The following is a 56,668-nucleotide window of genomic DNA, read 5'->3' on the forward strand; positions in this document are numbered from 1 at the left end:
CCGCCAGACCTGGCCGCGCCCGCCGCGCCGGCCCGGCTGGGCAGCAACGCAGCGGCGCTGACGGCGCTGCCCGGCGTCGACCTGGACGCGGCGCTGGCGCGGCTGGGCGGCAACGCCGACGCGCTGGTGGCCTTGCTCAAGCGTTTCGAACAGTCGCAGGGCGACACCGTCACCGAGGTGCGGGCGCTGCTGGCCGCCGGCCAGCCACAGCAGGCGGCGCAAAGCCTGCACCGGCTGCGCGGCGTGGCCGCCAACCTGGGCGCGACCCAGATCGCCGGCCTGACCTCCAACGTCGAGGCCGTGCTGCACCACGCCGCCCCCGAGCCGGCCGCGCTGCACGCCGCGCTGGCGCAGCTGGAGTCCGCGCTGCAGCGGCTGACGGCCGCCGCCCGCCAGCTGGCGGCGCCGGATGTTCTCCCGAGCAACACTGTGACGCACGACTTGCCGCAAAAGCTGGCGGAGTTACAGTGTTTGCTTCAGAATAACAACTTGAAAGCCTTGGAACAGTTCCGGCAGCTGCGCCCGGCGCTGGCGGCAACGGCGCAAGCCGGCGCGCTGGCGGAAGCGGTCGAGACGCTGAATTTCAAAGTTGCGCAAAAAATAGTGGACGATATGTTGCAACGAAAGGACAGTGCATGAGCTGGACCAACCTGGCCAGGAATGGACGCATACTGGTGGTCGACGACGCCATGGAAAACATCCAGATCCTGCATCACGCCCTGCGCGACGAGCACGACGTGCTGTTCGCGCTGGACGGCGAGAAGGCGCTGGAAGTGGCGCTCGAGCAACAACCCGACCTGATCCTGCTGGACGCCGTGATGCCCGGCATGGACGGCTACGCGGTGTGTGCGGCGCTGCGCAACTCGCCGCGGCTGCAGGACATCCCGGTGATCTTCGTCACCGCGCTGAGCCAGCCGGAAGACGAGACCCGGGCGCTGGAGGCCGGCGCGGTCGACTTCATCAGCAAACCGTTCAACGTGGCGGTGGTGCGCGCGCGCGTGCGCAGCCAGCTGACCATCAAGCGCCAGGCCGACGCCATGCGCGAGCTGAGCATGACCGACGGCCTGACCGGCGTGGCCAACCGCCGCAGCTTCAACGACGCGCTGGAGGCCGAGTGGCGGCGCTGCGCGCGCGCCGGCCTGCCGCTGTCGGTGATCATGATCGACATCGACCACTTCAAGCTCTACAACGATCACTACGGCCACCAGGCGGGCGACCTGTGCCTGCAACAGGTGAGCGCGGCCATGGCGCGCTGCGCCGCGCGGCCGCCGGATTTGCTGGCCCGCTACGGCGGCGAGGAATTCATCCTGCTGCTGCCGCAGGAAGGGGTGGAAGGCGCCGACGTGGTGGCGCGCCGCATCCTCGACGAAGTGCGGCGGTTGGCGATACCGCACGCCGTCTCGCCGACCGCGCCGCACGTCTCGGCCAGCCTGGGCGTCTGCACGGCGCTGCCGCCGCTGGACGCGAGCGGCAGCGCCGCCGCGATCCGGGTCGCCGACAGCCAGCTCTACCTGGCAAAACAGGGCGGCCGCAACCGCTACAGCAGCGAGGCGCTGGCGCCCTAACCCCGCACGGCAGACGCCGGGGTCGGACCCCGCACGGGGTCCGACCCCTTCGGGTTGGGGTGGGGCTCAGTAGCGCCGCATCACGAACTCGGCGACGCAGACCGGCTTGTCGCCGCCTTCGCGCTCGATCACCACGCCCCACAGGATCTGGGCGCCGTCGGCGATGTCGTCGATGGCGGCGATGGTCAGCCGCGCCCGCACCCGGCTGCCGACCGGCACCGGGGCCGGAAAGCGCACCTTGTTCAGGCCATAGTTCAGGCCCATCGTCATGTCCACCATGTGCAGCGCGTTGACCAGCAGCGCCGGCAGCAACGCCAGCGTCAGGAAGCCGTGCGCCACCGTGGCGCCGTAGGGCGACTCGCGCGCCGCCCGTTCGGCGTCGGTGTGGATCCACTGGTGGTCGCCGGTGGCGTCGGCAAACAGGTCGATGCGGGCCTGGGTGATGGCCACCCAGGCCGACACCGCCACCTCGTTGCCGATCTCGGCCTTCATGGCCGCCAGGTTGGCGAAGCTGCGCATCAGGAATGCTGCTGGAAGCCGCGCTGGGCGATGAAGCGCTCCAGGTGGTGGTCGACATCACCCAGGCTCACCTCGATCATCGCCAGGCGCTTGAAATGGTGCGCGGCCGGCAGTTCGTCGGTCACGCCCATGCCGCCGTGCAGCTGCACCGCCTGCTGGCCGAGGAACTTCGACGCCTGCCCGACCCGCACCTTGGCCGCCGACACCACGCGCCGGCGCTCCTCGGCGTCGCCGCAGGACATGCGGGCGGCCGCCAGCATCGCCATCGAACGGGCCTGCTCCAGGTGGATGTACATGTCGGCCATGCGGTGCTGCAAGGCCTGGAAGCCGCCGATCGGCGTGCCGAACTGCTTGCGCGTCTTCAGATAGTCCAGGGTGGCGGCGAACAGCGCGTCCATCGCGCCCACCGCTTCCGCGCACAGCAGGCTGGCGCCGTAGTCGGCCGCCTCGTCGAGCATGTCCCAACCGCCGCCCAGCTTGCCCAGCAGCGCCGAGGCCGGCACCGCCACATGGCTGAACTGCACGGTGGCGGCGCGCTGGCCGTCGATGGTGCGGTAGTCGCGCACGATGACGCCCGGCGTGTCGGCCGGCACCACGAACAGGCTGATGCCGTTGGTATCGCGCTGGGCGCCGGCGCTGCGGGCCGAGACGATCAGCGCGCCGGCCTGGGCGCCGTGGATCACCACGGTCTTGGTGCCGTCGATACGGTAGCCTTCGCCGTTGATGCTGGCGATGGTCTTGACGTCCGACAGTTCATGGCGCGCGTGCTTCTCGCCCAGCGCGCAGGCCAGCTTCAGTTCACCGCTGGCGACTTCCTCCAGCAGGTGATGCTGGTTGCCGGCCAGCTTGAGGAATTGCGCGCCCCACACGGTGGCGAAGTAAGGCTCGACCACCAGGCCGCGGCCGATCTCCTGCATCACCACCCACAGGTCGACCGCGCTGCCGTTGAAGCCGCCCTGCTCTTCCGGCACTGGCAAGGCGGTCATGCCCAGTTCCACCAGCGTGCTCCAGGCCACGTCCGAGACGCCGCTCTGCGAATGCACGATGCGCTGGCGCACGTCGAAGCCGTAATCCTTGTCGACCCAGCGGCGCAGCGCGTCGGCGAACTGCTGCTGTTCTTCTTTCAAATTAAAATCCATCGCTGCCCCTTACAGTCCCAGGATCATCTGGGTGATGATGTTTTTCTGAATCTCGTTCGAGCCGCCGTAGATCGACGTCTTGCGGAAATTGAAGTAGTAGCCGGCCAGCGGCGCGGCGGCGTCGTCGCCGGTGACGGCGTGGTCGGCCTTGCCTTCGAGGTAGTCGGTGTCGAACGGCAGCGCGTCCGGGCCCAGCGCCTCGACCATCAGCTCGGTCAGCAGTTGCTGGATCTCCGAGCCGCGCACCTTCAGCAGCGAGGCCTCCGGTCCCGGCGCGTGCGACTCGCGCGTGATCACGCGCAGCACCGTGGTTTCCAGCGCCATCAATTCGATTTCGAGACTGGCCACCTTGGCGGCGTAGACCGGGTCCTGCAGCAGCGGCTTGCCGTGCTTGTAGTGCTCGGAGGCGATCTTCTTCAGGAACAGCAGCTCGCGCTTGGAGCGGCCGACCGCCGCGATGCCGGTGCGCTCGTGGCCCAGCAGGTACTTGGCGTAGGTCCAGCCCTTGTTTTCCTGGCCGATCAGGTTTTGCACCGGCACCTGGACGTTGTCGAAGAAGACTTCGTTCACCTCGTGGTCTTCGTCGAGCATGATGATGGGGCGCACGGTGATGCCCGGCGTCTTCATGTCGATCAGCAGGAAGGAGATGCCCTCCTGCTTGCGCACGGTGGTATCGGTGCGCACCAGGCAGAAGATCATGTCGGCGTGCTGGGCCAGCGTGGTCCAGGTCTTCTGGCCGTTGACGATGTAGTGGTCGCCGGAACGCTCGGCGGTGGTCTTCAGCGAAGCCAGGTCGGAGCCGGAACCGGGCTCGGAATAGCCCTGGCACCACCAGTCCTCGCAGCTGAGGATGCGCGGCAGATAGTGGGCCTTCTGCGCCTCGTTACCGAAGGCCATGATGACCGGCGCCACCATATTGACGCCGAACGGCAGGATGGGTGGCGTGCCGGAGCGGGCGCACTCTTCTTCCCAGATATGACGCTGGGTGGCGCTCCAGCCCGGGCCGCCGTGCTCGACCGGCCAGGCTGGCGCGGCCCAGCCCTGTTTGGCGACGATCTGATGCCAGCGCACATAATCCTGGCGGCTCAGGCGCAGGTGGTTGCGGACTTTCTTCTGCAAATCGCTGGGCAGGTTAGCGTCGAGAAAGGCGCGCACCGTGTCACGAAACGCCAGATCCGCCGCCGTGTAGTTCAAATCCATGCTGTCTCCATATTCTTGTGACCCCGCTAAAAAAGCACGATCGTTCAAATAATTGTACCCGATATCCTGCCAAGCATTGTGGCATTTTTAAAGGGCGACAGAATGGCGTTGTTTCCAAAACCAATGGGGGTCAAGTCTGACATTCGGACACAAGCTCAGCAGTAGCGAGCTGCTACGGTCGAACTCGTGTCCGAATGCCAGACTTGACCCCAGGTTGGCTTACTTCATGGTGTAGCTTTGCTGCGCGGTGTCGACGGCGTAGTTGTGCGCGGTATCCCAGTAGGTGAAGCTGTAGTTCACCACGTCGCCGATCTTCAGGCCGCTCGCGGTGTAGCTGTTGACGCCGGCGTTCTGCGTCATCCGCACGTTCATCTGGCCGCCAGCGTTGACCGTGTAATGCACGTCCGCCCAGCTGCTGGACGCTAGTGAGAACTTCAGCATGGTCGCGCTGGCTTGTTGCGCGGCCGGCGTCGGAGTTGGCGTCGGGGTTGGGGTTGGTGTCGGCGTCGGGGTTGGTGTCGGGGTCGGGGTCGGGGTCGGGGTCGGGGTCGGGGTCGGGGTTGGCGTCGGTGTAGGCGTCGGAGTCGGCACGCCGGTATCCCAGACGATGTCATCGATCGCCATCTGGAACGCCGAGCTCGGCAGTGCGGCGCCGTCACTGGCGATCTGGAACAGGTCCAGCATCGACTGCAAGGCGATCTTGCTGCCGGCCAGGTCGGCCACCGGGATGGTCGCCGTGCCCCAGTCGCCGTTGCGCACCAGGCCGTACGTGGTGGCGTTGGCCGGGAACTTGACCGCGTTCTGGTTGGTGTAGGTGTCCTGCACCCCCACCGTGAAGGCGACATTGGCCGGAATCTTGATCTTCAGCTTCATGGTGCCGTTGCGGAAGTTGCTCATGTCCCGCGCCTGGCGCGTTTCCACGCTGCCGCCGAACCACTGGCCCGGCGTGTTGAAGCTCCATGCCATGACGTTGCTGCCTTCATACGGCGGCAGATTGCCCTGCGTGACGGAAGCGTTGTTCCAGACAAAAACGTCGGAGCTGGTCCCGGCCTGCAACTTGTTGTTGACCACGGTGTTGTCGGTGAAGACGCCGAACTTGCCCACCTCCGGCGTGCTCTGGCTGCCCAGCTTGACCGTGCCCTTGCCGTCCAGCTGGTACACGCGCACGTAGTCGACGTACATGGTGCCCGGCAGCGGCGCCGTCACCTGCCCCGGCGTGGCGGCGTCGGTGAAGTTGCCGCCGACAGCCAGGTTGAACAGCAGGTAGAACGGCGCTTGCAGCGCGGTCGAATTGACCGGCAGCGGGTTGTTGTACATATCGTACTCGACGCCGTTGTCCACCACGGTGAAGCGCATCTGCGTGTCGGTCCAGTACAGGCGATAAATGACGAAGCGGTTCGCCAGCGACTGGCTCGGCGTGTACCAGTTCTTGGTCTGCCACGCGGTCGAGGCGGCGCAGCTTTCATTGCCCGGCACGCAGGCCGCCTGCTGCCAAGTGATGACGTTGGAGCCGGCGAAATTGTCGATCGCCGGGGTCGGACTGCCGGCCGCCGCGCGGCTGCTGGCCTTGTGCCCCATTTCGAGGATGTCGATCTCGCCGTTGCGCGGCCAGCTCTGCGGACTCACGCCCAGCATCCACGCTGCCGGCCACAGGCCGATGCCCAGCTGCGGCGTCGCCATGCGGATCTCGACCATGCCGTACTGCACCTGCACCTTGCCGAAGGAGCCGATTTTGCCGGAGGTGAAGACGTTGCTGCCCACCGTCTGGTTCTGCGCCTTGATCGCCAGCGCCCGCGTGTTCGGCTCGAACGGCACGTTGGCGATGGAGACGTTGTTGGGGCTGTAGTACTCCAGCTCCTGGTTGCCATAGCCGCACAGGTTGATCTGGCAGCCGTTGCCGTCCACTGCCGTCCACAGCGAGGTGTTGAGCGTGGCGGCGTTGAACTCCTCCGACCACAGCAAAGGGCCGATGACGGGACTGGTGACGCTGGCCGACACCTGGGTGCCGTAGGCCATCAGGATGCCGGTGGCAACGGCGGACAGAACGAATTTCTGTTTATTCACAATGTATGACTCCTCGTATCCATACTTCCTCATTTCGAACCGGACGGCCGTCCGGTCCGCACCTTCGCCGGCAACGCCGGCTATTCCGTTTGCGGTCAGGGAGCATGGAGCGCGAGGTGCAACCCGGCAGAAAAATGGGCGCAGGGGCGCCTTCGCTACGAGGCGTTTCGCTTGCTGTTGCAGTCTCCGTGCCGTCCGGGTCGTGGCCCGGACTGTGTCGCTGATTAGAATTGGAAACGATTCCAATTTCATGTTAAAAATATATTCTGATTAATATTTTTTGTCAACGAAGACGCGCAAGCGTGCGCAACTTACTTTTTGCGGACGCGTTTGAGGAATACCGGCAATCGATTGAAGATACCGACCAAGACATGCATCTGCCACGGGAAAACGCAGCGCTCGTCGCGCCGCGCGATGGCGGCGGCGATGCGCTGCACCGCCTCCTGCTCGGACATCAGGAAAGGCTTGCCACTGGCGTCGCCGTTATTCAGTTCGCGCAGGCGCGCGGTGTCGACGTAACCGGGCACGATCACCGTGACATCGACGCCGAACGGCGCCAGCGCCTTGCGGTAAGCGTCGCAGATGGCGATGGCGGCGCGCTTGCTGGCACTGTACAGCGAGCCGCCCGGATAGTCCTGCTGCAAACCGGCGATGGACGCCACCGCCACCAACTGGCCCTGCCCGCGCGCCATCATCGCCTCGGCGGCGGCGCTGAAGGCGTGATCGAGACCACCCACGTTCACTCGCAACACCGGCAAGGTGCTGGCGGGATCGCGTGCGATCCCGGCGGCGTCGGTGTACTGGCCGGCGGTGACGATCAACAGGTCCAGGCCATCGGCCGCCACCACGGCCACCGTGCGCGCCACCGCCGCGCGGTCGGCGATATCGCATGCATGGACGCTGATGCGCTCCTCGCCCAGCAACGGCAGGCCATCCAACTTATTCGGATGCCGTCCGCAGATGGCGACACGCGCGCCCTGCCGCCAGTAGTGCTGCGCCAGCCCCAGCCCGATCCCGCTGGTGCCGCCGATGATCATGACGTTCATGTGGCAGCCTTGTTGTGCTTATCCTCGTTGCGCATCACGGTCTGGCGGCCTTGCGCGGCCAGCGCGTAAGCTTCCTGCGCGCGCCGATAGCCATATAGCCATTGGGTTTCCACGTCGGCCACGTATTGTTCGTAGCTGGCCGGCGCCACCAGCTGCACGCGGTTGTTGCGCCACGCGATGCGCTTCTGGACGCCGCTGCCGCGCAAGGCTTCGCTGACATCGGACGTATCGATCCACACGTCGACCGACTGGCCATGCACATGACGCAGACGCTGGTTGGCGTCGAAGCCGAACACCGAACGCAAGGCGGGAATCGCGGTGAACTGGTCGTAGGACTGCTTCATCTCCATGCTGATGTGCTGCGCCAGGCACTGCGCCAGTTCGATCGGGAACAGGTCGATCACGCCGCCGGTGTAGTCGGCGCCGCCGGCGGACTGGCAGCGAAAGTAGACCATGTCGGCGATCGAGATGCGGGCCGCGTCGGCCAGGGGCATCGCTGTGTCGATCTCCAGTTCATGTGCGACGGCGTTGGTCCAGCCGTCACGGCCGATGGCCGATGGCTGGCCGGCTGCCAGCGCGGCGATGCGCGCGTCGCCGAACAAGGTGACGCGATAAATAGCGCGGCCTTGCCGCAACTGCCCTACTTCGTCGGGACCGAACAACAGCTTGCCGCCGAGGATGGCCAGCGCCGGCACGGACGCGGATGCCGATGCGGATACGACAGCGGGCTCCGGCGGCAACGGCAGCACTGGCGGAATCTCGAACAGGTAGTCGTTGAACAGGTCTGGAATGTGCGCCGCCCTCGCGCCGTTCAGGCGCCGCAGCGCGATGCTGGTCACCGCCCGCAGCGGCGTGGCGCGCGGGCCGGAGCGCAGGCCGCTGAAAAATTCGTACATCCGCGGCGATGCCAGCCAGGCCTTGCGCGCCGCGCTGTCCGGCAGGTTGCGGATGATGGCGCCGGCCACCGAACCGCCGCAGGTGGCCAGCAGCAGGTCGGGCTCCTGGCCGGCGTCGATGGCCGCCGCGTGCATGCCGAGGTAGTAGCCGAAGCGGAAGCCGCCCCCGGCCAGCACCATGCATCGTTGGTAGCGGGGGTCTGGTTGGTGTCGCGCGGCGTCGGTCATGCGTGACATAATGCACCAATTACAACGTTATTCACAAGGACAGGTCGACAATGAACCGGCATGCCGTGCCCAGCGTGCAGCAACGCGTGACCCAGCTTGCGCTGAATGGCGCGCTGTTCGGCCTCTGCTACCCGCTGACCAACTACCTGGCACAACGCCACCAGGAGCTCGGCAACGTCGCGATGGCGTGGGAGACGGCGCTGCCCTTCCTGCCGTGGATGGTGCTGCCGTACATGACGTCCGGCCTGTTCTTCATACTGAGTTTTTTGCTGGTGCGCGACCGCGCCGGCCTATCGGCGCTGAGCCGCCGGCTGGCGTTTGCCACCATCGTCGCCTGCCTGGTCTTCGCCGCCTGGCCGCTGCGCTTCTCGCTGCCCCGCCCTGTCGTTAATGATGCGCTGCCCGCCTGGCTGTTCGCGCAATTGGCGGCGATGGACCAGCCCTACAACCAGCTGCCCTCGCTGCACGTGACCTACTGCCTGATCTTCTGGGCAGCCCTGCGTACCGCCGCCACGTCGGCGCTCCTGCGCGCCGCGCTGGCCGCGTGGCTGATGCTGGTGGCGCTGAGCACCGTGTTCACCTACCAGCACCATGCGCTCGATGTCGCCGGTGGCGCCGTGCTCGGCGCGCTGGCGCTGCATCTGCTGCCGTCCGACGGCGACATCCGCAAGCCGGTGGCGTTCTGCTACACCGTGCTGGCCGGACTGGCGGCGTTGGCCTGGTTCGCGCAGGGCGGCTTGTGGTGGCTGTACCTGTGCGCCAGCCTGCTGCTGGTGGCGCGTGCCTACTACCTCCATCACGCGGCCTTCTTGCACAAGCGTGACGGCCGCTATCCTTTGTGGGTCTGGTTGTCGTACGCGCCCTACCTGTGCGGCTATCTGCTGACCTGGCAGCTGGTGCGCTGGCACGAGCGCCACCGCCCGCCGTTCGTGCGCCACAGCGAGGGCCTGTGGGTGGGCCGCCGCCTGACCGAGGCCGAGGCGGCGCAACTGCCGGCCGATTGCGCCGTCATAGACTTGTCCAATGAGTTGAGTGAGACGCGCGCGCTGCGCGGCCGCAGCTATCATCACTTCCCGCTGCTGGACCTGCAAGCGCCGGATGCGCAATCGGCTCGCCCAATCCTCGCGGCCATCAGCGCCCATGCGGCGCAGGGCCGCGCCATTTACCTGCACTGCGCCATGGGCTACCGGCGCAGCCGCCAAATCGCCCAACTCTACAAGGAGCACTACCAGCAATGAGTTTTTCGATCTACCAGTTGAAACCGCAATTCCAGCAGCTGCTGCAACCGTTGATGCGCGCGCTGGTGCGCTGCCGCGTCACGCCGAATCAAATCACGCTGGCGACGATGCTGTTGTCGGTCGCCTACGGCGCGGCGCTGGCGATGCAGCCGCAGCGCGCGGGCCTGTGGATAGGCTTGGCCGGCTTCCTGTTGCTGCGCATGGCCCTCAACGCCATCGACGGCATGCTGGCCAACGCCACCGGCCAGAAGACCCGCCTCGGAACGCTGCTCAACGAGATCTGCGACCAGGTCTCGGACGTGGCGCTGTACCTGCCCTTCATGCTGGTGCTGCCCGCGCCGCTGGTGGTGCTGGCCGTGGCGGCCGCGCTGCTGGCGGAATTTGCCGGCGTGCTGGCGCTCAGCGTGGGCGCGGCGCGCCGCTTCGACGGGCCGATGGGCAAGAGCGACCGCGCCTTCTGGTTCGGCCTGCTCGGCCTGCTGATCGCCTGGGGCGCCGCCCCGCTGCTGCTGAACGGCGTCCTGGCGCTGGTGATCGCCTTGTCGGCGTGGACCGTCGTCAATCGCCTGCGTCAGGCGCTGCGGGCTTCCGCGCCAGCGACACCGTAAAGATCCCTTCCAGCCCGATGCGGGTGGCGATCTTGCGGCAGCCCGCATGCGCCACCAGCCCATCCATCTCCGCCTGCGGACGCGGACGCATCTGCCACGGCTTGCCCTGATGGCTGGTCAGCGTCAGCGCAATCATGTCCAGCTGCGGGTGCCACGGCTGGCCGGTGTAGATCAGGTGGCCGCCGGCGCGCAGCACGCGGACGATGCCTTGCAGCGAAGCGGCCACCGGCGGGTTCTCGCTGAACAATTCGTACAGGCCGGAGACGATGACGATGTCGTACTCGCCCTCCTCCACGCGGTAGCTGTCGGCGCTGAAGGCGTCGCGCAGCTGGTAGTCGATGCTGGCGCGCAGTTGCAGCTGCTGCGCCAGCGCGCGCGCCTGGTCCAGGTTGTGCTGGGTGTAGTCGCGCAGCGTGACTTCGATGTCGCGGTCCTGGTAGCGCTTGACCGTCTCCAGCACGTAACGGCCGGAGCCGCAGGCCACGTCCAGTATCCGCAGCGGCCGCTTGCCGTCATGGGCGGCGATTCGTTCGCCCAGCATCTGCTGCAACTGGCGCTTGCGCAGGCGGATGCCGCGCCAGCCCACCGCGTCCAGATAGCCCCGGTCCATGATGCCGCCGAACAGGAAGCGGCCGCCGGCCTGGTTGCGGTAGACGTAGTCGAGCGAGGCGCCGGAATCGAAGCCGTGCCGCAAACCGATCTTCATGCCGTTGCTGACCGGCCCCATCATGCCCAGCATCACGCGCTGCATGCCGAACCAGGCCTTGGCCAGCGGGCCGCAACTCTGGCCCGCCTGCAGGGCCGCGTACTGGCGGGCGCTGTGGCTGTCGCGGTCGGCGTTCAGATAATGCGACGGCGCCGGCGGCGCGCGCTCGAAGCATTGTTCGACGAACTGGCGGCTCGCTTCCAGCGCGACGCTGGTGTCCTGCTCGTAGAACAGCGCGTGGAAGGCGTCCGGCAAATGCACATAGCGCTTCAGCGGCGACGACAGGCGCTGGTAGAAGTCCTGCTGCGGGCCTTCCTTGACCACGTAGTCCTTGCCGGCGGTGAGCATCAGCACCGGTGTGTCGATGGCGGCGGCGTCCTGCACGATGCGCTGGGCGGTGTCGGCCAGGCCCAGCAGCACGCAGGCGGAGATGGCCTTGGCGATCAGCGGATCGGCGGCGTAGGCGGCCGCTTCCTGCGCCGAATGGGTCAGCATGCCGGGGCGGATGTAGCTGGTCACGAACAGTTCCGGCTTGAAGCGGCGGGCGAAACGCAGCGCCGGCTTGGCCAGCGGCACGTACAGGTTGATGTCGAACGCGGCGGCGGCCATGATGACGCCGCGCACGCGAGGCGCGTAGTCGTGCAGCCAGGTGGCGGCGATCACCGCGCCGACGCTGTTGGCCACCACCAGGATATTCTCCGGCGCGATGCCGTGGGTGGCGACGATGTGGGCGATGAAGCTATCGAAGTCCTCGACCAGCGCCTCGAAGCTGGGCGCGTCGCCGCGCTCGCCGGGCGAGTAGCCGTGGCCGCGCGCGTCCCAGGCGAAGGCCCAGTCCTGCGTGTAGCCGAACTGCTCCACCAGCGGCTGGATGCGACCCGAATGCTCATGGCCGCGATGCAGGAACACCAGCGCGCGCTGCGCTCCGTCCTGGCGCGGCGCCAACGGCTGCCAGGCGCGGTAGAACAGGCGCACGCCGTCGCTGCAGTCGAAGCCGGATTCGGTGGTGCGCCAGGCCAGTGAGCGTTCAGCTTTCATATTAGTTTCCCAGGAAATGAGTGATGAGGAAATACAGCAGCGGCGCCGTGACGACCAGACTGTCGACCCGGTCGAGGATGCCGCCGTGGCCGGGTATCAGTTGCGAGAAATCCTTGACGCCCAGCACCCGCTTGGCGGCCGAGAACATCAGGTCGCCGCAGAAACCGCCCAGCGACAGCAGCAACGCGAAGCCCGCCAGATGCGCGGCGTCCGCCAGATGCAGGTAGCGGCCCAGCGACAGCGACAGCGCGCTCGTGACCACCACGCCGCCGGCCAGTCCCTGCCATGTCTTGTTGGGGCTGATGCCGGGCGCGATGCGGTGGCGGCCGAAGATGGTGCCGCTGATGAATTGCGCCACGTCGTTCAACGCGGTCAGAACGTAGAGGTAGAACAGCCAGGCCAGCCGCACATGCGGTTCCAGCGGCAGGCTGTCGAACAGCGGCAGGAAGCAGCAGCTGTAGCACAACACCAGCCACAGCAGCCACGCCAGCGCCGGCCGGCTACGGCTGCGCAGGAAGATCAGTGCCGTCAGCGCGATCACCGGCGGCAGCGCCACCAGCGCCATGGTCGCGGGCAGGAACAGCGCGCTGCCGAACACGACGGCGGCCGGCGGCACGAAGCCGCGCCCGCCAAACGGCGCCAGCTCGCGCAAGGCCAGCAAGCCGATCAGCACCGCCAGCAGCGTGGCGCCAAGCGGGTGCAGCAGCAGGCTGACCGTGACCACCGGGAAGATCCACCACCAGGCGTTGACCTGAGCCCGCAGCTGGCTGTGCGGCCGCGCGCGCAGCTTGACGCCCACGCCCAGCGACGCCATGCCCAGCATCAGGTACAACATGGCGAGCGCGGTCAGGATCTCCGTGCCCAGCAGCGAAAACAGCAATTGCATAAATGCCTCAATTATTTTTAAGGCAATTGTATAGTGTTTTCCGGCAAGCAGCTCAGTCTACGGTGATCAGCAGGTCGCGCCCCTTGCTGGCGGCGTTGCCGGCGTAGTCCTCGGCCGTGATGCGCAGCGTGTAGTTGCCGGGGCCGAGGGCGCCGACTTTCCAGCCGCCCGGCGTCAGTTTGCCGTGGATCAGCGTGTTGTTGATGGCGTAGGAAAAACGCGTCTCCGCCGCGCCGTGGACGGTAATGCCGCTGGTGGCCGCGTACGCGAGCTTGACCGCGTCGCGATTGCGCGGCAGGCGGTCGTACAGCTGCGTGATCAGCGGCTCTTCCATGCCGGGGATGACTTCGCCGTCGGCGTTCAGCAGCTGGTAGCCCAGCTTGTACAAGCCCAGGCGACGGCGCGCCTGGTTGCCGTTCATTTGGTCGAAGGCGTCGACCACGATCTGCACTTCGCCCAAGGCGCGCGGAACCAGCAGGCGGCCGCCGGCCTTTTCCTTGAGCAGCTTGCCGCTGCCGTCGGCCAGCGCGATGGACTGGATCTGCGGCGCGATGGTATCTTCCAGGTCGACGAATGGCAGCGTCAGCGGGTTGAGGGCGTCGCCGTTCGGTTTGTAGTCCAGGTGCACGTGCGCCATGCGGTTGACCGTGCCCAGCGTTTCCCCCACCAGGAAGCGCGTGCCGCGCTTGACGCGCACGGCGGACGGCACGCCTTTTTCATCCTTCAACAATTGGAAGCGCGGGTCGAGCGGCTTGTCGTTGACGCCGCGCCCCACGCGCATGTGGATGTATTGCAGGCCATCGAGCGCCACGCCTTCCGATAGTTCGCCATAGCCCCAGCTGGCGCTCGGATCGCTGATCTTGCCGGCGGTGACGGCCAGCACCGGCGTGCCGATGGCGGCCTGCACGTCGAGCCCGGAATGGAAATGGTCGCGGCTTTCGCCGTCGAAATTGCCGCGCACCTCGCCCATCAGGCCGACCACTTCATGCGGCTTGTCCTGCGGCTTGACTGGCCACAGCATCGTGGCGCCGTGAGCCGGCGCGCCGGATAAAGGCAGTTCCGGCGCGGCCGGTTCTCCGGCCAGCGCCAGGGCCACGTGATGCAGGCGGAAGGTGGCGGCGTCGGTGACGAACAGCGAGCCGTCCCTGGCCAGCGCGAGCCCGCGCGGCGCGTAGAAGCGCACGCTGCCGTCGGAGCCGTAGCCCTGCTGCGGCGGATGGTCGGCGTCTTCCAGCGTCAGCACTTCGCCGGCCGGGGTGACCTGCGCCAGGCGGCCGTGGGCGTTGCTGCTGACGTAGAGGTAGCCGTCCGGCGTCAACGCCAGTCCGACCGGCGATTGCAGCAGCGGCGAGACCGAGCCATCCTTGGCCTGGACCACGGTGCTGACGGTGCCGTCCTTGGCCAGCTTGCGGATCGCGTGGTTGCCGGTGTCGGCGATGTACAGCTCGCCGGCGGCGCTGAGCGCCAGGCCGGTGGGTGTATTGAACAGCGCCTGCGCGCCGGCGCCGTCGGCATCGCCTGCGCGGCGGCCACCGGCGATAGTGGTGACTTCGCCGTTGGTGGCGATGCGGCGGATGCGGTCATTGTAAGTGTCGGCCACGTAGACCACGCCGGCCGCGTCCACCGCGATGCCGATCGGGCCGTTGAACTGGGCGGCCGCGCCACGGCCGTCCTTGTCGCCCGGCAGGCCATCGCCGGCCAGCGTGCTGACCACGCCGTCGGGCGTGACCTTGCGGATGGCGTTGTTGCCGGTGTCGGCCACGTACAGGTTGCCGGCGGCGTCGATCGCCAAGCCGGACGGGGTGTGGAACGCTGCCGCCTTGCCCGCCCCTTCCGCGTAGCCCTCCACCGCGCCGGCCAGTGTGGTGGTGGCGCCGTCCTGGGCGATCTTGCGGATGCTGTTGTTGTCGCCGCCGTCGGCCACGTACAGGTTGCCGGCGCCGTCGATCACCACGCCGAACGGATCGGCGAAGCGGGTGCCGCGGCCGCGGCCGTTGTTCGCGCCCGGCATGCCGTCGCCGGCGATCGAGGTGACGCGCGCGCTCCAGTGCGGCTGCGTGCCCTTCAAGGCCGACGGCCGCGCCACTTCGGCGCCGGCGTCCACGCTCGGCCGGTGGGTCAGGATGTAGGCCGCCCCGCCCCCGCCCAATGCGCCACCCAGGGCCAGGGCGGCGGCGATTAACTTGAATTGGGTAGGAGTCACGTTGCACCAGCCTAAACGTTGATCGAAAGAAAATATCTTAACCGATCTTCGGAGCTGCGGCTACCGGGGAAGCTGCGCGGACATAGCCGACACTTCATCCGCCGCCCCCGAAAAAATCCGCGAATGTTACCGTTGGATAGAATTGCCAAGAAATTATTGTTTATTATTAAAAAGTGATGATATGACAATTATTACATTCTTCCCGACAACTTCCCACACCGCAATTGGAGAGATCAAATGTTGAAAAAACTTATAGGCGTCGCGTTGTTAGCGTTATCCAGTACCGCCACGCAAGCAGCCCCAACGCATTATTACTACACCTACACTGGGTTGTTTGTCGACTGGTACTACATCCATGAATTTCAGCCGGATGCATCATTTGGCGGACGATTCGACGCCGAGGACCTGAACCACAACAATGTACTTGAGCTGGACGAGCTCACCTACATGGGCAGCTCCAGCTTTAATATGCTGCTCTGCAAGCCAGCAGATAACTGCGGTGTGAGTTCTTTTTCCTATGATCTAAATAAGGGAGACTTAAAATTCGGAACTTACTACAGGAACATATTTCAAGGCAGCTATTACGGCGGCACCTATACCAGTCACACAGGTGTCGAGCAGCAATTTGACTGGGCCCCTTACAGCAACTACTGGCGCGTCACCCCGGAAACCAGGCTGACAATCGCTGTGCCGGAGCCATCCACCTATCTGATGTTGGGCGTAGGTTTATTGGGAATGGGTTTGGTCCGCCGCCTTCGCAAATAAGCAACCCCCAAAAAAAAGCCCGCTACAGGAGCGGGCTAAATCTATTTCCTTGGAGGAGAATAGAGGAGACAGGTGAATGATGCTGCATCGCGGCATATAAATCTAATTTATATTGGTAATAGCAGTAATTCCCAATATGAATAACTCGAAAAAAAGGCCCCGCAAACTACACGGGGCCTTGCTCTGACCAACGGTTTATTTGCTGGCGTCCACCGCGTACGGCAGCACGCGCGAGGCCATGCGGGTGTCGGTTTTCAGGAAGCCCACCTCGTCGGCCAGGATGTGGACCGCTTCGTTCAGCAGCACGTCCTTGGCGGCCTTGGCGGCTTTTTCCGCATCCAGTTCCGCCGTCAGCGAGCGCTCGTCGCCTTGCAGGCCGTCGTCGGTGCGCAACGCACCCTTGACCGCCGCCACTTTCGGCGATGGCGCTGCCTTGCCGTTGGCCGGCTTGGCGGAGATCGCCTTGTTCAGCGCATCCTTCGGATCGGGCAGCAGCACCGGGTCGTCCGCGCCCAAGGTGGTCGACAACAGACGCGCTTCGCGCAGCTTGGCGCGTGCTTCCTGGGTGTCGCGCTCCTTGCGGCGCACGGTCTCGTTGAGCGAGATCAGGTTGTCCTTGCGCTGCTTCTTGACCAGGGCGATGTCTTCGGACAGGTACTGGAAGTCCTTGTCCTTGGCCACGCGCGCCTCATGCTTCTTGTCCAGCAGCGGCAGGATGTCCTTCAGGTCGCCGGTCGGGATGTACGGCGCCGGCTTGATCGAGGTCCACGGCAAGGCATTGTCGTAGCTCGATTCGCCGAAGGTGTCCGAATCGCCCATGGTCGGCAGCTTGATGTCGGGCGTGACGCCGCGCAGCTGCGTGGTGCCGCCGTTGATGCGGAAGAACTGGGCGATGGTCATCTTCAGTTCGCCGTAGTGCACCTTGTCGCTCTGGGCGAAGCGGTCCAGGCCGAAGATGGTTTGCACCGTGCCCTTGCCGAAGCTCGGCTCGCCGATGATGACGCCGCGGCCGTAGTCCTGGATCGCGGCCGCGAAGATCTCGGAGGCCGAGGCCGAACCACGGTTGATCAGCACGCCCAGCGGACCGTCCCAGGCCATGCCGGCGTTGGTGTCGCTTTCGATTTCGATCTTGTTGTCGCCGGTGCGTTGCTGCACCACCGGACCCTTGTCGATGAACAGGCCGGTCAGCGCCACCGCCTCCGACAGCGAACCGCCGCCGTTGTTGCGCAAGTCGATCAGCACGTTGTCGACTTTTTCCTTCTTCAGCTCGCCCAGCAGGCGGGCCACGTCGCGGGTGGCGCTCTTGTAGTCCTTGTCGCCCTTGCGGCTGGCTTCGAAGTCCTGGTAGAAGGTCGGCAGCGAGATCACGCCGATGCGGCGCTTGGCCGTGCCGTCCTTGACTTCCAGGATGGATTTCTTGGCCGACTGCTCTTCCATGCTGATTTTCTTGCGCACCAGCGAGATGGTGGTGTGCTTGCCGTCGACGCCGGCGTCGACCGGCTGGATGTCCAGCCGCACGGTGGAGTCTTTCGGACCACGGATCAGCGCGACCACGTCGTCGATGCGCCAGCCCAGCACTTCGGTCATCGGCGAGTTGTCGTCCTTGGCCACGCCGAGGATCTTGTCGCCGACCTTGATCTTGCCCGACAGTCCGGCCGGGCTGCCCGGCACGACTTCGCGCACCACCGTGTATTCGTCACGGGTTTGCAGCACGCAGCCGATGCCTTCGAGCGACAGGCGCATGGCGATGTCGAAGTTTTCCGACGCGCGCGGGCCCAGGTAGTTGGTGTGCGGCTCGATCGACATGGCGTAGGCGTTCATGAAGATCTGGAACACGTCTTCATTGGTCAGCTTGCGCGAGCGGCTCATGTAGTTCTCGTAACGCTTGTCGAGCGTGTCGCGGATGCCCTTGTCGTCCTTGCCGGCCAGCTTGAGGCGCAGCCAGTCGTTCTTGACGCGCTTGCGCCACAGCTCCTTCATTTCAGCGTCGCTCTTGACCCAGTCGGCCTTTTCGCGGTCGTACTGGTAGCTCTCGTCGAGGGAGAAATCGGGCTTGGTCTTGAGCAGTTCGCGGGCGTAGGCGATGCGCTCGTTGAAGCGTTGCTGGTACTGGTTGTAGATGGCGAACGGAACGCTGAGGTTCTCGCCGGTGATGGCGTCATCCAGGCGGGTGCGCACGATGGCGTACTGGTCGAGGTCGGCCTGGGTGAAGAACAGTTTTTCCGAATCCAGCGATTTGAAATAGCGGTCGAAGATCTTTTCCGACATCGCATCGTCTAACGGAGTGGATTTGTAATGCAGTTTGGTCAGAACCCGCGAGGCCCAGACGGCCGCCTGGGCTTGGCCCGGCTGGGGTTTGAGTACGGTCTCCGCCGCCGCTTTTTCTGGCACGGCCGCGCCGGCCTGCACTGACAGCGCCGCCAACACGGCTACTAACAGTATTTGCTTCTTCATCGGCTTACTCCGAAACGTAGTGTTATCAATTAATCGTCGCGCGCAGTGCTCCTGCCTGCCGTTCCATTCTACAGGATAGGCCACCCTGCGGCGCTGGGAGTTTGCAGTGTCCCTGCCCAAGCTTAAGCAAGACTGAAATGAAACCAGCTTTACTTCTGTTGACACATATGTTGCCATGCAGCAAAAATGTGGTACTATATCGGTCTTATGTTTTTGACGGCCCGCCCGCAGCATTCCGGCAGAGCCCGTACGCCTCGACTGGTGAGGCGCCTTAGCAGCAGCCTTATCGCTTCACGCAGTCGCTCCCCCGGAGCATGCTCGATCCAGAGCGCCCTCAATCAGCACCACGTTGACCTAAAAAAAACAATGCAAACCTTTACTATGAATCCCCGCGACTGGGGTGTCGGCACCAAGATTACCGTGTTCACCTTCGGCCTGATCGCCGTCATCCTGGCCATGCTGCTCAGCCTGATCAACATGAGCACCTCGGCCATGCTGACCGAACGCGCCAAGGCCAACGTCGCCAACACGCTGGACGGCATCAGCAACACGGTCGAGGTGTTCAACACCGCCATGACCAACGAGGCTTCCAGCTTCGCCCGCCTGTTCGCGGCCGGCTTCGGCGACGGCAAGTTCACGCTCGACAGCGCCACCACCGTCGACATCGGCGGCAAGGCAACACCCTCGCTCAAGCACGACGGCAAGACGCTGAACCTGGACTTCGCCATCCCCGACAAGTTCACCGCCGACACCGGCGTGGTCGCCACCATCTTTGCCGCCAGCGGCGACGAGTTCGTGCGCGTGAGCACCTCGCTGAAGAAGGAAAACGGCGAACGCGCCGTCGGCACCCAGCTCGACCACGCCCACCCGAGCTACTCCCTGCTGCGCGCCGGTAACAACTACATCGGCCTGGCCACGCTGTTCGGCAAGCAGTACATCACGCAATACGATCCGATCAAGGACGCTAGCGGCCAGGTCATCGGCGTGCTGTTCATCGGCCTGGACATCTCGAAGAACATGGCGATGCTGAAGGAAAAAATCAAGGCCATCAAGATCGGCGACACCGGCTACATCTACGTGGTCAACGCCGCGCCGGGCAAGGCGCTGGGCACGGCGCTGGTGCATCCGGCCAAGGAAGGCCAGAACCTGATCGACAGCGCCAGCAGCGACGGCCGTCCGTTCGTCAAGGACATGCTGGAGGCCAAGGAAGGTTCGATGCATTACAGCTGGTCCGACAGCGCCAACGCCGCGCCGCGCGAGAAGATGGTCGAGTTCCATACCTTCAAGCCGTGGAACTGGCTGATCGTCGGCGGCACCTACACCGAGGAAATCACCCGCGAAGCGGGCCAGCTGCGCAACCGCTACGCCGCGCTGGGCCTGGTGTCGCTGGCCTTGTTCGCCGCGATCCTGTTCCTGCTGGTGCGCGCCAACATCACCCGTCCGCTGGCGCGCGCCGAAGCGGCCGCGACCCGCATCGCGCAAGGCGACCTGGATGTGCAACTGGCCATCGACAACAAGGACGAGATCGGCCTGGTGCTGCGCGCGTTGAACGGCATCAGCAACAACCTGTCCGGCGTGGTCGGCCAGGTACGGGCGGGCGCCGAGCAGATCGCCACCGCCTCCAACGAGATCGCCGCCGGCAACCTAGACTTGTCGTCGCGCACCGAAGAGCAGGCCTCCAGCCTGGAGGAAACCGCCGCCTCGATGGAGCAACTGAGCAGCGCCGTCAAGCAGAACGCCGACAACGCCGCGCAAGCCAACCAGATGGCGCTGGCCGCCTCCGGCATCGCCGCCAAGGGCGGTGAAGTGGTGGCGCAGGTGGTCGACACGATGGGCTCGATCAACCAGTCCTCGCGCAAGATCGTCGACATCATTTCGGTCATCGACGGCATCGCCTTCCAGACCAATATCCTGGCGCTGAACGCGGCGGTGGAGGCGGCGCGCGCCGGCGAGCAAGGACGCGGCTTCGCGGTGGTGGCGTCGGAAGTGCGCAACCTGGCGCAGCGCTCGGCCACGGCGGCCAAGGAAATCAAGGCGCTGATCGACGATTCGGTCAGCAAGGTCGACATCGGCAGCGCACAGGTGGCGCAGGCCGGCACGACGATGCAGGAAGTGGTGGTCAGCGTGCGCCGCGTGACCGACATCATGGCCGAGATCAGCACCGCCAGCGACGAGCAGCGCGCCGGCATCGGCCAAGTGCACGAGGCGATCGCGCAGATGGACCAGGTCACGCAGCAGAACGCCGCGCTGGTCGAGGAAGCGGCCGCCGCCGCGCACGCGCTGCAAGACCAGGCCGCCGATCTGGAGCAGGTGGTGCGGATCTTCAAGCTGGGCCGCCGCTAACCCGGGGGTTTCTTTTGCCCTATAATTGCGGGCATGGTTAAATTTCTGAAGCACCGGCGCGGCCACAGCCTGATCGTATGCATTGCGATTTTGCTGAACCTGTTCGCCCCGGCGATCGGCCACGCGATGGCCACGCTGGCGCAAGACCCGCTGGCGCTGGAAATTTGCAGCGCCACGCCGGCCAAGCCTACACCCGGCGACGCCCCCACGCACGCGCTCAAGCACTGCGTGTTCTGCGCCACCCATGCCGACACCTACGCACCACCACCGGCGCCGGCCGGCCTGCTCATGGTGCTGCGCGGCCATGATGTCTATCCGGCGCCGCACTATCTCTCCCCCACCCCGCTGTTCAACTGGTCGAGCGCGCAGCCGCGCGGACCGCCCGCCCTGTCCTGACGTCCCCGTAGACCGCATGCAGCTGCGCCGCATTGGCGACGGCTGGCGTGCGCCTGTTCAACAACTCACAGGATCAACCATGCAACGCCGTACCCTACTTACCGTGCTGGCGGCAGCCGCTGCATTGCCGCTGGCCGTGCCCTCCGCATACGCCGCGCCGCCGGCCTACACCGGCATCGACATCACCGGCAGCAGCATCGGCCCGGACTTCCGCCTGTCCTACGGCGACGGCAAGCCCGCCTCGCTGCAAGACTACAAAGGCAAATACGTGCTGCTGTTCTTCGGCTTCACGCAATGCCCGGACGTCTGCCCGACCGCCTTGTCGCGCGCGGTCGAGATCAAGAAACTGCTGGGCGCCGACGGCGACAAGATACAAGTCGTCTTCGTCACCGTCGATCCCGAGCGCGACACCGCCGCGCTGCTGGCCGAATACATGCGCGCCTTCGATCCAGCCTTCGTCGGCCTGCGCGGCGACTTGGCGCAAACCGCCAAGGCGGCCAGGGACTTCAAGATCTTCTATCGCAAAGTCCCGAGCGGCAGCTCGTACACGATGGACCACACGGCCATCACCTATGTGTTCGACGCCGCCGGCAAGATCCGCCTCGCCTTCAAGCACGAACAAACCGCCCAGCAATGCGCCGCCGATCTGCGCAAACTGATGCAACCTAAAAAAGAAACCAGCTTCCTGAAAGGACTCTTCCAATGAAACGCATGATCTACCTGATGCTCCTCGCCGCCCTGCCCGCCTTCGCGCAAGTCACCGTCAGCGAGGCCTGGGTGCGCGGCACCGTGGCCTCGCAAAAAGCCACCGGCGCCTTCATGACGCTGACCTCGGCAAGAGACAGCCGCCTGGTCGGCGCCAGCTCGCCGGCGGCCGGCGTGGTCGAGGTGCACGAAATGAAAATGGTGAACGACATGATGAGCATGCGCCAGATCGACGGCCTGGCGCTGCCTTCCGGCCAGGCTGTCCAGCTGGCTCCAGGCGGCTATCACCTGATGCTGATGCAACTGAAACAGCCGCTGGCCGAAGGTGCGAAGGTGCCGCTGACGCTGGAGTTTGAGGATGCGAACAAGGTGCGCAGCAAGGTAGTGGTAGACGCCGTCGTCAAACCCTTGAACAACGCGCACCAGCACTAAGCGCGCATGGTGGCCGTCAAATCGATTGCAGCAACGGCCACCAATAAGACACCGACCACCACAGCAAGCCGGCGATCAGCAGGTAGGGCCAGGAACGCAGCGAAATCTTCCAGTCGACCGTCGACGGCCAGCAGGCCAGAAACTGCGGCGCCACGGCAAACGCCAGCGCCAGGTCTATCCACTGGAAATGCAGTCCGGCCCGGGTGCGCCACCACGCCACCACGAACGGCAGCACCACCACCAGAAACGGCGCCAACGCGGACGGCGCGGCGTTGTACCAGCGCACCCGCGTCAAGCGCACCGATCCCAGCTCCCAGCCCTGCCCGACCCGCCGCGGAATGACAGTGAAGGCGGCCGGCCGCGCATAAGTCACCAGCCCGGCGACGAAATGGGCCAGTTCGTGGCAAATGGTGCCGGCGACCGTGAAAAGGAAAAAGAAGGGATGCCGCGCCGACAAAGCGCGGATCAGCAGCGCCAGCACTAGCGACGGCGCCAGGTACAACAGGATGTCGCGGTGATGGCATAACCACGCCGGCGCGAGCGTACTACATTCAAACAGGCTACTCATGGCCGCATCGTCGCACGGCGGCGGGGCGGCGTCAATTGCACACAATATAGTTGTACGACGTCTGACATCTAAGTTATGATCGCTTAAAAACCACCATAGCAAGGAGACCGCATGACACCGCAGCCAACCAAAGCGAGCCGGGTACGCTGGCTGATACTCGCCATCCTGTTCGCCGTTACCACCATCAACTACGCCGACCGCGCCACCATCGCGATCGCCGGGCCGGAACTGAAGAAGCTGCTGGGCCTGTCCCCGGTGCAGATGGGCTTTGTGTTTTCAGCCTTCGCCTGGTCCTACGTGCTGGCGCAACTGCCGGGCGGCTGGCTGCTGGACCGCTTCGGTTCCAAGCGCACCTATTTTTTCAGCATCTTCCTGTGGTCCACTTTCACGATGTTGATGGGCACCGTCGGCTTCCTCACCGGCGCCGCCGCAGTCACGACGCTGTTCTTCCTGCGCTTGCTGATCGGCGCCGCCGAAGCGCCCTCTTTCCCCGGCAACAGCCGGCTGGCCTCGGCCTGGTTCCCGACCGCCGAACGCGGCACGGCGGCGGCCATCTTCAACTCGGCCCAGTATTTCGCCACGGTGCTGTTCGCGCCGCTGATGGGCTGGCTGGTCCACAGCTTCGGCTGGGAAAGCGTGTTCTACGTGATGGGTGGCCTCGGCATCGTCATGGCCTTCATCTGGCGCAAGACGGTCTACGGCCCGAAAGACCACCCGGCCATCAACGCGGCCGAGCTGGACTACATCGCGGCGGGCGGCGCGCTGGTGGATTTGGAAAGCAAGGACAAGGTCGCCGCCACCACCACACTCGACACCTGGTCCTGCATCCGCCAGCTGCTGGGCAACCGCATGTTGTTGGGCGTCTACATCGGCCAGTACTGCATCAACACGCTGACCTATTTCTTCCTGACCTGGTTCCCGGTCTACCTGGTCACCGAGCGCCACATGACGATCCTGAAGGCTGGCTTCGTGGCCGCGCTGCCGGCGGTGGCGGGTTTCCTCGGCGGCGTGCTGGGCGGCGTCATCTCCGACCGCATGATCAAGTCCGGCAAGTCGCTGTCGATGGCGCGCAAGACGCCCATCGTCGGCGGCATGCTGCTGGCGATGTCGATGATCGTCTGTAACTACGTCGATGCCGACTGGCTGGTGGTGCTGGTGATGTCGCTGGCCTTCTTCGGCAAGGGCATCGGCGCGCTGGGCTGGGCCGTGGTGGCCGACACCTCGCCCAAGGAAGCCGGCGGCATGAGCGGCGCGCTGTTCAACACCTTCGGCAATACGGCCGGCATCACCACGCCGATCGTGATCGGCTACATCCTGCAGGAGACCGGCTCGTTCGCCGGCGCGCTGGTGTTCGTCGGCGCCAACGCCGCCGTCACCGTGCTGTGCTATGTGCTGATGGTCGGCGAGATCAAGCGTTTCGAATTCAAGACGCCGGTGCTGCGCCATGTCGCCGACGCGGCACCGGCCGCAAGCGCTACTGCGCCGTCAACGACCACCAGTTGATGTTCCAGCCGCCGGCGCGGGCGAAGATCGCCAAGTCCTGCTGGCCCGCCGTCAGGTAGACGGTGCCGGTGACGGTGGTCCAGTTCTGCCAGCCGCCGGTGTTGGGCACCGCCAGCGCGGCCAGGTCGGTGGCGTTCTTGCTCAGCACCAGCTGGCCGCCGTTGTTCGGACTGGCCACGCGGAATTGCAGGTTGTACCAGCCCGTCTTCGGCACGTTGATCGGATAAGTCATCCAATCATTGGTGTCGATGTTGCCGACGTTGAAGCCGCCGCCGGTGTCGGTGGTGGTTTCCATGCGCATGCCGCTGTGGTTGCTGAACATCTCGGCCTCGATGCGCTGGCCGGCTTCTGCCTTCCAGTTCATCCAGTAGGCGATGCTCTCGTTGCGCACCAGCGCCTGCGTGCCGAAGCCGCGGAAGTAGCTTTCGATGGCGGCGTTGGTGGCGCTGCCCACATCCAGCGCGCCGAAGCCGCCGCCGTTGCTGCTGTTGCTGACCAGACCCCAGCCCCACGAACTGGTGTCGCCATTCGAGCCGCCGTAGCTGACCGTCTTGTACGCCCAGCTGGTCGCGGCCCAGCCGTACGTATTGTAGATGTCGTAGGTCTTGCGGGTGATCTGGCCGCCGTAGCTGCCGGTCAGCGTCCACGGCTGGAACTCGCCAATCAGGAACGGCGTGTTCAGCGCGGTCAGCTTGTTGTTCCAGTCGCAGCTTTCGCCGGTGCCGCTGGTATTGCAGTGCAGCCAGGTCGCATGCATATTGGCCTGCGCGGTGGCACCCTGCACTTCGTTCCATCCCCACAGGCCGGGATAGAAGTGCATCCAGAAGGCCACGTTGCTCAGGCCGCGCGTGTTGGGATTGCCGTAGGCGTCGATGCCGGAGTTATGGCCGGGCAGCAGGATCACGTGGTTGGCGTCCTTCGCCCGCACCACGTTGAACAGCTCGTAGGCGAAGTTGGCCAGCGTGGTGGCGTCGGTGCCCCACGGTTCGTTGAGCAGGTCGTAGGCCGCCACCGAGGTGCGGTTCTTGTAGCGGCTGGCGATCATGTCCCACAGCCATTTGGTGCGGTCGCGGTAGGTGGTGTTGGTCCACATTTCCGCCGCGCCGGCGCAGCCGTCGTGCTGCTCGCTGGCCGCCGCCTGGCCGCCGACGGCGCCGTGCAGGTCGAGGATCACATACATGCCGCGCTTCTCGGCCTCGTTGATGGCGTAGTCCAGGTATTTCCACGCGTCGGCGCGCAGCGTGTACGGATGGGCGTCATCCTCGACCAGGCTGTACAGGAACGGCACGCGCACCACGTTCATGCCCATGCCCTTCATCAGATCGAAGTCGCGGGCTGTGATCCAGCTGTCGCGGAAGACCGACATCAGCCGTTCCTTTTCCGCCGCGCCGAAGCGGCCGGTCAGCGCCGACTCCAGATGGCACTGGTCGCCGATGCCGGCGCCGTTGTTGGACAGGTTGGAGTTCATCATCCACATCTCCAGCGCCAGCCAGTTGCCCAGGTTGACGCCGCGCAGGTTGACGCGGTTGCCGGCGTTGTCGACCCAGTACTTGCCGTTCTGCCGTATCGCCGGCAGCGCCACGCCGGTGGTCTCGGGCGTGAAGTTGATCCAGTTGAGGTTGAATCCGCCGGCGCGCGCCTGCACCGTCAGGCTCTGCGGGCCGGCCGCCAGGAACACGTGCGAGCTGACGGTGACCCAGTTCTGCCAGCCGCCGGTGTTGGGCAACGCGGTGGTCTCGCCGATGGCCTTGCCGTTCTGCGCCAGCACCACCTGCCCGCCGCCGGTGGCCGAGGCCACGCGGTACTGCACGCTGTACCAGCCGGCGCTGCCGGGGTTGACCGAGTAGGTCATGCTGTCGTTGGTGTCGATCCAGCCGACGTCGCTGCCGCCGCCGGTGTCGGTGGTGGCTTCCAGCGCGACGCCGGTCATGCTGGTGTAGCTTTCCGCCTCCAGCTTGCCCGGCAAGGCGGTTTGCGCGTGGCCCGCGCCGGCAACGGCCAGCCCGGCAAGGGCCAGCACCCATTTGATGCGGTGATGCAGTGTCGTCTTCATTTAGTCTCCGATGGTTTTTGTGATGAAGGACCGCAGTACAAATTGTGGAAGCGCTTCCACAATAGAATGGAAACGTTACCAAATTTGTATGAAAACTATACCACGATGGTTGCGAAGGTCAATCCCCGATGTGTTGTCGTGCGGCGCCGGCCACCGCCGCGACGCTGCTGTCATACGAAAAGCCATGCTGCTGAAGGATGTCCACCAGTTCCTCCGGCGTGCTGCCCAGCTTGATGTTCTCGGCCACCCAGGCGCGCCAGACCGGTGTGATGGTGAGCGGCTCCGGCGCCAGCTCGATGCCGGTGATGATCGCCGCCAGCAGTGCGTTGATACGCTTGGTGTCGATCAGATGCTGCACCACCGCGTGGCCCGAATACGGATACGGATACAGCGTGCAGTTACCCATCGCCGCCAGGCGGTGGGCATGCATGGCGTCGAGGTTGACCGACTCGGTGGAATTGGGCTGGTCCGGCTTGGTGCCGAACGCGATATGCACGCGGGTCTGCCCGCCTGTCTGATTCCTGTCCCGCCCCAGCGCCGCCAGATCGTAGTAGCCCGAGGCCGGCGGATTCTGTTCGAGCGCGCGCATCACGGCGATCCAGCGGCGGTCGTGATAGAGCAGCGCCTGCCGCACGTCGAGGAAGGACAGCGGCCCGAAAGCGATCACCTGCTGCACGTCGAGCAGCAGACCGAACATGACGGCCGCATAAGCGCCCATCGACTGGCCGATGGTCACCACCTTGCTCGGCTTGATCGCGGCGATCAGCGCGCGCAGCGTTTCCACCGTGTCGTCGGGATGGTCGCCCAGGCCGGCAATGGAGCGGTGATACCAGCTGTTGCCGGAATCGCGCACCAGGATCTTGTTGAGATGCCGCCCACTGACCTGCTCCAGCTTTTTCAGGCGGCCAAAGAAATCGAATTCCGGCCGCGTCTCCCACGACACGAAGCCGAAGGCGATCACCAGGATTTCGCCGGGCACGACGCGGTCGATCAGCACGTCCTCGGTACTGGTCTTGACGCGCCGGTTATCCAGCGCAGGCACATCGGTGATGCTCAACGACATCGGTGACGCTCCCCATCTTCATCTCATCCGGTATGGCAGGTGAAACGCCCGCCAGCTTTCCTCGTAGCATCTGGCGATGTTATATTATTTGAAACCGCAATTCAATTGGAGAGAAGAATGGAGCTATCTGAATTCAAAGAACTTATGGCTGGTTGTCGGGATTTTCTGGAAACGAAACAGCCCGCGCCAAATGAGCTTGCGCAGCCGACAGAGGAAGGGCGGCGCCCGCTCCTTGCTCTGTGAAGTGCATGATGCCCGCTACCGGCAGCGAACCGACGATACCTTGTATCCCAATCAACCAACTTGTGTAAATGCCGTGTAACGACCTAGCTCCAGAGAGCGAGGCAAAGTCTGCTTTCGCTGCAGTTGAATACACGCCCAACTCGGTCGACATCCTCACGGACCAAGGCAACCTCGCGCGCAAGGGCTTCATCCTCGACGCCGACCTGGGCAAGATGACACTACGGAATATGATCGACCATTGCAGCTGACCGATGCTGGAAGATCCAGGCAAGGTTCACATCAAGCTCGAAGCGAAGCTGGTCGGCTTGCTGACCAACCCCGAGGCTTATAAGGATGAGCCGCCCGTGTCCGCACCCGCCCGCCGAACCGCGATTGTGAACGACGAAATGCCAGGCCGGATCGAGATCGACTGCGATACTGCGAAAGTGGTGGGGTTGCTGACGGACAACGATGCGATAGGTGATGCCCGTAAGCGGGGCGTCCTTTACGCGCCGTATTGCATCTGGAGCCCCCACGACTACGTGCCTGCAAACAGGATCACTTCGATCGACGATTTGACCAAGCCCATGGTCGTCGCCCGGATGAGGCGCTATGAAGAAGCCGTGGGACCAAACGAATGGCTGGCTAGCGCGGTATTCTAGCGCAGCTGCATCTGGTTAATGGCGCCTGCGTAAAGCTGAGCCAATGCCAAGTCGTCACAGAAATGATCATACAGCCAGATGAATCCGCCTGAAATACCACATGACTGGCTCCAGGCCGACATCGCGCTCCCAACTTGATCGGGGCTGCAGCTCTCGTCCGCCAAACCGGGATAGACCGGCACCGATCCGAAATTCCAGCCCGAACATGGCGACTGACCGGCGCCGCCCGCATAGCACTGCAGGTGAACAACTGTCACTGTGCCGGGGCGCTGCGTGTTGATGCTGGCGGCAACGGCGGTCCAGAAGTCATTGATCTGGTACGGGCACAGGCTCACCTCGAAACCGAGATCGCCAAGCATGACAGCGAAACGAGTCATCGAATCGGCGTCATAGCAATTTTCATCATCAAAGTCGATCGCATCCACACAGGGAAATGCCGTCTTCAATGCCTGGAAATTCTTATAGAGAATGCTGTCGGGCCCGGTTCCCTGCGCATTAATCAGCGCCATGATCGTCTGAAACACGCCGAAATTGGAAGATCCGACCGAAAACGTCAGGCGCGTAATTCGTGATGGCGCCGCTTTTAGCGATGCCATCGCTGCCCGAAAATCGGCATAAGTGGCGTCGCCAATATAAACGCCATTCGCGACCAATGGAAATTCCTGATTGAAATTCAAATCGCCGGAATTATCGATGCTGATGTTCCAAACGATAACCTCGGAAAATCCAGAATTTTTCAAATTGGGAATCGCTGTGGCGCCATTCTTGTAAATCGGCCCTCCACCGTAAACACCTGAAATAACCGGGTCTTGCTTATGCACTTTCTTTTCGGTATGCATGACAGTTCCTTTTCTTGGGGCGTTGATAGGGAATATTGAATCCATGAGGTGTTGCCAAATCATTATATGAAAGAAACCATGATTTAGGATAGCTGCGCATTTCAATCAGAATAAAATAAGCCATGGAATTTTTAATTTTTCCTTTAAAAACAAATACTTGAAAATGGTAAGACTACCGTAAGGTATGAAATAACCATTTCAACTAATGTTCATCCCGGAATCAGCAGCGATGTAAATCAATGTTCTCCACAGCATGTGTGGCGTTCATCGATTTATCGCAGCCCCATGTTCCAATTCCATTCAATCAACCCAAAGATAGGAAATATCATGTCCGCCAATGACTTTCAAAGTGACGTCCATCAGGCAGTCGATCTCGGCTTTGCCGCAGCCGATTTGATTTCCAGTTTTTTCTCCAGCCAGGCCAAGGTGCGCCGGTATAATCGCCATGTCTTGCACACCGATGCAAATGGCTCGCAAGTCACGCTCAGTCTCGATCAAAACAACCAGCCGGTACTGGCTTGCACCGGGCCTACCACCACCACGGCGGTCATCGTCCCAACCACGACGCAAACGCAAGCGATTCCGATTCCTGCCGGCCAGGTCGCCGCTCAGCCTATTATTCTCGCAGGGCAAACGCAGATCCCCTTCAGCCAATTTCCCAACTTTACCAAGGGAATGATCACCGCAACCCAGGTCGATACCAACACGGCCGGCGGCGCTAACACCACCCCCATCTGCGCGACAACCTTGCGCGACTTTAGCGATGCCCAACAAGTTCCTCTGCTGTTTGAGGCGGACGGGACAACACCGCAGCTGTCCCTCGACGTGGGGACCAGTTCATTCACGTTGTATAACGCCGATCCGAACAATTCCTATAATTATTCTGCGACCATCACCACTACCAGCCCCAATCAGACCTTCACCCTGCTCGGTCAAGTTGGTACCGGTGGACAGACAACCACCCAGTTCCCCGACAACATCGGGGCGACCGTGATTGGCCAAATGACCATCGTGGTTGCGACAGTCGCCCAAACTTCGCCCACGGGTCCGGGCTATCAACTGTCGCCAACATCCGGTTCCGTTCCTTACGTCCCACCAAGCAACAACATGTAAGCCAAAGCGCCCCACGGGCCGATGCCGGGCCCGTGGAGTTGCTGCGATCCGCACTTATCGACAAAAAAGGAACTGTCATGACCATTACGCTCAACACGATTCTTGCTGAAGGGGATTACACCATCGAAAATGCCCAAGGAACGATCGTCGACTATGCAAATCCAGTCTGGACACCGGCGTTGAACGTCGCGGACGGAAATAGCAATTCCTACTACCCCGCACTATTTGAATCCGGTCACACACAATCAGTACTGCAACTCGGCATGACGCTGGGCCCCGAATTCCAAAACATCAGCATCCACATGCTTGGTGTATGGAACGGCGCAGTCGTGTTCCAGAGCGATTCCAGCAACGGCAGCGTCGGCGCCTGGTCACCCCAGGCCCACTTGCTGAACACGGTACCCGGGCTGGCCCGCGTTGCTGGCGATTTTGGCTGGTATGTCGTGAACGAAGTCGATGGCAGCCAGAGCTACCTGGCCACCACCAGACTGGAACTGACCTGGATCTACCAGGAACCGGCCGATTTCTACAACGGCATCAGCCAGTCGCTGGTCCTGCGTCCCCTGTTCGCCCAACTCAACGGTGCGACCATGGCGGACATCGTCGCCAATGTGGCCGATTACGCCTACTTTGGATTCAACAAGACTTACGACGTGCAAGCCGGCGGACCGCATTTCGTCGCCGGACCGTATGGCGGAAGCTTTCAGCTGGGCCAGTACCTGTCCCTGGGGACGCAGCAGCAAGTCAATTGCTATGATCAAGCCGGCATCGTCCAGATCTTGTTGGGCAGCCTAGGCTTGCCCAGCGCATGGGCGTACATGAATCCCTTCGGTTTTATCAATACAACCGATTTGATCGGCACCGGCCTCTGCAACAATCCCTTTTATGGCTCCAACAACACCACGCCGGTTGTCTCCGAAAACGATCCCTACCGAACCAGCTTTGGAAATCATGCCTTTGTTCTATTCAACAACATGGTGATCGATGCCTGCGCGGGACCGCACACTGGCGCGGAATCGCTCAATGCCTATATCAACGCGGCCATCGACACCCAGACCACGCTTCCGGGCAACACCGGCACGGCGGCCGACGTGAGCGATGAAGCTGGCATCAGCTCGCTCAGCATGGCGCTACCGGCGTCCGAAGATCCTGAATATATTGGCAGCCTGAAAAAACTGCTGGGGCCAAGGGACCGGCTGCTTGCGGCCCTGCCCGACTCGACGGCACTGGTCAACTGGGCCCAACTGATGCAGGACCTACGCAGCGATTTCCAACTCACACTGGTACACCACGGCGCCATCGCCGCCACGGATGGCGTACTGGCCAGTTGGCTTCTAGAACGGGAACAGGCGGTGCTCGAAGTCAGGGTATTTCGGGCAAAAAATCGCCTTGTCGCGCTGTCACGCGCGATTGATTATCTGGCGGCGTTCCAGCACGATCCTGCAGCGTGTTTAATGCCGGCACCCAGTTTCGGCGCCGCAGGCTTGCAAACGGCGGATCAGAGCCTGGTCATCTTCATACACCGCAACGCCTTTGTCGTGGTGTCCGGAATGGGCATCGGTGCAGGTGCGATCGCCAGCCGCATTCATGCTGCGCTTGACGGCGCGCCGCTGGTCCCGCACACGATAGGCTATCAGACCACCCGGCTGTCCCTGAACGTCGGCGACCGGCGCGCGCTGGCACGCGATCAGCAAACTACCCACAGCCTGACCGGAAACGCCATCCGCATTGCCGCGCGCGATCACCAGGAACTGCAGATAGTCGCACGCAAGGTGGGGAAAAGTCGTTTGTTGCTATCCAGGATAAACGAAGCAAGCTTGGATCTTAATCTGCAGGACTTCGATATTCAAGTGCTTCCATAGCAAGATGACGCATCCAGTAAGACAGCAAAATCACTATGAGTTGTGGTGTTTGCAATCTTACTGAGTTAGCATATAAGAGGGCATCCAAGTCCCCATCTGCGCATTCAATGAAGGCAAAAATGAAAAACAGCAGTTTTTACTTCGGCGAGTGGGAAGTCAATCCTGCCAGTAATGCCATTACATGCAAGGAGATCCAGCGTCAGATAGAGCCGCGCGCGATGGATGTGCTCGTCGCGCTGTGCAGGAATCCCAACACCGTGCTCAGCGCCGAGGACTTGCTGCGTCAGTGTTGGGGCAACGTTTTGCATGGCGACAATCCCGTGTACAAGACGATCGCGCAATTACGCCGCGTGCTTGACGACGACGCCAACGAGCCGATGTATATTCAAACGATACGCAAGCGCGGCTATCGTACCGTCGCGGCCGTCGTTGCCGGACCGGAGCCGGAGCCGAACTGGCAGTCGGGGTCGCCGTTCCGCGGTTTGCTATCCTTCGACGAAGCACATGCGTCCGTCTTTTTCGGCCGCGGCGACGCCACCTATCGCCTGCGCCACGCGCTGGCGGCACAAGTCCAGGCCGGGTTCGCCTTGCAACTGGTGCTGGGCCCCAGCGGCTCTGGCAAGAGTTCGCTGGTGTTGGCCGGATTGCTACCGCAACTGCTGCGCGAAGACGCCAGCACCCCCTCCACCAGGATATGCAGCGCCGTCAGTTTCGACCTGGGCGAAATGACGGAGCAAGACCTGTTCACTTCGCTCGCCAGCGCCCTGCTGGACTGGGAAGTCGATGACGCCGCGCTTTTTCCGGGTACCAGTGCGCACTTGCTTGGTATGCGCCTGTTGCAAAACAGTGCCATCGTCGTCGCGGAACTGGCACAAAACCTGCTCGCCTCGGAACACACGCGCTGCGCCTTGTTCATCGACCGCTTGGAGGCGCTGTTCGTGCTGCCGGGTATCACGTCCGACATCCGCGATGCTTTCCTGAAAACGCTTGAGACTTTTGCTCGCAGCAAGACCGTGCTGGTCATCGCCGCATGCCGCAACGATTTTTATGCGCGCATCGCCGACGCTCCAGTTCTCATGGAAGGAAAGGAACGCGGCGCCCATTTCGACCTGCCGCCACCGACCTCTACTGAAATCGCACAAATCATCCGCTGGCCCGCGCGCGCAGCCCAGCTCAGTTTTGGCGCCATCCCCGGCACCAATCTGGACTTGGCCGACGTCCTGTGCGAAAGCGCGGTCCACAGTCCCGACGCCCTGCCCCTGCTGCAGTACACGCTGCAAGAGCTGTATTGCCTGCGCAGCGCCGATGGGGAACTCGGTTTTGACAGTTTCCTGCAACTGGGCGGCATTGAGGGTGCCATCGGCAAACGTGCCGAAGGCGTCGTCAGCTCGCTCAGCGACGCCCAGCGCGCGACGCTGCCACATGTGCTCTCGCTGATCGTCACCATCGGCATCCAGGAGGACAGCGTCACCAGCCAACGCGCGCCATGGTCGGCGCTCGATACGGCTGCGGCGCGCAGCACCGTCGATGCCTTCGTCGAAGCCAGGCTGCTGGTGAGCGAACTGGTACACGGCGAAGCCGCCTTTGGCGTGGCACACGAGGCGATCCTGCGGCGCTGGCCGCGCGCCGTCGCCTGGATCGAGGACCATCGCGACGCCTTGCGCGTCCGCGCGCGCTGCAGCACCCTGTGCCGACGCTGGCTGGCCGATGGCCGGCCCGACGACCTACTGCTCCCGAAAGGCAAGCTGCTCGACGAAGCCGCCAACTTGCTGACGCTGGCGGCGCTGTCGTTGTCGAACGACGAGAGCGACCTGATCCGGGCATCGCAACGCAAAGCCCGCCGCAGCACCAGGATCCGCAACGGCGCCATCATCGCCATCGTGATTCTGGCCCTGCTGGCGATCTTGCTGGGCCTCAGCGCAGCAATGGAGAAGCGGGTCGCCGAGCAGCGGCGCGCCGAGGCCGAGGGCCTGATGGAGTTCATGCTGGGCGACTTCGCCGACAAGCTGCGCCCGCTTGGCCGGCTCGACCTGCTCGACAGCGTCAGCGCCAAGGCCTTGAGCTATTTGTCACTCGCCCGCGAAGACGACGCCGCCGGCATGACCCGGCGCGCCAAAGCCTTGCAGCAGCTGGCCGAAGTACAGATCGCGCGCGCGGCGCCGCAGGCGGCCATCAAAGCCTTGCTGGCAGCGCGTGTGATCTTGCTGCAGCAACAGGCCGCCCTGCCGCAGGAACGCCATATCCTCATGAACCTGGGCGCCAACTCTTTCTGGCTAGGCCAACTGCGGTTCGACCAGAGCGATTGGGCCGCGGCAGAGACGTACTTTCGCGAGTACCAGCAGTACAGCGACCGTGTCCATGCGCTGGAGCCGGACGCGGTCGATGCCTGGATGGAGCAATCCTATGCGCACAATAGCCTGGGCTCGTTGGAACTGCGGCGCGGCAATGCACGCAAGGCGGCGGCCGAGTTCCTTATTTCAATCGAGTTGAAGCAGAAAGCCCGGCGCAAGGCCCCGGCCAACCCCGCGCTGCTGGCGGAACTGGCCGACAGCATATCCTGGGCCGCCACCGCTGAAGAAACCAGTGGCCAGTTGGCCGCCGCCACGGCGCTATATGAGCAGCAGCGAAAAATGATTGCCGATATCGTGGCTGGCGCGCCGTCCGACGCCCTGTGGAAATATCGATGGGCCGTCGCCGACCAAAACTTAGCGCGCCTTGCCCTGGCGCAGGGCCGTGACGCCGACGCGCTGGACGCGCTTGAACGATCCCGGGAACTGTTCAACGCCGTTGTCAAACAAGAGCCAGAGAACCAGATCTGGAGCGCAAATCGCCTGTTTGTCGAGCTTGAAATTTGGCGCCTGAAGGCGCGCACCGCACCGCCGTCCACGGTGCTACAGGCAATGACCGCCCTGAGCGAACGAGCCGAAGCCCTGCACCACATGGATCCCAAGCGTCACGAGTGGACCCGCCAGGCGGCGCTGGCGCAGCGCTACTTGGCCGAGGCACTGCAACGCGCGCGGCGCGCCGATGCGGCGCGCGCAACGATCCACATGGCGGTGCAACGGCTTGCCGAGCTCAACGGGCAAAACGGCGCCGACCTCTACACGCGCGAGGCATGGGCCGATGCGCTGGTCGCGCAGGCCGACATCGAGCGCATGCTCAACGCGCCGCACGCCGTGCGCGACAGTTGCAACAGCGCGCGTGAGGTCTTGCGCGCCGATGTTCCAGGCAATTCAGATTTCCGCATACTCGATCCGTGGGTCAGGGCAAGCCTTTGCCTAGGCTTGGTGGCGGAAGCACAAGAGAGCAAGACACGTTTGCTTCACATCGGCTACCGCGATGCCGAGTATCTCCACATCGTCGAATCACATTGAAAGGAACATCGTATGACTTCAGAGCGCAATTCCAACAACCCGGTGGTTTCAGTTACCGTCACCGTCTACTATGTGGGGCAACAAGGCAATTCCCCCAGTGGCGAATACCTGTTTTTCCTGAGCCAGGATGTGGTCCACGTGACGCAGCCCCAGACCGAAATCCACTACAACCTTTCTGCCGACACAGTGGCGCGCGGGATCCGCTTTACCGGCTACTTCGCGACCGACTCGCACAAGCAAGTCGCCGCCCTTCCGGGATCGATACCCAAACCGGGCGAAGAACTGCTGACCGAATCGATCAAACTGATCCATGCGAACGATAGCGAATCCCTGCTGGTCAGGGTGTCGCTGCAGGTAACTGAGCTGCAGGCCCGCCATCGGCGCGGCGGACTCGATCCTCAGATCACCAACGTGCCGAGCCCTCATTGAGATCGGCGCCCTGACCCGAGCGACCGCGCGCTAAAAGAGCTGGAGGCAATGCGTCGCGTGCCTGAGCCAGGCCGCGACTCAGATGGCTTATCTGTCAGTCCCAGCCAAGGCCGCCGCCAACCGTTCGGAGGCTGGTAGGCTGGTGGGCAAACAGGACTACCGCGCTCGCGGAACGGCAAAGACGTTTGGCTATGGCGCGCATGCTGCAGTGGTCGTCACGCATCAGCATGACGACTGCACGGTCGTGTTGTGTTATATGGATATAGTTTCTTGGCATGGCAGCACCCTACAATAAATGGGTGTTGCACTTGGTACTTGAGAACACCAAGTTTTCGAATTTACCGGCCTCTATCGGGCACATTGGAAAAACTGCTCGGTGACGGCATGTCATCAGTTGGGTTTAAACAGTTTGAACGCTACACCACCGGATTGCTCGCGGCGATGGGCGCCGGCGGAGAAGACTCGCCCTTCAAGATGATCGTTCGGACCGGCGACCGCTGGTTTTCTTTTGCCTGCACACTGGGCCAGGCAAGCAAGGCATTCACTCACCCCGGCCCTGATACCGCCGCCGCCAAATCCACTCACTCCGTATAGAAGCAACGCCCGCAAGCCTGGCGGTAGCTCTCGTTGCCACCGATGCTGATCTGCTCGCCTTCCTTCATGCGCTTGCCGTTCTCGTCGACGCGAATATTCATGGTCGCCTTCTTGCCGCAAGTGCAGATGTTCTTCAACTCTTCGATATCGTCGGCCAGCGCCAGCAGATAGGCCGAGCCGGGGAAAGGCTCGCCACGGAAATCCGTGCGCAGTCCGTAGGTGATCACGGGAATGCCGCGCACCTGCGCCAGCTGGTGCAACTGCTGCACCTGCACCGTGCTGAGGAACTGCGCCTCGTCGATCAGCAGGCAGGCGATTTTCTGGTCTATCAGTTCGAGGAAATTAGTGCTGGCGTCGAACACTTCCGTCTGCCGCTGCGGACCCAGCCGCGACGTCACCTGGCCCACGCCGTAACGGTTGTCGATGGCGGCGGTGAACAGGCGCACCTGCTGCCCCTGCTCTTCATAATTGTGCGCCACTTGCAACATCGCAGTGGACTTGCCTGCGTTCATCGCAGAATAACGGAAATAAAGTTTAGCCACTACTACCCCTTTTTGAAGTGCGGGATTATAAACCGCCGCTTCATAAAAAGGAGCATACTTGCTTTTCCTGCAGCATGGTGAAACCGGTATTTTTTCTGCATATGCAAACTCGGAAACATTCCTTTCCAGCGCCTACAGAGCGGCCTACCATCCGCTCTTTACAAAAAAGCACGAGCGGACACAATTCGCCCGTGCCCACAGTTCGCAAGGAGAACCGCATGCCCACCCCCGCATTGTTTAAGCTCATCGGCAACACGCCTCTGGTCCAGGTCACCCGCCTGGACACCGGCCCCTGCCAACTATTCCTCAAGCTCGAATCGCAGAACCCCGGCGGTTCGATCAAGGATCGCATCGGCCTGTCCATCATCGAAGCGGCCGAGGCCGACGGCCGCCTGAAACCGGGCGGCACCATCATCGAGGCCACCGCCGGCAATACCGGCCTGGGCCTGGCGCTGGTCGGCCGCCTCAAAGGCTACCGCGTGCTGCTGGTGGTCCCGGACAAGATGTCGACCGAAAAAGTGCTGCACCTGAAAGCGCTGGGCGCCGAAGTGCGCACCACCCGCTCCGACGTCGGCAAGGGCCATCCCGAGTACTACCAGGATTACGCCGCGCGGCTGGCGCGTGAACTGCCGGGCGCCTTCTTCGCCGACCAGTTCAACAATCCGGCCAATCCGCTGGCGCACGAAACCACCACCGGCCCGGAGATCTGGGAGCAGATGGGACATGAAGTGGACGCCATCGTGGTCGGCGTCGGCTCGTCCGGCACCCTGACCGGCTTGACCAATTACTTCCGCAAGGCCGCGCCCCACGTGGCATTCGTTCTGGCCGATCCCAAGGGCTCGATCCTGACCGAGTACGTCAACACCGGCCACGTGTCCGACACCAGCGGCTCGTGGGCGGTGGAAGGCATAGGCGAAGACTTCATTCCATCGATCGCCGACCTGAGCGGCGTGCGCAAGGCCTACACCATCACCGACCAGGAAAGCTTCGACAGCGCCCGCAGCCTGCTGCGCGCCGAGGGCATCCTGGGCGGTTCGTCGACCGGCACCTTGCTGGCCGCCGCGCTCAAGTACTGCCGCGAGCAGACCACGCCCAAGCGCGTCGTCACCTTCGTGTGCGACACCGGCACCCGCTACCTATCCAAGGTCTACAACGACGGCTGGATGCACGACCAGGGCCTGCTGCGGCGCGAGCCGCTGCACGACCTGCGCGACCTGATCGGCCGCCGCTACGACGAGGGCGATGTCGTCAGCGTCTCCCCCGCCGACACCCTGCTGGTCGCCTTCAACCGCATGCGCAGCGCCGACCTGGCGCAGTTGCCGGTGCTGGAGAACGGCAAGCTGGTCGGCATCATCGACGAATCGGACCTGCTGCTCAAGGTCGACAACCACGCCGAACAGTTTTCCAGCCTGGTCGGCGCCACGATGACGTCCCGCCTCGAAACGCTGCATCCCAGCGCCAGCGTGCAGGCTTTGCGCAGCACGCTGGACCGCGGCCTGACCGCCGTGGTGGCCGACGGCGACGCCTTCTACGGCCTGATTACCCGCTTCGATTTGCTGAACCACCTGAGAAGGACTTTATCTTGAGCGACCAACATCTGAAAAGCCACAAAAAAGCCGCCCTGGCCACCCGCGTGATCCACGCCGGCCAGTCGCCCGACCCGTCGACCGGCGCCATCATGCCGCCGATCTACGCCACCTCCACCTTCGTGCAGGACAGCCCGGGCGTGCACAAGGGACTGGACTACGGCCGCTCGCACAATCCCACCCGCTGGGCGCTGGAGCGCTGCGTGGCCGACCTGGAAGGCGGCGCGCAGGGCTTCGCCTTCGCCTCCGGCCTGGCGGCGATATCGACGGTGCTGGAACTGGCCGACGCCGGCTCGCACATCATCGCCGGCGACGACATGTACGGCGGCACCTACCGCCTGTTCGAGCGGGTGCGCCGCCGCAGCGCCGGCCATGACTTCACTTATGTCGACCTGACCAACCCGGAAAACCTGCTGGCCGCGATCAAGCCGGAAACCAAAATGGTGTGGGTCGAAACGCCGACCAACCCGATGCTCAAGCTGGCCGACCTGAAGGCGATCGCCAAGATCTGCCGCGAGCGCGGCATCATCGCCGTGGCCGACAACACCTTCGCCAGCCCGCTGGTGCAGCGGCCGCTGGAACACGGCTTCGACATCGTGGTCCATTCGACCACCAAGTATTTGAACGGCCACTCGGACATCATCGGCGGCATCGCCGTGGTGGGCGGCGAGCCGCACCAGAAAGAATGGTGCGAGCAGGTCGGCTTCCTGCAAAACTCGGTGGGCGCCATCGCCGGCCCGTTCGACAGCTTCCTGGCGCTGCGCGGCGTGAAGACGCTGGCGATCCGCATGGAGCGCCACTGCCGCAGCGCGCTGGAACTGGCGCGCTGGCTGGAGCAGCAGCCGGAAGTGCGCAAGGTCTACTACCCCGGCCTGGAATCGCATCCGCAACACGAACTGGCCAAGCGCCAGATGGACGGCTTCGGCGGCATCATCTCGATCGACCTGAAGACCGACCTGCCGGGCGCGCGCCGCTTCCTGGAAAGCTGCTCGGTGTTCGCGCTGGCCGAAAGCCTGGGCGGCGTCGAAAGCCTGATCGAGCATCCGGCGCTGATGACGCACGCCACCATCCCGCCGGCGACGCGCGCAAAACTGGGCATCGGCGACGGCCTGATACGGCTGTCGGTGGGAATCGAGGATATAGAGGATTTAAGGGCCGATATTCGCCGTTCGCTCGATGCGATTTAGGTGCTAGTATCCGGGAATTGCGTAATCAGCCCGAGACTTCATGGAATTCCTCTTAATCATCATTGGCGTATTGGCCATCGGCGCGCTGTACTCGCTCGGCGTGGCCAGCGCCAAGCCGGTGCCCGGCAGCGACTTCTACAAGGTGTCGAAGGACGGCCGCGTGCTGGCCTCCGGCGGCCCCAAAGTGACGGCGCTGCGGCCCAAGGTCACGCCGGACGGCTTGATGGTCAAGCTGCGCAACGGCAATCGCACCGGCGAGTTCCTGGTGCACGACCTGGTGGCCGAGGCGCACCTGCCCAATCCATCGGGCTTGAAGTGGGTGCGCCACAAGGACGGCAACCCGCGCAACAACAAGGTTGAGAATCTGGCGTGGAGCAAGGAGCCGGTCATCGAGCCCGTCACGGCGCCGGCGCCGCCTGCGGTTCCTGAAGCGCCGCAGACACGGTATGCCTCACCTGCGGCGCGCGCCGCAGCGGCAGCGCTGGCCGCGGCAGCGGCAGATGCGGCGGCAAGCTCCGCGCCGACGAAGACCATCGGCGATCGCCTGCCCGGCGGCGCGCCTCACTCACCCGGGTGATATTTGCGTTCCAGGTGCTTTTCCACGTCCGCCTTGTAGAACAACACGTCCTTGAATTCCCCGCGCGCGTACATCGCGGCCTGGTCGCTGAAATGCGGCGAGGCCGGATCGCCGCTCTCCCCGCCCGCCAGGATGCTGCGCGCCTTGATGCGCGGCCCGAACTCCACCGCCGCCACGAAGCTGTTGCCACGTTCGCCGTAGATTTTCTTGGTCTTGGTCTTGGACGTCATCCCATACGCCGCGAGCGACCCCCAGTTGGCTGACGCGAACGCCACCGGCAAACTGGGCTTGCTGTCGTCGAAAGGCTGGACGATGTCGCCGGTCAGGCGCTGGAAGCGATTGATCTCGCCCCACGGCGTCTGCCACGAGCCGAAGTCCGCCGCCAGCTTGGCCGACGCGCGCTCCAAGGCCTGCAAGCGCTGCTGCGGCGTGATCGCGGCCTGGATGTAGTCGAGCACCTGCACTTCGCGCGCCTTGGCCGCCGGACCGTAAGTGGCCGACAGGTCCTGCGCCCAGAAGATCGCCAGCGACGTCGGCACCGACTCCAGCGAGTAGCGCATGTCCCAGCCGCGCAGCGCGGCGATCTGCGGCGCCAGGCCGGCCTTGAGCGCGTCGCCCTCCGGCAGCTCGTCCCAAGCCGCGAACAGCTGCGGCAGCAGCGGCTCGAAGGCCGGCAGCTGCGTGTCGTAGGCGCTGGCGATCAGGCTGTCGAGCGTGAAGTTCTTCTTGTTCTCCAGCACCCGCACCGCGTGGATGCCGCGCGGGTTCTCCGGATTCATCGACATATAGGCCGGATAGTCGCGCGCCTTGGGGCTGTACGGGCCGGCCGCCGTGTAGGGCCAGTTGTTGGTGTTCTGTATCCAGCCGTTCTTCGGATTGAACAGCGTGATGGTGTCCTTCACCGCGTGCAGGCCTTGCCATTCGGTGGCCGGATCGCTGCCGTCGACCGGATGCTTCCAGTCGAACCTCGGGTCGCGCTTGGGGATGAAGTTCCCGTGGAAGTAAGCGATGTTGCCGTCGGCGTCGGCGTACACGGTGTTGTTGGACGAGTTGGTGCGCAGCTCCATCGCCTTGTAGAAGTCCTGGTAGCTGCGCGCCTTGGTGCGGATATACGATTGCGTCAGCGCCTTCAAGGGCTCGTTCATCAGCCGCACGGCGATCCACTTGCCGTCCTTGGCCCGTACGATGGGGCCGTGGTGGCTGTAGTAGACCTTGACCACCTTGCTGGCCATGCCGGCCACCGTCTTGTACGGCAGCGTGATGTCGACCGCCGTCAACGGCCGCAGCTCCTGGCCGTACTGGTAGTAGAACTGGCCGTCCTTCTCGCTGATGGTCTCCAGGTATTCGTCGATGACGTCGCCGCCGCCGGAGGTGTGCATCCAGCCCAGGCGGTCGTTGAAACCCTGGTAGACGAAGAACTGGCCCCAGGTCACGGCGCCGTAGGCATTCAAACCCTGCTCGCTGTGCACCTGCACTTCGGGACGGAAGTAGAACGAGGTGTGCGGATTAATCAGCAGCAGCGCGTGGCCGTCCTTGCTCAGCGCCGGCGCGATGGCGAAGCCGTTGGAGCCGCCCGGCTCCTTGTCCATGTCGACGCCGTCGCCGCGCGCCGACAGCAGTACCGGCGGCGCCAGCGGCAGTTTGGCGCCATTGGCGTACAGCTCCTGCAACTGCTTCAGGTCCACCGATTCGATGTCGCCGCCGATGCTGCCTTCGCTGAAGCTGAGCGCCATCCACGGCTCGAAGCGGGTGATCAGCGCCGGCTTCACGTCCGGGTGCGTGGCCAGGTAGTAGTTCAAGCCATCGGCATAGGCCACCATCAGTTTCTTCAGCCACGCCGGGCTCTTGGCGTACTGCGCCTGCAGATCCGCCGGGTTGATGAACAGCTTCATGCGCAGGTCGCGATACAACTCGGCCTCGCCTTCGACTTCGGCCAGCCGGCCCATGGCGTTGATGTAATTGAGCTCGACCCGCTTGAAGTCGTCCTCGGCCTGCGCGTACATCAGGCCGAACACGGCGTCGGCGTCGGTCTTGCCGTAGACGTGGGGGATGCCCCACTTGTCGCGCAGGATGGTGACGCGCTGGGCCGCCGCCTTCAGGCGCGCGGCCTCCGGCGCCGGCTTGGCCGCCGGGGGCGCCGCCACCGCCGTACCTGTCGCAACACTGGCAACACAACACATCAGGGCTAGGCTTGAACGCATCGACAGACTCCGGGCGGTGGGGGTAGGTACAACTTAGCTGGCGTCGACCAGCTCCGAGATCCGCAGTTGCAGCGCGGTGATTTCCGCCCGCAGCGCCGCGTTCTTTTCCTTCAGCGAGGCGTTTTCCGCGCGCAGCTCGTCGACCTCGGTCAACGGCCGGCCGTACTCGCCGCCACCCTCCTTGCCTTCCTTGGCGGGACGCGAGGCGGCGCGCAGTTCGCGCACTTCCTTGGCGGCCTTCTGCAACTCCTTCTTGCCGCCGGCGACCGCGGCCACCTGGTCGGCTTCCGGCAGCGAGGCCACGGTGGCGGCGGCGTTGATCGAGATGGTGCCGGAACGGACCGCCTCCACCAGCTCCGGCGTGGCCGTCTTCTGGATCTTTTCGATCTGGCTGATGGTGGCGCTGCTCAGGCGCGCGGCACGGGCGATGTCCTCGCGCGAGGTCAGCGGCATGGCGGCCGGCTTGGACTTGGGCGCCTCGCCCTCCGGCGGCGCGATGGCGGCATCCTCGGCGGCGGCCTGCACGGCCAGCTCGGCCACGCGGGCGGCGACGATTTCCTTCTTGCGCAGCGCCAGCACGCCGCGCTGGTAGTCGGAAATGCTGCGGCGGCCCAGGTTGTTATCGATCATCCACAGCTTGACGTCGTCCAGGTTGCGGAAGCTGGTGTTTTCCGTGACCTTGAACGGAATGCCGTGCTGCTGGCAGATCTGGTAGCGGTTGTGGCCGTCGACCAGCACGTCTTCCCACAGCACCAGCGCATCGCGGCAGCCTTCCACCAGGATGCTGCGCTCCAGCGCCGCGTATTCGGCCTCGGTCAGCGGTTCGATGTAGGCGCGCAACACGTCGTTAATTTTGATTTGCATAGTTATCCTCGAATTACCGGCGGGCCGGCGCCTGTGCGCCCGGCCAAATCGCCGTCCCGCATGCTACACCATAGTCGCGCGCCGCCAAAGTCCCACGGCAAGATGTCCACTAAGGCAATCTTAAGAAATCTTCATTATTATTCTCCCCAGTCAACCAGCTTTCTCCAGCCATTGACACTAAGCCCCGACAGGTTTGCCGCCTGCTCGGGGCTTTTCCATGTCTGGACGGGGAGGATTGCTTTTGCCCGGGCCTTGTTGCATGATTCAGCTTCCTTAATCAAGGCCTCACTATGATCAACTACATAATTCACGTGTCCTTTGCCGATGCCGCGCCCGATACCATCCTGCGCTTCAGCATCGAATTGTCGAAATACGGCATCGCCGCCGGCGTCAAGGCCGACGACGGCCGCGCCTACCACCTGCCGCCCGGCACCTACACCTACGTCGGCAAGGAAACCATCAACGACGTGCGCGACGGCGTCCACCGCCTGGCGGAAACCATCCAGACCGGCGCCTCGGTGCTGGTGATTGAAGCGACGACGCTGTCCTGGAGCGGCCTGAAGGAAGTGCCGGTCGCCGCCTGAGCGCCGCCGACGGCTAGGGCGTGACGGCGGGCACGGTCAGGGTGAAGGTGACGCCCTTGCCGCAAGCGCTATCGAGCTTGATGTCGCCCTTGAGCACGCCATGGGCCAGATTGTGGACGATGAACATGCCGAGTCCGGAACCGCCCTGCCCCAGCTTGGTGGTGTAGAAAGGCTCGAACACCTTGCGGTGCAACTCGGGCGCGATGCCGGCGCCGTCATCCTGGTAAATGATCTCGATTTGCCCCTGCGACTGCCGGGCGTCGATCACGATGCCGCCGCCGTCGGCGCCGAAGCCGTGACGGATCGAGTTCATGATCAGATTGCTGAAAATCTGTTCCAGATCGCCGGGATAGGCGTCCATCTCGATGCCGGCCGGTATCCGCAGATCCACGCGGGCCTGGGCATGCCGCAACGCCGTGCCCAGCGTGTGCAGGATATCGCCCACCGTGTCGCGCAAGTCGAACACGCGGCGGCGCTGGCTGGTCTGGTCTACCGCCACCTTCTTGAAACTATCGATCAACTCCCCGGCCCGCTGGCCGCTGCGCACCAGGATCACGCTGGCGTTCAGGCACTCTTCCACCGAGGTGAACAGCAGGCTCCTGGTCAGCGTGCCCTCGGCCGCCGACTTCGACAAGTCGCTCAGGCGCTCGCCCAGCGCCGACGCCATCATGACGATATTGCCGATCGGCGTGTTGAGCTCATGCGCCACGCCGGCCACGATGCCGCCCAGCGACGCCAGCTTTTCCGATTCGACGATCTGGTCCATTGCGCGCCTCAGCTCCTGGGTCCGTTGTTCGACCCGCCCCTCGAGGTCCTCGTTGAGCTGGCGCAGGCGCAATTCGCTCTCCTTCAGCTCGGCCGTGCGCGCGCGCACCATGCCCTCCAGGTTGACCTTGCGGTATTCGATCTCCATGCGCTGGGCGTACAGCTCGCAGAACACCCTGACCTTGCTGCGCAACACCAGCGGTTCAATCGGCTTGATCAGGTAGTCGACCGCGCCCGATTCGTAGCCCTTGAACAAATGGTGCTTCTCGTTCATGCCGGCGGTGACGAAAATGATCGGCAAGTGGCAGGTCTTGGGATTGGTGCGCAGCAGCGTGGCCGTTTCCAGGCCATTCATGTCGGGCATCTGGACATCGAGCAGGATCAGGGCGAAATCGCATTTCAGGCTTTGGCGCAGCGCCTCATTGCCGGAGTTGGCGGCCACCAGTTCCAGGTCGAGCTCCATGTCCGACAGCAGCGCGGCGAGCGCCGTCAGGTTCTCGGGACGGTCGTCGACCATCAGCACCGGAATCTTGTTAGCGTCCACTGTGTTTTCCTTTTCGCGCATGAGCGCCGGCCAGGGACTGCAACAGCGCCCCCAGGCCGGCCAGGGGCACCACATAGTCCGCCTGCACGGCGGCCAGCGCCGCCAGCGGCATGCTCGGGCTGGCGGCGTCGGCCGGATCCTGGACCACGGCCAGCCCGCCCTTGTCCTTGATCGCGCGTAAGCCCTGGCTGCCGTCGGCGTTCGCTCCAGTCAATATTACCCCGATCAGGGCCGGGCCGAAAGCGCGGGCCGCCGACTCGAACAACACATCGATCGACGGCCGGGCGTAACTGACGGCCGGGTCCGTGCTCAGCGCCAGCGTGCCGTCGCGCTCCACCATCAGGTGGTAATTGGCCGGCGCCAGGTACACCGTGGCGGCCTCGATGCGCTCGCGCTCCTCGGCCTCCTTGACGCGCAGCGCGCAGCCCTGGCCCAGCACCGCCGCCAGCGAACCGTCCGAGTCGGCCGAAATATGCTGCACGATCAGCAAGGGCCACGGCAAATCGGCCGGCAGTGTTCCCAGCAGCAGCTTGAGCGCGCTGACCCCGCCGGCCGACACGCCCAGCACGATGGCCCGGTATGGCGCGCGCCTAGGCATAGGGTTTCCGGTAGATGCTCAGGTGGGGGGCGAAGCGCTCGTACTGCTGGCCCTGCGGGCGGACGTCGAGCCGCTCCTTCATGCCCAGGCACAGGAAGCCACCGGGCTGCAGGCAATGCTCGAACAGGCGCAGGCAGCGGTCCTTGAGCTCCCCCTTGAAATAAATCATGACGTTGCGGCACAACACCAGGTTCATTTCGCCGACGTCGCTGTCGGTCACCAGGTTGTGCTGGGCGAACACCAGATGGTCGCGCAGGCTGGACGCCAGGATGGCATTGTCGTAGCAGGCCGTGTAGTAGTCCGCGAACGACGCCGTGCCGCCGCTCTGCTGGTAATTGCGGGTGAACGCCTGCATGGCCCGCAGCGGATAGATGCCGTCGCGCGCGCGCTTGAGCACGGCTTCGTTGAGGTCGGTCGCGTAAATCCGGTAGCGCCCGGCCAGGCCGGATTCCTGCAACAGGATCGCCATCGAATAGGCTTCCTCGCCGCTGGCGCAGCCGGCGTGCCAGATCTTGACGAAGGGATAGGTCTGCAGAAAGGGGATCACCTTTTGCCGCAGCGCCAGGAAGAACGGCGGGTCGCGGAACATTTCCGTCACATTCACCGTGATCCCTTGCAGCAGCGTCTCGAAGCAGGCGGGATCGCGCAGCAGCTTGGCCTGGGCCTGGGAAAACGTGGCGTGGCCGGAGCCGGCCAGCCACAGCCGCAGGCGGCGCTTGAGCGAGGCCTCCGAGTAGCCGCCGAAGTCGTGGCCATACACCTGGCGCACGCCCTGCAGCAGCAAGCCGATTTCCACATCCTCGATGGCGTCCTGGTCCATGGCGGCGCCCCTAGCGGCTGGTCCAGACCCGCAGCAGCGACATCAGCTTGTCGGTGTCGATCGGCTTGGCCAGGTAATCGCTGGCGCCGGCCTCCAGGCATTTCTGCTGGTCGCCCAGCATCACCTTGGCCGTCATCGCGATGATGGGCAAGGCGCCGAAACGGCGGTCGGCGCGGATCCGGCGCATCGCCTGGTAGCCGTCCATCTCCGGCATCATGATGTCCATCAGCACCACGCTGATGGCGGGATGCTCGTCGAGCCGCCGCAGCGCCTCGAGGCCGTTTTCGGCCTCCAGCACCAGCATGCCCTTCTCGGTCAGCAGGCTGGTGAGCGAGAAGATGTTGCGCATGTCGTCGTCGACGATCAGCACGGTCTTACCGTCCAGCATGGCCTCCTTGTCGATCGCGGCCCGTATCATGCGTTGCCGGGACGGTTCCATCTTGCTTTCGACCATGTGCAGGAACAGCGTCACCTCGTTCAGCAGGCGCTCCGGACTCTTGGCGCCCTTGATGATGATGCGCTCGGCGTAGCGCTGCAACTGGCGTTCCTGCTCGCGCGTCAGGTCGCGGCCGGAGTGGATGATGACCGGGATCCGGCGCGCCTGCTCCATGCCCTGGATGTGTTCGAGCAGCTCGAATCCCGACATGTCGGCCAGCCCGAGGTCGAGCACCATGCAATCGTAGCGACCGGCCGCCAGCAGCGCCATCGCCTCGCGGCCGCTGGCGGCGACGGTCAGCGCCACCTCGCGCTCGCCCAGCAGCGCCCTCAGGCTGGCCGCCTCGGCCGGGTTGTCCTCGACGATCAGCAACTGCTTGAGCGAATGGTCGAGCGCGCTTTCGACCGTGCCCAGCACCTCGTCCAGCTGCGCCGCGCTGACCGGCTTGGTGACCAGGCCGATCGCCCCCATCTCCATGGCGCGCTGGCGCTCCTCCAGGCAGGTGATGAAGTGGACCGGGATGTGGCGCGTCTCGGCGCTGTCCTTCAGGCTGCGCATCACGCCCCAGCCGTCCACCCCCGGCAGCATCACGTCCAGCAGGATGGCGCTGGGCAGGTAGTGCCGGGCCAGCACAATGCCGCCGGCGCCATCGACCGCGACCAGGGCGGCGTAGCCGCGCTGGCGCACGAAGTCCATCAGGATGCCGGCGAAGTTGCGGTCGTCCTCGACGATCAGGATGCAGCGCGCCTCCGGCTCCAGCGTGGCGCGGTCGTCGGCCAGCGCCTGCGGCGGCAGCGGCAGCGGCGCGGCAACGGCCACCGCCGGCATGGACGATGCTGGTGGTGGCGGTGGCGGCAGCGCGGCCGGCGGGTCCACGGCGGTGGCGCCGGTCGCGGCGGCGGGCGCCGCCAGCGGCAGGCACAAACTGAAGGTGCTGCCCTGCCCCTCGACGCTGCTCAGGCTCAGGCTGCCGCCCATCTTGCGCGCCAGCTGCAGCGAAATCGACAGCCCCAGCCCGGTGCCGCCGTACTGGCGGCTGATGCCGCCGTCCGCCTGCTTGAACGCTTCGAAGATCAATTCCTGCTTGCTGGCCGGCACCCCGATGCCGGTGTCGACCACGGCCCAGCACAGCGCCGGCTGCCCCAGCGGGTTGGCGGCCGCGTCGGCCAGCGAGAGCCGCAAGCCGACCTCGCCGCTGGGGGTGAACTTGATGGCGTTGGCGATCAGGTTCTTCAGGATCTGCCCGGTGCGCTGCACATCGAGCGGCACCTGCGGCGGCACGTCCGGCGCGATGTCGGTATGGAAGCGCAGCCCCTTCTGCTCGGCCTGCAAATGGAACAGTTCCCGCATCTCTCCACACAGCTGGGCCGGCTCCACCAGCTCGTAGCTGAATTCCACCTGGCCCGCCTCGACCTTGGACAGGTCGAGGATATCGTTGATCAGGTTGAGCAAGTCCCGGCCGGCGCCATTGATCGTGCTGGCGTAATCGACCTGTTTCGGCGTGAGCGTCGCGCTCTTGTTTTCCTTGAGCAGGCCCGACAGGATCAGCATGCTGTTCAGCGGCGTGCGCAGCTCATGCGACATATTGGCCATGAACTCGCTCTTGTAGGCGCTGACCTTTTGCAGCTCCTCGGCCTTGCGCCACATGTCGCGGCTGGCCTGCTCCAGCTCGGCGTGCTTGAGGCGCAGCTGTTCGCGCTGGGCTTCCAGCAAGTCGGCCCGTTCGGCCAGCTCCTCATTGGTCTGCTGCAGCTCTTCCTGCTGCACCCGCAACTCCTCGGCCTGCTGCTCGGTCTCGACCAGCAAGCCCTTGGTGCGCTGGCGCGACTGATTGACCTCGAAGCCGACCGCCAAGGCCTCGCGCACCGATTCCAGCAAGTCCAGCTCGGCCGTGCGGAAGGCGCGGAAACCCGCCAGTTCGATGGCGCCCACCAGATTGTCGCCGTGCACCAACGGCACCAGCATCAGGTGGCCGGGGTCGGCGTGGCCCAGCGCCGAGCCCACCGGCAGATAGCCGGCCGGGACATTGTCCACCAGCAGGATGCGGCGCTCCCGCACGGCCTGGCCCAGCAAGCCGTCGCCGCTGGCGATGCGCGCGCCCATGTCGACCCCGCCCGGCAGCGCGTAGGCCGCCGCCAGGCAGAGCTGCTGGCTCTGCTCGTCATGCAGGAAGAAGGCGCCGACGCCGGCGCCGCTGCGCGTGGCCAGGTAGCACAGGACTTTATCGGCCAGCAAGGCGGTCTCCTGCTCGCCCCGCATCAGCGCATTGAGCTCGTTCTGTCCGCTCTTCAGCCAGTCGCGCGCCTGCTCCGCGTCGCGGCTGGCGCGCAGCGAAAGGCTCATCTTGCGCATCGCGTGATCGAGCGCCAGCTGGGCTTCCCCAATGCTGAACACGGACTTGAGCAACTGCCCCACCTCGTCGCCGGAAATGGCGCCGGGATCGATGTCGGGCAGCCGGGCCAGGGCGATCTCCCGCTCCAGATTACCGTCGGCGATGGCCTCGACCGCCTGCACCTTCTCGGCGCTGCCGGCGTTCAGCGCGCTGGCCGCGTCGAGCGCGGTCGCCAGCGGCCGCGCGATGCTGCGCTGATAAAACAGCCGGATGAACAGCGCCAGCAGCAACAGCATCAGCGCCAACCCGGCCAGCACCTGATAGACGATGGACTGGCCGCTGGCCAGTTGCCGGCTCGAATCGACCTCCAGCACGCCGCGCACATCACCCAGCTTCCAGTTGGTGCGCGGGCTGCCGGGCAGGCTGTTGTGGCAACTGACGCAGGCCTGGGCCACCATCCGGTCCGCCATCGCCACCCGCACCATGGTCTTGCCGCCGACGGTCTCGACCCGGGTGTAGGTCTTTTCGGGATTGCCCTGCAAAAAGGTCCAGGCATCCTGGCCGAACTGGTCGATGACACGCTCGCGCCGGTTGGGGAAGGGATACGGGCTGTACAGACGCAGTGCGGTACCCGACTCCTTGAGCAGAGCGCTCAGGTCCAGGATCATGGTGGCCGGCAGGGGCACGGTGTCGGGCCGCCCCAGATGGTCGAACGAGACCCGCAGCTGGCCGTTCGCCATCACCTTGGACACCACGTTGTCGGTGTAATACTTGCGCAGCAACTGGAACTGCCGCACGGTCTCCTGGCCGGCCTCGATGGCCTCCTGTTCCGCGTTGCGCTGGATGACCAGCGGCAGCAGGATCGCCGCGGCCAGCCCGCTGAGCAGCAACAGGGCGCCGATGGGAACGAACAGTTTCCAGAACATGGAGCGCGACATCAGGGATCTCACGTCGCTATCCTCCCGCCCGGCAGCAGACAAGGCAGCGCCACCATGGCGCCGCCAATAGCGCCAGCAGGAAGAATTTTTGCCTCAGCAAGCGCCGGTTCAGCAAGCCACTCATGTCCCCGCCCCGTCACGGTTATGTCCGATTAATTATAGGGGTATTGACATAGGCCAACGAAAAAATTTACGGCAAGTGTGGCGGGACGTTGCTAATTCCTGCCGGCCGCCTCGACGTAGACCTCGTCGCCGCAGCCGATCTCGCGCGGCGCGGCGGTGGCGCCGTTGCCGACCAGTTGCGGCAGCTCGCCGCCGGTGCTGAAGTCCAGCGGCAGCGCCACCCGGATCTCCTGCAGGTATTTGTGCTGGGTGCACACCAGCGTGATGCTGGCCGCCACCTGGGCGCCGTAGCGCGCCTTGACACGGTCGAAGAACTCGCCGACGCGGAAGCTCTTGCCGGCGTTGTCCAGGACGATCTTGCCCACTTCCGAATCGTTCACCACCTTCACCGCCGACACCGCCTTGATGAAATACTCGTCCGGCGGCAGCGCCTGGCACTTGCCGTGCTTGTTCCATTCATAGGCGCCGAAGGTGCGCTCGAAGTAGAAATTGGGCATCCACGGCGCGACCTTGTCTATGGTTTCCTTGGTCAGCGCGAACGGCGCGCCGTCGCAGCTGCCGTAACGGGTGCCGCATTCCTTCTTGTTCGGCCACAGGCCATGCAGGCTCAACGTCTTCGCTTGCAGCGCGCCGCTGTTCATGGCGTCGCACTCCGGCTTCTTGCCGTTGTAGGGCACGTGTTCGCAGAAACCGGGCTGCCAAGTGATCGCCAGCACATAGCTGTCCTGCTTGTTGGCGATGCTGCACGTCTCGCCGCCGGCGTTGCCGCCCGCATTGCCACCGGATTGCGCCTTATCGGCACGCTCGGCCCGCTCCGCCTGCTCGGCCAGCGCCGGCGTGCCGCAACTGCGCTGCACCCAGCGCAGCGACGGTTCGGCGCCGGGCACCTCGACCCGCAGCCAGTCGTATTCGACCTTGTTAATCTCGCGCACCGTGTAGGCGCTGCCGGCGGCGACTTTGACCTCGCCCGGATTGGTGCGCTTGGCGAAGGACGCAAACGCCTCGCAGGACTGGGTGGCGGTGAATTTGCCGCTGGCCGATTCGCTGGCGCCGGCGTCGAGCGCGGTGACTGCCAGCAGCAACAACGCTGCGAGGTGACGATGCATGGGAACTCCGAAGGTGGGAAAAGTCGCGCTATTCTATTACAGCCAGCCGGCGTCGCGGGCCAGGCGGAACGCTTCGACCCGGTTGCCGGCGTCAAGCTTGCTGATCGCGTCCGACAGGTAATTGCGCACCGTGCCTTCGGACAGATGGATCTGGCGCGCGATGTCGCCGCTGCTGCGGCCCTCGCCCGCCAGCCGCAGCACCTGCCGTTCGCGCTCGTTGAGCGGGTCTTCCCGGCCGCTCCAGCTCTCCAGCGCCAGCTCGGGCGCGATGGCGCGGCCGCCCGCATGCACGGTGCGGATCGCCGCCGCCAGCGTCTCGGCCGGCGCATCCTTGAGCAGGTAGCCGCGCACGCCGGCGCCCAGCGCCCGGCGCAGATAGCCGCTGCGGGCGAAGGTGGTGACGATCATCACCCGCGTCGGCAGGTTGTGGCCGGCCAGCGCGGCGGCCAGCTCCAGCCCGGTCATCAGCGGCATCTCGATATCGGTCAGCACGATGTCCGGCCGCAGCGCCAGGCACAGCGCCAGCGCCTCCTGCCCGTTGGCGGCCTTGCCCACCACATCGAGGTCGCCCTCGAGTTTCAACAGCGCCGCCAGCGCGCCCAGCACCAGCGCCTGGTCTTCGGCGATCACCACTTTAATCATCGTCATGCGCCCGCTCCCATCGGCAAACTCAATTCCAGCGCCAGGCCGCGGTCGGCGCGCAGCGCCAGCCGTCCGCCCAGCGCCGCCACGCGCTCCTTCATGCCGCTCAGGCCCGAGCCGTGCACGATGGCGCCGCCTTCCAGCGCGCGGCCGTTGTCGCGCACCCGCAGCACCACCATGCCCGACTCCAGCGCCATCCGCACCTCGCAATGGGAGGCGCCGGCGTGGCGCAGGATGTTGGTCACCGCCTCGCGCAGCGCCAGCGACAGCACATTCTCCAGCGCGGCCGGCAGCACGAACGGCTGCACCTGCTCGGTGAAACCGACATTGGCCGCCGCCAGGCTGGCGCGCGCCGTCGCCAGTTCGTGCGCGAAGCCGGTCTGGCGGATGCCTGTCACCGCCGAGCGCACCTCGCTCAGGGCCTGGCGCGCGGTCTGCTCGATATCGCGGATCTCATTGCGGCAGGCTTGCGGGTCGCGTTCCAGCAGCTTGCCCGCCAGTTCCGCCTTCAGCGTGATCATCGACAGCGTATGGCCCAGCAGGTCGTGCAGGTCGCGCGAGATGCGTTCGCGTTCGGCGATGCGGGCCATGTGCGCCACCTCCTCCTGCTTGCGCAGCAGCTGGTCGCGCGAGCGCCGCGTGTTCTCCTCCATGATGCTGGCGAATCCGACCGGCGCGCCGACCACCAGCACCGGCACCAGGAAATTGATCTTCAAACTGACGTAAGGCGTCATCAGGCAAGCGCACAGCAGCACCAGTGCTATGCCGATGTAGGCGTGGCCGCGGCGCTCGAAGCGCGAGCACATGGCGCTGGCGAAGATGAAAAACGTGCTGGCGCCGGAATTGTGCGGCGCCCACAGCACGCCCAACAACACCACGAACAGCAGCAGCGGCACCACCTGCAGATTGCGGCGCCAGAAGCTGGCGAAATACACGGGGAAGAACACCAGCACCGTCAGCACCAGCCACACCAGCTCCGCCGGGCTGGGACCGACGTAGGCATACTTCCACACGATGAACAGCAGCGACCACGCCCACAGATACGGTCCCTTGCCCATGGCCGGCGGCACCCACGGCCGGCCCAGCGTGTTCTTCAAACTGTGTAGTATCCCCACGTCCGTCCTTCGCTTGTTACTCGTTCACCAGGCGCACATCGGCGATCTGGAACTGGTACTCGCCCAACTTCGGCCCGGCGTTGAACGCTATCATGGTCACCGCGCCAAAGTCTATGCCCTTGAAGCCGTCGAACGGCAGCGCCACCTCTTTCCATTCGCCCGAGGTCTCGAAGGCCTGGTTGACCGGAATCTGTATGCCGCTCGACAGGACGCCGACATTGTAGCGCTGGCCGTCGCCCTTGACGCGGAAGCGCAGCACCTTGGCGCCGCGCAGGTCGGCCGGCTGCATCATCTGCGTGCCGGGCATGAAGGCCAGTCCGGCCCACGGGTAGGCAAAGCCGGGCTGCACTTTCGCGTTCACCGCCAGCGGACGCTGGCCGTCCGCGCCGGCGTCCTGCACCTTCAGCTCGACGCTGGATTTGCCACCGGCGAATTGGTCGGTGGACGGCACCCAGCCGATGCCGATCGGGCTGGCCAGTTTCTCGGCCGAGAACTGGCTGATGCGGCCACCGGCCGGCAGCGCCAGCGGCGGCTGGGTGCGCGGCGCCAGCTCCTGCGCCACCTTCTCCAGCTGGGCCTTGCGCAGCGGGCTGACGGCGTCGCCGTCCTTCCACACTTCGACGATGTGGTGCAGCGCGCCGATGTCGCTGCCGGCGTCGCCCTGCACCAGCAGCAGGTTGGCCTTGTAGCCCTTGGCGATGCGGCCGCGGTCGGTCAGCTTGAAGGCGCGCGCCGGCGCCGAGGTGGCGGCGGCCAGCGCCTGCTGCGGCGTCAGGCCGGCCTGCACCAGCGAGCGCAGTTCGTGCAGCACGCTGATGCCGTACTGGGTGCCGGAGTTGCCGGCGTCGGTGCCGGCCAGCAGCGGCGCGCCCGCCTTGTTCAGCGCCGCCACCACCTGGTTCGGCGCCGCCATCAGCACGGCATTGATCTGCTGGCCGTAGGTCACTTTCAGCGGCGCGACCTGCTCCTTGGTGAGCAAGGCGGCCAGGCCGGCGTCGCCCATCACGTCGTCCTCGCGCATGCCGGCGATGCTCTCCAACACGCTCATGGTCGGGATGACGAAGGCGCGCTTCTGCTGCACCAGCTTGACGAAGCCGGCCAGCTCCGCGTCGCCCAGGCGTTCGCCGTTGAACAGGTGGGCCAGGCCGTCGGCGCCCGCTTCCAGCGCGGCGCGGGCGTCGGCCAGGTTGCTGACGTGGACCACCGCCAGCTTGCCGCGCGCGTGCGCCGCATCGATCACCGCCTTCACGGTCGGCAGGTCCAGCGTCTTCATGGAGTGGCCGGGACGGCCAGGCTCCATCACGATCTTGATGAAATACGAGCCCTCGGCGATGCGGGCGTCGACGAAGGCCTGGGCATCCTCGGGCCGGGTCAGCGTCGGTATCGCCATGCCGTATTCGGTGCCATGGCCGCCCGGAGCGGTGACCAGGGTTCCGGCCGAGTACATGTCGGCCTGGCCGCGGTTGTCGTTGCTGCGCATTTTGGCGCTCATGTCCTGCATCGTGGCGACGCCGGTGAACATGTCGATCTGCGTGGTCACGCCGAACATCAGCGGCAGCTCGAAGAAGCGGTAGGAATGGACGTGGGCGTCGATCAGGCCGGGCAGCAGCGTGCGGCCGGCGCCGTCGACGATGCGGGCGCCGGCCGGCGCGCCGCCGCGAAAGTCGGCATCGACGATCTTGTCGTCCTTGACCAGCACCGAGCGCTTGGCGTGCATCTGCTCACCGTCGAACACGCGGGCGTCGCGTATCAGCCAGGTATCGGCCAGCGCCGGGATGGACAGGCCGAGGCCACAGGCAAACAGCATCTTCGAAAGTACAGGGTTCATTGAGGTCTCCGGGTTGGTATGACGACAGTGTGCCGCGATGCCGGCTGGCCGGCCAGAAGCAAATGACACAACTTTGAGATGACAATTGTCATATCCCCCGCCGCCCTGCCGATGCGGTTAGAATTGTACTAAACAAGCCACCGAGTCACATTCGCCGATACGGAAGAAAAACACCGCATGCTCAGTTTCTTCAATCCTCGCTTACGAACATTGGCCTGCCTGGGTGCGCTGGGGGTGTGCATGGCGCCGGCCGTCGTTGGCGCGCCGGCGGCGCCGGCGGCCAAATTCGCGCCGGTGCCGGTGGTGTCGATTTTCCGCCCGCTGCAAGCCAACGGCACGGCCGACGACGCGCTGGCCAGCGGCCGCGTGGTGCCCGGCAGTTATGCGATGACTTCCAAGGCCAGCAAGCAATGGCGCATCGCCTTCCTGTTCCCGCACCTGAAAGACCCGTATTGGGCCGGGTGCAGCTATGGCGTCATCAGCGAAGCGCACCGGCTGGGCGTCGCCGTCGACATCCTGCCCGCCACCGGCTACGACGACCTGAAAGGCCAGTTGCAGCAGATGGACGCCGCCATCGCGGCCAAGTACGACGCCATCGTCATCTCCCCGATCGGCATGACGGCCAATAACAACTCGATCGCCAAGGCGCGCGCCGCCGGCATACCGGTGTTCGAACTGGCCAACGACAGCCGCAGCGACGACCTGGCGATCAAGGTCACCACCTCGCTGCGCGCCATGGGCATGGAAGCGACCCGCTGGATGGTGCGCGACGCCCAGCAGCGCGGCCTGAAGTCGGTCAACATCGGCCTGCTGCCCGGGCCGATGGGCGCGGGCTGGGTCAAGGGAGAGGTCGACGGCACGCGCATCGCCGCGGCGGAAGCCAAGATAGCGGTCAACATCATCGACATCCGCTACGGCGACAGCGACCGCAAGGTGCAGACGCAGCTGGCCACGCAGATGCTGGCCAAGCACGGCGCCAAGCTCGATTACCTGCTCGGCTGCACCGGCTGCGCGCCGGCCGCGGTGCAACCGGTCAAGGCGGCCGGCTTGAACGGCAAGCTGCGCGTGGTGGCCTACGACCTGACCGACGAAATCGCCCGCCTGATCCGCAGCGGCGACATCTACGCCGCCGCCGACACCAAGGGCGTGAGCCAGGCGCGGGTGGCG

47 protein-coding genes and 1 pseudogene (1 of these 48 cut by a window edge) are annotated in these 56,668 nt (G+C 64.5%); 22 read left to right on the plus strand and 26 right to left on the minus strand.

The annotated features are described in order from the left end of the window. Both RUGAMON1_RS19505 and RUGAMON1_RS19510 read left to right on the plus strand, forming a co-directional pair. Positions 1 to 639: Hpt domain-containing protein (locus tag RUGAMON1_RS19505; RefSeq protein ID WP_445232085.1), on the plus strand; the 639-nt coding region annotated here is incomplete at its 5' end. Then, positions 636 to 1,565, plus strand: a complete 930-nt coding sequence (locus RUGAMON1_RS19510; protein WP_445232086.1) for a diguanylate cyclase domain-containing protein — start codon at positions 636 to 638, stop codon at positions 1,563 to 1,565. The genes RUGAMON1_RS19505 and RUGAMON1_RS19510, both read left to right, overlap by 4 nt. 66 nt (positions 1,566 to 1,631) lie before the next feature. Here the strand turns inward: RUGAMON1_RS19510 and RUGAMON1_RS19515 are convergent, their stop codons facing one another. From RUGAMON1_RS19515 to RUGAMON1_RS19540, 6 genes are all read right to left on the minus strand, one after another. Continuing rightward, positions 1,632 to 2,084 (minus strand): MaoC family dehydratase, encoded by a 453-nt coding sequence (locus tag RUGAMON1_RS19515; RefSeq protein ID WP_445232087.1) that lies wholly within the window; start codon positions 2,082 to 2,084, stop codon positions 1,632 to 1,634. Next, positions 2,084 to 3,223: an acyl-CoA dehydrogenase family protein gene (locus RUGAMON1_RS19520; RefSeq protein WP_445232088.1), complete on the minus strand. Its 1,140-nt coding sequence runs from the start codon at positions 3,221 to 3,223 to the stop codon at positions 2,084 to 2,086. The genes RUGAMON1_RS19515 and RUGAMON1_RS19520 overlap by 1 nt, the downstream gene beginning before the upstream one ends. A 9-nt stretch (positions 3,224 to 3,232) precedes the next feature. Further along, positions 3,233 to 4,423, minus strand: a complete 1,191-nt coding sequence (locus RUGAMON1_RS19525; protein WP_445232089.1) for an acyl-CoA dehydrogenase family protein — start codon at positions 4,421 to 4,423, stop codon at positions 3,233 to 3,235. Positions 4,424 to 4,642: 219 nt separating this feature from the next. Next, complete coding sequence (locus RUGAMON1_RS19530; protein ID WP_445232090.1) at positions 4,643 to 6,487, minus strand: glycoside hydrolase family 16 protein; 1,845 nt, start codon at positions 6,485 to 6,487, stop codon at positions 4,643 to 4,645. A 311-nt stretch (positions 6,488 to 6,798) separates the two neighbouring features. Further along, the gene (locus tag RUGAMON1_RS19535) at positions 6,799 to 7,533 is read right to left on the minus strand and encodes an SDR family NAD(P)-dependent oxidoreductase (protein ID WP_445232091.1); all 735 of its coding nucleotides are present in this window, start codon (positions 7,531 to 7,533) and stop codon (positions 6,799 to 6,801) included. After that, positions 7,530 to 8,666, minus strand: a complete 1,137-nt coding sequence (locus RUGAMON1_RS19540) for a patatin-like phospholipase domain-containing protein (protein ID WP_445232092.1) — start codon at positions 8,664 to 8,666, stop codon at positions 7,530 to 7,532. The genes RUGAMON1_RS19535 and RUGAMON1_RS19540 overlap by 4 nt, the downstream gene beginning before the upstream one ends. 41 nt (positions 8,667 to 8,707) lie before the next feature. Between RUGAMON1_RS19540 and RUGAMON1_RS19545 the strand changes: the two genes are divergently transcribed. Then, entirely contained in the window at positions 8,708 to 9,895 is a 1,188-nt protein-coding gene (locus RUGAMON1_RS19545; RefSeq protein WP_445232093.1) for a phosphatase PAP2 family protein, read from the plus strand. Beyond that, positions 9,892 to 10,503, plus strand: a complete 612-nt coding sequence (locus RUGAMON1_RS19550; protein WP_445232094.1) for a CDP-alcohol phosphatidyltransferase family protein — start codon at positions 9,892 to 9,894, stop codon at positions 10,501 to 10,503. Before RUGAMON1_RS19545 ends, RUGAMON1_RS19550 begins: the two co-directional genes overlap by 4 nt. On the opposite strand, the gene RUGAMON1_RS19555 is transcribed toward RUGAMON1_RS19550, so the two are convergent. The 3 genes from RUGAMON1_RS19555 to RUGAMON1_RS19565 are packed head-to-tail and all read right to left on the minus strand — an operon-like array spanning position 10,454 to position 15,336. Then, complete coding sequence (locus RUGAMON1_RS19555; RefSeq protein ID WP_445232095.1) at positions 10,454 to 12,247, minus strand: bifunctional alpha/beta hydrolase/class I SAM-dependent methyltransferase; 1,794 nt, start codon at positions 12,245 to 12,247, stop codon at positions 10,454 to 10,456. The two genes, RUGAMON1_RS19550 and RUGAMON1_RS19555, sit on opposite strands and share 50 nt — an antisense overlap. 1 nt (position 12,248) lies before the next feature. Next, positions 12,249 to 13,133, minus strand: a complete 885-nt coding sequence (locus tag RUGAMON1_RS19560; protein ID WP_445232096.1) for a phosphatidate cytidylyltransferase — start codon at positions 13,131 to 13,133, stop codon at positions 12,249 to 12,251. Positions 13,134 to 13,185: 52 nt separating this feature from the next. Next, positions 13,186 to 15,336 (minus strand): gluconolaconase, encoded by a 2,151-nt coding sequence (locus tag RUGAMON1_RS19565; RefSeq protein ID WP_445232097.1) that lies wholly within the window; start codon positions 15,334 to 15,336, stop codon positions 13,186 to 13,188. A 237-nt stretch (positions 15,337 to 15,573) separates the two neighbouring features. Between RUGAMON1_RS19565 and RUGAMON1_RS19570 the strand changes: the two genes are divergently transcribed. Beyond that, positions 15,574 to 16,101 carry a PEP-CTERM sorting domain-containing protein gene (locus RUGAMON1_RS19570; protein ID WP_445232098.1) on the plus strand — a complete coding sequence of 176 codons (528 nt, stop codon included), beginning with the start codon at positions 15,574 to 15,576 and terminating at the stop codon, positions 16,099 to 16,101. 195 nt (positions 16,102 to 16,296) lie between these two features. Here the strand turns inward: RUGAMON1_RS19570 and RUGAMON1_RS19575 are convergent, their stop codons facing one another. Further along, a complete protein-coding gene (locus tag RUGAMON1_RS19575) occupies positions 16,297 to 18,555 on the minus strand; it encodes a carboxy terminal-processing peptidase (RefSeq protein WP_445232099.1) in 2,259 nt (752 codons plus the stop codon). Positions 18,556 to 18,921: 366 nt separating this feature from the next. Between RUGAMON1_RS19575 and RUGAMON1_RS19580 the strand changes: the two genes are divergently transcribed. The 4 genes from RUGAMON1_RS19580 (at position 18,922) to RUGAMON1_RS19595 (ending at position 22,431) form a co-directional block, all read left to right on the plus strand. After that, positions 18,922 to 20,898 (plus strand): methyl-accepting chemotaxis protein, encoded by a 1,977-nt coding sequence (locus RUGAMON1_RS19580; RefSeq protein ID WP_445232100.1) that lies wholly within the window; start codon positions 18,922 to 18,924, stop codon positions 20,896 to 20,898. Between the two features lie 33 nt (positions 20,899 to 20,931). Continuing rightward, complete coding sequence (locus RUGAMON1_RS19585; RefSeq protein WP_445232101.1) at positions 20,932 to 21,294, plus strand: DUF2946 domain-containing protein; 363 nt, start codon at positions 20,932 to 20,934, stop codon at positions 21,292 to 21,294. Positions 21,295 to 21,373: 79 nt separating this feature from the next. Further along, positions 21,374 to 22,000 carry an SCO family protein gene (locus RUGAMON1_RS19590; RefSeq protein WP_445232102.1) on the plus strand — a complete coding sequence of 209 codons (627 nt, stop codon included), beginning with the start codon at positions 21,374 to 21,376 and terminating at the stop codon, positions 21,998 to 22,000. Continuing rightward, positions 21,997 to 22,431, plus strand: a complete 435-nt coding sequence (locus RUGAMON1_RS19595) for a copper chaperone PCu(A)C (RefSeq protein WP_445232103.1) — start codon at positions 21,997 to 21,999, stop codon at positions 22,429 to 22,431. The genes RUGAMON1_RS19590 and RUGAMON1_RS19595 overlap by 4 nt, the downstream gene beginning before the upstream one ends. A gap of 16 nt (positions 22,432 to 22,447) precedes the next feature. Here the strand turns inward: RUGAMON1_RS19595 and RUGAMON1_RS19600 are convergent, their stop codons facing one another. After that, the gene (locus tag RUGAMON1_RS19600) at positions 22,448 to 22,999 is read right to left on the minus strand and encodes a hypothetical protein (protein ID WP_445232104.1); all 552 of its coding nucleotides are present in this window, start codon (positions 22,997 to 22,999) and stop codon (positions 22,448 to 22,450) included. Between the two features lie 111 nt (positions 23,000 to 23,110). Here RUGAMON1_RS19600 and RUGAMON1_RS19605 point away from each other — a divergent pair, with 111 nt between their 5' ends. After that, positions 23,111 to 24,502, plus strand: a complete 1,392-nt coding sequence (locus tag RUGAMON1_RS19605) for an MFS transporter (protein ID WP_445232105.1) — start codon at positions 23,111 to 23,113, stop codon at positions 24,500 to 24,502. Here RUGAMON1_RS19605 and RUGAMON1_RS19610 read toward each other — a convergent pair. Both RUGAMON1_RS19610 and RUGAMON1_RS19615 read right to left on the minus strand, forming a co-directional pair. Then, entirely contained in the window at positions 24,474 to 26,555 is a 2,082-nt protein-coding gene (locus RUGAMON1_RS19610; protein WP_445232106.1) for a carbohydrate-binding protein, read from the minus strand. The two genes, RUGAMON1_RS19605 and RUGAMON1_RS19610, sit on opposite strands and share 29 nt — an antisense overlap. 118 nt (positions 26,556 to 26,673) lie before the next feature. Further along, the gene (locus RUGAMON1_RS19615; RefSeq protein WP_445232107.1) at positions 26,674 to 27,618 is read right to left on the minus strand and encodes an alpha/beta fold hydrolase; all 945 of its coding nucleotides are present in this window, start codon (positions 27,616 to 27,618) and stop codon (positions 26,674 to 26,676) included. Positions 27,619 to 27,929: 311 nt separating this feature from the next. Between RUGAMON1_RS19615 and RUGAMON1_RS19620 the strand changes: the two genes are divergently transcribed. Beyond that, positions 27,930 to 28,109, plus strand: a complete 180-nt coding sequence (locus RUGAMON1_RS19620; RefSeq protein WP_445232108.1) for a hypothetical protein — start codon at positions 27,930 to 27,932, stop codon at positions 28,107 to 28,109. Positions 28,110 to 28,112: 3 nt separating this feature from the next. After that, entirely contained in the window at positions 28,113 to 28,502 is a 390-nt protein-coding gene (locus RUGAMON1_RS19625) for a hypothetical protein (protein ID WP_445232109.1), read from the plus strand. On the opposite strand, the gene RUGAMON1_RS19630 is transcribed toward RUGAMON1_RS19625, so the two are convergent. Beyond that, a complete protein-coding gene (locus RUGAMON1_RS19630; protein ID WP_445232110.1) occupies positions 28,499 to 29,341 on the minus strand; it encodes a hypothetical protein in 843 nt (280 codons plus the stop codon). The two genes, RUGAMON1_RS19625 and RUGAMON1_RS19630, sit on opposite strands and share 4 nt — an antisense overlap. A 327-nt stretch (positions 29,342 to 29,668) precedes the next feature. Here RUGAMON1_RS19630 and RUGAMON1_RS19635 point away from each other — a divergent pair, with 327 nt between their 5' ends. The 4 genes from RUGAMON1_RS19635 (at position 29,669) to RUGAMON1_RS19650 (ending at position 36,119) form a co-directional block, all read left to right on the plus strand. Then, positions 29,669 to 30,454 carry a hypothetical protein gene (locus RUGAMON1_RS19635; RefSeq protein ID WP_445232111.1) on the plus strand — a complete coding sequence of 262 codons (786 nt, stop codon included), beginning with the start codon at positions 29,669 to 29,671 and terminating at the stop codon, positions 30,452 to 30,454. Positions 30,455 to 30,531: 77 nt separating this feature from the next. Further along, the gene (locus RUGAMON1_RS19640) at positions 30,532 to 32,316 is read left to right on the plus strand and encodes a hypothetical protein (protein ID WP_445232112.1); all 1,785 of its coding nucleotides are present in this window, start codon (positions 30,532 to 30,534) and stop codon (positions 32,314 to 32,316) included. Between the two features lie 119 nt (positions 32,317 to 32,435). Continuing rightward, positions 32,436 to 35,690 carry an nSTAND1 domain-containing NTPase gene (locus RUGAMON1_RS19645; protein WP_445232113.1) on the plus strand — a complete coding sequence of 1,085 codons (3,255 nt, stop codon included), beginning with the start codon at positions 32,436 to 32,438 and terminating at the stop codon, positions 35,688 to 35,690. Positions 35,691 to 35,702: 12 nt separating this feature from the next. After that, a complete protein-coding gene (locus RUGAMON1_RS19650) occupies positions 35,703 to 36,119 on the plus strand; it encodes a hypothetical protein (protein WP_445232114.1) in 417 nt (138 codons plus the stop codon). 157 nt (positions 36,120 to 36,276) lie between these two features. On the opposite strand, the pseudogene RUGAMON1_RS19655 reads toward RUGAMON1_RS19650, so the two are convergent. Beyond that, positions 36,277 to 36,396, minus strand: a pseudogene (locus RUGAMON1_RS19655) (helix-turn-helix domain-containing protein); the annotation flags it as partial. Positions 36,397 to 36,479: 83 nt separating this feature from the next. On the opposite strand from RUGAMON1_RS19655, the gene RUGAMON1_RS19660 reads away from it, so the two are divergent. After that, positions 36,480 to 36,713, plus strand: coding sequence for a hypothetical protein (locus RUGAMON1_RS19660; protein WP_445232115.1), 234 nt, complete (start codon positions 36,480 to 36,482; stop codon positions 36,711 to 36,713). Here the strand turns inward: RUGAMON1_RS19660 and RUGAMON1_RS19665 are convergent. Continuing rightward, positions 36,701 to 37,255: a thymidine kinase gene (locus RUGAMON1_RS19665; RefSeq protein WP_445232116.1), complete on the minus strand. Its 555-nt coding sequence runs from the start codon at positions 37,253 to 37,255 to the stop codon at positions 36,701 to 36,703. The two genes, RUGAMON1_RS19660 and RUGAMON1_RS19665, sit on opposite strands and share 13 nt — an antisense overlap. A gap of 218 nt (positions 37,256 to 37,473) precedes the next feature. On the opposite strand from RUGAMON1_RS19665, the gene RUGAMON1_RS19670 reads away from it, so the two are divergent. The 3 genes from RUGAMON1_RS19670 to RUGAMON1_RS19680 are packed head-to-tail and all read left to right on the plus strand — an operon-like array spanning position 37,474 to position 40,605. Beyond that, on the plus strand, positions 37,474 to 38,841 hold the full coding sequence (locus RUGAMON1_RS19670; protein WP_445232117.1) for a pyridoxal-phosphate dependent enzyme: 1,368 nt from the start codon (positions 37,474 to 37,476) through the stop codon (positions 38,839 to 38,841). A gap of 11 nt (positions 38,842 to 38,852) precedes the next feature. Continuing rightward, entirely contained in the window at positions 38,853 to 40,028 is a 1,176-nt protein-coding gene (locus RUGAMON1_RS19675; RefSeq protein ID WP_445232294.1) for a trans-sulfuration enzyme family protein, read from the plus strand. Positions 40,029 to 40,068: 40 nt separating this feature from the next. After that, entirely contained in the window at positions 40,069 to 40,605 is a 537-nt protein-coding gene (locus RUGAMON1_RS19680) for an HNH endonuclease (RefSeq protein ID WP_445232118.1), read from the plus strand. Here the strand turns inward: RUGAMON1_RS19680 and RUGAMON1_RS19685 are convergent. Next, the gene (locus RUGAMON1_RS19685; protein ID WP_445232119.1) at positions 40,590 to 42,806 is read right to left on the minus strand and encodes an acylase; all 2,217 of its coding nucleotides are present in this window, start codon (positions 42,804 to 42,806) and stop codon (positions 40,590 to 40,592) included. The two genes, RUGAMON1_RS19680 and RUGAMON1_RS19685, sit on opposite strands and share 16 nt — an antisense overlap. A 33-nt stretch (positions 42,807 to 42,839) precedes the next feature. After that, positions 42,840 to 43,670, minus strand: a complete 831-nt coding sequence (locus tag RUGAMON1_RS19690) for a hypothetical protein (protein WP_445232120.1) — start codon at positions 43,668 to 43,670, stop codon at positions 42,840 to 42,842. A gap of 290 nt (positions 43,671 to 43,960) precedes the next feature. On the opposite strand from RUGAMON1_RS19690, the gene RUGAMON1_RS19695 reads away from it, so the two are divergent. Beyond that, positions 43,961 to 44,254, plus strand: a complete 294-nt coding sequence (locus tag RUGAMON1_RS19695) for a hypothetical protein (RefSeq protein ID WP_445232121.1) — start codon at positions 43,961 to 43,963, stop codon at positions 44,252 to 44,254. 13 nt (positions 44,255 to 44,267) lie between these two features. Here the strand turns inward: RUGAMON1_RS19695 and RUGAMON1_RS19700 are convergent, their stop codons facing one another. The 8 genes from RUGAMON1_RS19700 to RUGAMON1_RS19735 all read right to left on the minus strand — a co-directional run bounded on the left by RUGAMON1_RS19700 (position 44,268) and on the right by RUGAMON1_RS19735 (position 55,501). After that, positions 44,268 to 45,563, minus strand: coding sequence for an ATP-binding protein (locus RUGAMON1_RS19700; protein WP_445232122.1), 1,296 nt, complete (start codon positions 45,561 to 45,563; stop codon positions 44,268 to 44,270). After that, positions 45,553 to 46,161, minus strand: a complete 609-nt coding sequence (locus tag RUGAMON1_RS19705) for a chemotaxis protein CheB (RefSeq protein ID WP_445232123.1) — start codon at positions 46,159 to 46,161, stop codon at positions 45,553 to 45,555. The genes RUGAMON1_RS19700 and RUGAMON1_RS19705 overlap by 11 nt, the downstream gene beginning before the upstream one ends. After that, positions 46,154 to 46,981, minus strand: coding sequence for a CheR family methyltransferase (locus tag RUGAMON1_RS19710; protein WP_445232124.1), 828 nt, complete (start codon positions 46,979 to 46,981; stop codon positions 46,154 to 46,156). The genes RUGAMON1_RS19705 and RUGAMON1_RS19710 overlap by 8 nt, the downstream gene beginning before the upstream one ends. Before the next feature lie 10 nt (positions 46,982 to 46,991). Further along, positions 46,992 to 50,699: a response regulator gene (locus RUGAMON1_RS19715; protein ID WP_445232125.1), complete on the minus strand. Its 3,708-nt coding sequence runs from the start codon at positions 50,697 to 50,699 to the stop codon at positions 46,992 to 46,994. Between the two features lie 203 nt (positions 50,700 to 50,902). Next, positions 50,903 to 51,916, minus strand: coding sequence for a ribonuclease T2 family protein (locus RUGAMON1_RS19720; protein ID WP_445232126.1), 1,014 nt, complete (start codon positions 51,914 to 51,916; stop codon positions 50,903 to 50,905). 36 nt (positions 51,917 to 51,952) lie between these two features. Next, positions 51,953 to 52,564, minus strand: a complete 612-nt coding sequence (locus RUGAMON1_RS19725; protein WP_445232127.1) for a response regulator — start codon at positions 52,562 to 52,564, stop codon at positions 51,953 to 51,955. Continuing rightward, the gene (locus RUGAMON1_RS19730) at positions 52,561 to 53,673 is read right to left on the minus strand and encodes a sensor histidine kinase (protein ID WP_445232128.1); all 1,113 of its coding nucleotides are present in this window, start codon (positions 53,671 to 53,673) and stop codon (positions 52,561 to 52,563) included. Before RUGAMON1_RS19730 ends, RUGAMON1_RS19725 begins: the two co-directional genes overlap by 4 nt. Before the next feature lie 16 nt (positions 53,674 to 53,689). Continuing rightward, positions 53,690 to 55,501 carry a CIA30 family protein gene (locus RUGAMON1_RS19735; protein WP_445232129.1) on the minus strand — a complete coding sequence of 604 codons (1,812 nt, stop codon included), beginning with the start codon at positions 55,499 to 55,501 and terminating at the stop codon, positions 53,690 to 53,692. Positions 55,502 to 55,678: 177 nt separating this feature from the next. On the opposite strand from RUGAMON1_RS19735, the gene torT reads away from it, so the two are divergent. Beyond that, a protein-coding gene (gene torT, locus RUGAMON1_RS19740) for a TMAO reductase system periplasmic protein TorT (protein ID WP_445232130.1) crosses the window boundary here: on the plus strand, positions 55,679 to 56,668 show its 5' portion. The gene runs 171 nt beyond the window's last position; only the first 990 of its 1,161 coding nucleotides appear in the window; it begins with the start codon at positions 55,679 to 55,681; its stop codon lies off the right edge, out of view.

The sequence above is a fragment of the Duganella rhizosphaerae genome (assembly GCF_040364205.1).
GTDB classification, from domain to species: Bacteria; Pseudomonadota; Gammaproteobacteria; order Burkholderiales; family Burkholderiaceae_D; genus Rugamonas; species Rugamonas rhizosphaerae.

Excerpts from the sequence above, each read along its gene's own strand:
- RUGAMON1_RS19510 (WP_445232086.1), top strand. The coding sequence starts at position 636 with ATGAGCTGGACCAACCTGGCCAGGAATGGACGCATACTGGTGGTCGAC.
- RUGAMON1_RS19515 (WP_445232087.1), bottom strand. The coding sequence starts at position 2,084 with ATGCGCAGCTTCGCCAACCTGGCGGCCATGAAGGCCGAGATCGGCAAC.
- RUGAMON1_RS19520 (WP_445232088.1), bottom strand. The coding sequence starts at position 3,223 with ATGGATTTTAATTTGAAAGAAGAACAGCAGCAGTTCGCCGACGCGCTG.
- RUGAMON1_RS19525 (WP_445232089.1), bottom strand. The coding sequence starts at position 4,423 with ATGGATTTGAACTACACGGCGGCGGATCTGGCGTTTCGTGACACGGTG.
- RUGAMON1_RS19535 (WP_445232091.1), bottom strand. The coding sequence starts at position 7,533 with ATGAACGTCATGATCATCGGCGGCACCAGCGGGATCGGGCTGGGGCTG.
- RUGAMON1_RS19540 (WP_445232092.1), bottom strand. The coding sequence starts at position 8,666 with ATGTCACGCATGACCGACGCCGCGCGACACCAACCAGACCCCCGCTAC.
- RUGAMON1_RS19545 (WP_445232093.1), top strand. The coding sequence starts at position 8,708 with ATGAACCGGCATGCCGTGCCCAGCGTGCAGCAACGCGTGACCCAGCTT.
- RUGAMON1_RS19550 (WP_445232094.1), top strand. The coding sequence starts at position 9,892 with ATGAGTTTTTCGATCTACCAGTTGAAACCGCAATTCCAGCAGCTGCTG.
- RUGAMON1_RS19555 (WP_445232095.1), bottom strand. The coding sequence starts at position 12,247 with ATGAAAGCTGAACGCTCACTGGCCTGGCGCACCACCGAATCCGGCTTC.
- RUGAMON1_RS19560 (WP_445232096.1), bottom strand. The coding sequence starts at position 13,133 with ATGCAATTGCTGTTTTCGCTGCTGGGCACGGAGATCCTGACCGCGCTC.
- RUGAMON1_RS19570 (WP_445232098.1), top strand. The coding sequence starts at position 15,574 with ATGTTGAAAAAACTTATAGGCGTCGCGTTGTTAGCGTTATCCAGTACC.
- RUGAMON1_RS19575 (WP_445232099.1), bottom strand. The coding sequence starts at position 18,555 with ATGAAGAAGCAAATACTGTTAGTAGCCGTGTTGGCGGCGCTGTCAGTG.
- RUGAMON1_RS19580 (WP_445232100.1), top strand. The coding sequence starts at position 18,922 with ATGCAAACCTTTACTATGAATCCCCGCGACTGGGGTGTCGGCACCAAG.
- RUGAMON1_RS19585 (WP_445232101.1), top strand. The coding sequence starts at position 20,932 with ATGGTTAAATTTCTGAAGCACCGGCGCGGCCACAGCCTGATCGTATGC.
- RUGAMON1_RS19590 (WP_445232102.1), top strand. The coding sequence starts at position 21,374 with ATGCAACGCCGTACCCTACTTACCGTGCTGGCGGCAGCCGCTGCATTG.
- RUGAMON1_RS19595 (WP_445232103.1), top strand. The coding sequence starts at position 21,997 with ATGAAACGCATGATCTACCTGATGCTCCTCGCCGCCCTGCCCGCCTTC.
- RUGAMON1_RS19600 (WP_445232104.1), bottom strand. The coding sequence starts at position 22,999 with ATGAGTAGCCTGTTTGAATGTAGTACGCTCGCGCCGGCGTGGTTATGC.
- RUGAMON1_RS19605 (WP_445232105.1), top strand. The coding sequence starts at position 23,111 with ATGACACCGCAGCCAACCAAAGCGAGCCGGGTACGCTGGCTGATACTC.
- RUGAMON1_RS19610 (WP_445232106.1), bottom strand. The coding sequence starts at position 26,555 with ATGAAGACGACACTGCATCACCGCATCAAATGGGTGCTGGCCCTTGCC.
- RUGAMON1_RS19615 (WP_445232107.1), bottom strand. The coding sequence starts at position 27,618 with ATGTCGTTGAGCATCACCGATGTGCCTGCGCTGGATAACCGGCGCGTC.
- RUGAMON1_RS19620 (WP_445232108.1), top strand. The coding sequence starts at position 27,930 with ATGCCGTGTAACGACCTAGCTCCAGAGAGCGAGGCAAAGTCTGCTTTC.
- RUGAMON1_RS19625 (WP_445232109.1), top strand. The coding sequence starts at position 28,113 with ATGCTGGAAGATCCAGGCAAGGTTCACATCAAGCTCGAAGCGAAGCTG.
- RUGAMON1_RS19630 (WP_445232110.1), bottom strand. The coding sequence starts at position 29,341 with ATGCATACCGAAAAGAAAGTGCATAAGCAAGACCCGGTTATTTCAGGT.
- RUGAMON1_RS19635 (WP_445232111.1), top strand. The coding sequence starts at position 29,669 with ATGTCCGCCAATGACTTTCAAAGTGACGTCCATCAGGCAGTCGATCTC.
- RUGAMON1_RS19640 (WP_445232112.1), top strand. The coding sequence starts at position 30,532 with ATGACCATTACGCTCAACACGATTCTTGCTGAAGGGGATTACACCATC.
- RUGAMON1_RS19645 (WP_445232113.1), top strand. The coding sequence starts at position 32,436 with ATGAAAAACAGCAGTTTTTACTTCGGCGAGTGGGAAGTCAATCCTGCC.
- RUGAMON1_RS19650 (WP_445232114.1), top strand. The coding sequence starts at position 35,703 with ATGACTTCAGAGCGCAATTCCAACAACCCGGTGGTTTCAGTTACCGTC.
- RUGAMON1_RS19670 (WP_445232117.1), top strand. The coding sequence starts at position 37,474 with ATGCCCACCCCCGCATTGTTTAAGCTCATCGGCAACACGCCTCTGGTC.
- RUGAMON1_RS19680 (WP_445232118.1), top strand. The coding sequence starts at position 40,069 with ATGGAATTCCTCTTAATCATCATTGGCGTATTGGCCATCGGCGCGCTG.
- RUGAMON1_RS19685 (WP_445232119.1), bottom strand. The coding sequence starts at position 42,806 with ATGCGTTCAAGCCTAGCCCTGATGTGTTGTGTTGCCAGTGTTGCGACA.
- RUGAMON1_RS19690 (WP_445232120.1), bottom strand. The coding sequence starts at position 43,670 with ATGCAAATCAAAATTAACGACGTGTTGCGCGCCTACATCGAACCGCTG.
- RUGAMON1_RS19695 (WP_445232121.1), top strand. The coding sequence starts at position 43,961 with ATGATCAACTACATAATTCACGTGTCCTTTGCCGATGCCGCGCCCGAT.
- RUGAMON1_RS19705 (WP_445232123.1), bottom strand. The coding sequence starts at position 46,161 with ATGCCTAGGCGCGCGCCATACCGGGCCATCGTGCTGGGCGTGTCGGCC.
- RUGAMON1_RS19710 (WP_445232124.1), bottom strand. The coding sequence starts at position 46,981 with ATGGACCAGGACGCCATCGAGGATGTGGAAATCGGCTTGCTGCTGCAG.
- RUGAMON1_RS19720 (WP_445232126.1), bottom strand. The coding sequence starts at position 51,916 with ATGCATCGTCACCTCGCAGCGTTGTTGCTGCTGGCAGTCACCGCGCTC.
- RUGAMON1_RS19725 (WP_445232127.1), bottom strand. The coding sequence starts at position 52,564 with ATGACGATGATTAAAGTGGTGATCGCCGAAGACCAGGCGCTGGTGCTG.
- RUGAMON1_RS19735 (WP_445232129.1), bottom strand. The coding sequence starts at position 55,501 with ATGAACCCTGTACTTTCGAAGATGCTGTTTGCCTGTGGCCTCGGCCTG.